Genomic DNA, 57,671 nt, shown 5'->3' on the forward strand with positions numbered 1-57,671 from the left:
AGCAGCATCTGGAGATAATGGATTTCCGTGACAACTAAAAGCACTAATGATTAAGTTTCTTTTTTGTATTTGTTCTATATATGCTTTTCTTGCTTCTTCACTTTCTAATAATACATCCAAGTTACAGTGCGCTCCTCCAGGATAACAACCTGTTCCAATTTCGACTGCATGTAGACCGGCTGCTTGTACATAATCTAGCATGTCTTCAAATTCCATGTGAGAGAAAAGTGTTGTAAATACTCCTAATTTCATCTATTTTTCCATCCCTTCTTCTATATATGTATTATTACTTTCATAAATTGCATCAATAATTTGTGATACTTGCATCGCTTCCTCAGGCTTTATAATTAATTCTTCATCATATAAGCAAGCTTTTACAAAGTTTTCTGCTTGTAGAATTCCTGGGTCAGTATCTTCTGCTATCCAAACTGGCTCACTATTTAACAGCATATTATGCTTTGTTGTATATAATTCGATTGGAAACACACTTAGTCCACCGTTCACTCCAGATATACTTACATGTTCCTCATCATCTTTAATATTCGCTGCCCAAGAAGTCTCGAATAACAATGATGCACCATTTTCGAACTTTATGTATGCGGTAACATGATCATCAACCTGAAATGTTTTATAATCGTATTTCCCCCATGTGTTTACTTGATTTGGTAGTTTACTAATGGCATTATATGCGCTACCGATGATTTCTGTTTGCTTTGGATTTCCAATTAACCAAAGTGCTAAATCAAGAAGATGGCAACCGTAATCTATTAAACTACCTCCACCTTGTAATTCTTTGTTTGTAAAAACGCCCCAGCCTGGTACTTTTCGGCGACGCAGTGCTTTTACACGAATGACAAGAGGTGTACCGATCTCTTCTATCATCATTTGTTTTGCAATTTGCGATTCTTTCATATAGCGATAATGATAAGCGATAGCGAGTTTTTTATCGTTGATTTTTGCTGCTTCTATTATTTTTTCGCATTCTGCCGCTGTTAAAGCCATCGGTTTTTCGCATAATACATGTTTACCTGCTTGTAATGCTGCAATCGAAATCTCCGCATGAAATTTATTTGGTGTACAAATACAAACAGCATCAACTTCCTTTAAAACTTCTTCATACGTTTCAAATACATAAGGAATGCTATATGTTTCAGCGATTTGTTTTGCTCGTTCTATGTTTGTGTCATGTATTGCTGTAATCGTACAATATTCATGTAACTTTAAAAATGCCGGGATATGACGACCTTGTGCAATCCCTCCGGCCCCTATTATTCCGATGCGTAGTTTCTTCATTTCTTCACCTTTTTTCATGATGGAATTGTAACAATTTGTTTTGTTTCACTTGATTGCATAGCTGCTAAAATGATTTCTAGTGATTTCATTCCTTCTACACCATTAATTAGTGGCTCTTTATTAGTAAGAATAGACTCTACAAACTGCTCAATCACATGTGAATTGTTTTGGCCACCTTCAGCATTCGATTGAATTTTATCAAGTTCATATTTTATAACTTCACCATTTTTATATTGAATGATGAGTGAGTAATTCGGATCATCTTCTAGGCGAAGAATGGCCTTTTCACCATAAATAATTGTTGAATTATCTTCTTTGCTAACGTAAGACCAGCTTGCTGTAAGTGATCCAATAATGCCACTTTCGGTTTTCAACATACATACTGCACAATCATCTACATTTGAAAATGTTTTTGCACTTGTCTCAACAAAAGCACCAACTTCTGTAACTTCTTCACCAAGAATATAACGAATTAAATCCGCTTTATGTACACCTAAATCACCCATTGCACCAAGAAATGCTTTATCTTTTTTAAAGAACCAGCTATCTTTTCCATCTACACTCCACGTCTCCGGGCCGCTATGACCAAATGCTGTACGGAAGCTATATATTTTTCCGATTTCTCCACTTTCAATCAATTGTGTTGCCTTTTGATGAGAAGTAACAAAACGCTGGTTATGACCAATCATTAGCTTTTTACCGCTTTTTTCAGCAGCTTCAATCATCATTTCCGCATCTTTTTTTGACGTTGCCATCGGCTTTTCACATAGTACATGGATACCTGCTTGTAAGGCAGCGATAGAAATTGATGCATGTAAATCATTTGGTGTACATACACTCACTGCATCTAACTCTTCACAATTGATAAGCTCGTTATAGTCAGTGTACATATTTACACCGTACTTATTGGCAATTTCTTTTGCGCGATTTTTATTATTGTCACAAACAGCGACAATCTGTACATATGGGTTTGCCTCGTATTCTGGCAAATGACGATACTGTGCGATGCTTCCACAGCCAATAACGCCTACTTTTAAAATATTCACTATCATATCCTCCTTTTGCTTGATTTGAACTTATTATAGAAATTTTTATACTGAAAAAACATGCTATATATCGTTATGTTTTTATCAAAAGTTGCCTTTTTCTATAAGAAATAGGGAAACTTACTTATCGCATTTTAATAAAGGTGATATATTGCTAGTAAGGGGGTGTAGATGCCTATGACAGAGGTGACTTGGAATAAGTCTGCTGAAGCAATTGAAGAAAAGGTTATTTATCAAAATCCATTACTATTTCTGAAGGTATGGGATATTGTCATGGAAACTTCTTATTGTGACAAAATTGAGAGTGCCCCTTGGCATTATCATGAAGAGATTGAGTTTCTAGCAATTATAGAAGGACATTTAGGTGTACAAAGTAAAGATAAGTATGTTGTTCTTGGCCCTGGAGATGTTGTCATTTTAGGAAACTCTGAGTTGCACCGATCACACAAACCTTCTGTAGGTCCGTTACACTACGTTGTGTTTCAAGTGAATTTAAAGCAACATTTTGACAGAATCATTATACAATATTTACACTGCTTTTCAGAACAAACAAAATCGTTAAATGAGTTAAACTATATTTTTGAACAAAATGAAGTAGTAAAACATGAGGCGCATGCCCTTATTATAGAAATCTTTACAGAATCACAAATGAAAATGAACGGATATGAAATCGCAATTAGCGCTGCTATTAAGAGATTACTTTTATTACTAGTAAGAAACGACACACATAACATATTAAATTATAGTGAACAAGACGATTTTGCTCGTTTAAAACCAGTGCTTGATTATGTAGAAAATCATTTAGGAGAAAAGATAAGCGTAACCGAAGCGTGTTCGTTAATAAATTTAAGCTATCATTATTTCATAAAATATTTTAAAAGGATTATGGGTATTTCCTTTTTAGATTATGTGAACTATAAGCGCATCAAACAAGCTGAAAGTTTATTAATAACAAGTGACCTTAGTATTACAGATGTCGGATGCGAAGTTGGGATTGCGAACATGTCGCAGTTTTATAAATTATTTAAAAAAGAAAATAACTGTTCACCGAAAGAGTTTAAGCAGCGAATACAAAGCGATAAAAAGTGAGGTCAGAACATGAAATATACATGTCCATGTTGTGGATATAAAACATTAGATGAAAAACCACCAGGTACATATGAAATTTGCGACATTTGTTTTTGGAAAGATGATGAAATTCAATTTCGCGATCCTGACTTTGAAGGTGGAGCAAACGAAGAATCTTTAAGACAATGCCAAAAAGCATTTTTACTAGGACGTACAAATCGACAGCTAACAGATGATGATAAAAGAGATTCTAAATGGAAACCTTTATCTTTTGCAGATTAATGTATTGTTCTTATAATTTTATGTAAGGAGTTGAATTATTGTGACTGTATTAGATCATATAAATGAAGCTTCTGAATTGTTATTAGTGTTATCAGCATTTTGTTTTCACATCTATTTATGGAGATTGAAGATGAAAAGAAAACTTACTGTTTTTGAATACATCATGTTTATTGTAGCGCAGCTTGCCTATCTTCTTTGGGGACTTAGTTTTATTGCTAAAACATGGGGTTAACATATAACCAAAAAGAAACAAGGACTTTCACCTGTCCTTGTTTCTTTTGTATATTTATTGTTTCACTGCATGAATGTAATGAATTGTTTCAAAGGCTGATAAGTAGTCATTTCGATTATGAAAATAACGTTCATGAATGTCAGTTGGTGATAACTGTTCATAAATGAGTAAACCTGATTTTTCTAACAATTTCTCAATTTCATCATAAGAAAAACAAGATTTCATCGGTTCACCACTTGCTGCCGCCATTTTAATCATATTTTCAACTCGATTAGAAATTCCTTTTTCTTTAAAGAGCCTCTCGTCAGCATAATCAAAAACGATAGAACTCCCTGCTCGTACTTTAGCAAACAAATACTCGATCAAATTTGAAAGTGCCTCTTTCGTTAAATAATAAGAAACACCTAAAAGACTGAAGAAAGTTTTTTTATTACCAAACTGTGCATCTATTAATTTTTGATCAGAAAACTCTTTTGTGAAGTCCATAGAAACAAAGTGAAGATTGCTCGGGATTTTTAAATTAGCCTCGTCCAATCTTAGTTTTTTAAATTCCTGTGTATCAGGATGATCAACTTCAAATATTTCTACGGTGTTCTCTAGTTCTGGATGTCGAAAACTAAACGTATCTAATCCAGCGCCAAGTATAACATATTGTTTTAACCCTAACGTTACTTCATGAAGTAATACTTTTTCAGAATAGGCAGCACGTGCTAACGGTGTTGGAGAAAGTTGGATTTGTGTAATCCATTTTAATATTTCTTCTGTATTTCCTTCGAGTTCTTGTGCAATATCTTTGTTGAAAAAATGTATACCTTGGACCATATTCTTTTTGATGTCATTGAATTCTTTTTCTGAAATTAAATCTTTCGCGATATAATCATTAAAGACTTTAGGCATATCAAATTGACTATGGTAAGCCCTGCCGAATGCTGATATTAATGAAGTTAAACTCGATTCACCTTTTTTCATGCAAATACACTCCTTCACTTTAAAACAAAAAATAGGATTCCCCTGGCCAGGAGAATCCTATTATACACTTAAAATTAAATTTGGTAAATTATAGCATAGATAAAATATTTTGTCAAGTTTTAATGGATGGTTATATCCATTCTTTTCCGTATTTATGAATAAATTTTATATCATTTTGATAATGTTCAAGATGTCCTTCTTCTATCATCTTTTGAAAAGCGATGTCACCTTCCTTAGCTTTTCTTGTAATTGTTTTACATAGCCCCTCTAATCGAAGTAATACCATTTCTAAATAGCTTGCTTCCATTTTCATACCGTAAGATTCAAAAAATAATGTAATTCTTTGTTTTATGTGGTTAGCATGCTGCGGTGCATGATAATCAACTTTTTCACCCGTTTCAGAAAAATAGAATCTACTTAAGGGAATGCAAGTGTAAAGCGTATAAGCAATGTCCCACAATCTTGGACCTGGTCCGGCAACATCAAAATCAATGATACCTACTGGCTTTTCCTGATGAAAAATAAGGTTGTATATTGCAAAATCATTATGACAAATCACTTCAAAAGGTTTTGGCGTATTATCGATTGGTTGCCAGCTATCATCAAATGAAAAATCACTTACAGTATCATGGTAAAGACGTAACATTTTTGCAATTTCTATTAAAGCATCATTAGACCACATATATTCTTTTACAGGATAATTTCCAGCTTCTCCTTCAATAAATGATAATATCTCTCTTCCTTGTTCATCAATACCTAAAAACTTTGGTGCATAACGGAATTCTCTACTTTCTAAATGTTGCAATAGTTTATGAATTTGAGGACTATTGGGCTTTACATTTCTCCTTACAGTTTCTCCAGTCCGATACACATTAGAGACATTCCCACCAGCTAACATTTCCTCATTTTTATGATTTGTCATTTTAATGTTCCTTTCTACTTTCAAAGACTAGTTATTTTACAGGCACACAGATCTCGCAATAATGATTAGCAACCATTTCTTCACTATATCTTTCAAAAATTGGTCGATCGTCAATTTGATAGCCATCGTGTGCTAGTTTAGCAAAAATCTCACCCCATGCTTTTTGCACGTCCTCTGCTGTATGTTTTACTGTATAAACTGCGTATTTTCCACCAGAGAGATGGCCTTCATTAATGGATCCATCAATTTGATAGTCGTCTGAAATTATGATGCCAGCATCGTAACGGCAATCCTCAGGTAAAACAATTTCTGGATTGTCATGCGCAATTCCAAGGATGATTGAGGTTTGAGAAAGTAATTTCTTTGATGCAGCCCATTGTTTCAATTTTTCCATTGCTTGCATGTTATTAGAGCCATATGGACCAATTTGGCGCATGTATGCAGTGCGACATGTTGGTAATGTTTCAATCTTAATATTCATCTTTTCCTCGCCCTTTCTTTGTTAATATTTACTATATTTTGAATGTATCATCTTATAAAAATAGAATCACTTACTTTTTTAAAATATTTAAAAAAAACAAAAAACCGCTTGGATCGTCGTCCAAACGGTTTTTTGTTTTTTTATTTGTAAAATACTTTATCTACATTGTATTTTGCTTGTAATTCATTGATGGTATATGTTTCGTAAATTTCACGATGCATTGCGTCTTCTACTACACATACGTCGATTCGATATACTTCATCACGATGATCTTTAATTGGTGAAGTGTTATCTTGGAAATGTTTCTTAATACGTTGTCTTAATTTTCTTGCTTTCCCAACGAAAAGTAGCTCATCATTAATGTTATAAAACATGAAGATGCCGCCTTTATCACGTGGGATTAAGTGAAAATCAATAAAACCACCGATTGGAGTGATTATTGGTTCGTCGCCTTTTATAACTTGTTTACGTTCTGTAATTGTAACGTCTACGTGTGGCATATAAATTTTAATCAAAATGTAGTCACGTCCTCTTTTAAGATAGACGTTAATCGTATCATAAGTAAGGGAGAAAAACCACTACTATTTCGATTGTTCAATCGCACCAGCCACGTCATAATTATTTAAATCGAGCTCTGTTGGTTTTCCAAGCACTAAATTAGCAAGTTCTGCGCCGACAAATGGTCCTGCCGTTAACCCAGAAGCACCAAGGCCGTTCGCAACAAAGATACCTTCAAAGTTAGGTAATGCACCGATAACTGGAAGGAAACCTGGTGTAAATGGTCTAAAGCCGACTCTCGTTTCTATCATCGTACCATCGGATAAACCAGGTGCAACTGTTAATGCTTTATGAAGTACTTCATGTACACCTCCCGCTGTTACACGGTAATCAAAACCTGTGTCGTCTTCGTGCGTTGCCCCAACAACAACACGACCATCTGCAAATGTTAAAATGTATTGATTATTTGGCGGCATAACAACTGGTAAATCACTTGTATTCGTTTGTTCCATATGAAGATGAACAATTTGTGCTTTTTGGAAGGTTACTAAAAAGTTTATGCCAAGTGGCTTTAGTAATTCATTCCCCCAAGCTCCTGTCGTTACAATTGTTTCATCTGCAAACAGGGTTTCACCGTCTATTGTAATACCAGTTACTTTATTATCTTTATGTATTAATGCGGCATCCCCAGTACGAACTACTGCTCCATGCTTTTTTGCTGCACTCACAAGAGCTTGACGCAGTGCTCGTCCATTTACGCGAGCGGCACCGCTTATATGTACGGACGCATATTCTTCTGAAAGCATTGGAAAAATCCGCTTCGTTTCTTCTTGTGATAAACGAGTAATTTCTCCAATTTCAGGCGCATCTTCACGGCGTTTATACGCTCTTTCCTCCATTTGATCTAATTTTTTTGGATCAGTATGAAGACTAATTGCACCGACCTTTTTATATCCAGTATCCGTTTCTCCATCGGCTTCTAACTGCTGGATTAAAGAAGTATAATATTTAGCGCCACCTTTTGCGAGTGCATACCATACCTTGTTACGGCGCTGCGAGAGCCACGGACATACAATTCCCGCAGCAGCGTCTGTTGCTTGCCCAGCATCTCCTCGGTCTACTAATGTAACATTCGCGCCTGTTTTTGCTAAATGATACGCCGCAGAAGCGCCAACAATTCCTGCTCCAACTACAATATACGATTTCATGTAAAAACACCTTTTCTATATAAATTCTGTCCCAACTAGAAGGTTAATAAGAAAATGAAGAGAAATCAAGTAAGATACTGTTTAAAATTATGACGAATTCTAAAACTTAGTAATGTACTAATACTTTTACAGGCTGAATTTTGTCGTCATTTAGGTCATGGAAACATTGTAGTACGTTATTAAAAACTCTTTCAACCGTTACGAATTATTACTATTTCTTACCCATGTAAAACAAGGTTTGCTACTTTGGCTGGGGATACAGCTTGTATGTAATATTCTTCCGCTTTCCAATAGCGTTCTTGAAATTTTTTAATGTTTTGCTGTGTTTCTTTCCTCTCCCGCAAAAATTGTTTCTCTTTCGGACAATCCAAATATAAAACAAAATCAAAGTATGATTTCCATTCTTCTCGTTGTAAAAATACGCCTTCTATTATGATGATGCCTGTTTTAGGAAGTGTTACACATTTTGTTTCATGCGTATCTGTTTCGTCTTTGTAAAATGGTAATGTTATTTCATTATTTATCTTTAATAATCGAAAAAAATAATCTTGGAGCCAATCGATATCCCACTGTAAATAACAATATTCAAACCACTCTTCACGACCGGTATGATATCGCTTATTTCGTTCTACGATATAATCATCAATATGAAAAATAACATATGGAACCTCGTGTTTTTCTAGCTCTTTACCTAGATGCTTTACACACGTCGTTTTCCCAGAACGGCTTAAACCATCAATTCCTAAAATAAATTTTTCCCCGTACTGCAATGTTGGAATAGATTGCATAATAGATGAAAACAAATTGATCATTCCTTTGTATAAGTGTCTACAATATATTCGGGTTATAGCATTAGATTTCCTTTTTCTCATCTATTTCACTTCGTTTTTTGGATAAATAATTGCTTATTCCGAGAAACTAAAATAGAAATAAGCACGGATAATTTGTGTACACATGCCTAGGATAGCAAAATTCCAATTTTCATTTTTATAAAGTGAAACTTCAATCAGTGGGGGGTTCTCCATCCCTCGCTGATTGTTAGTTGAACCAATCGGCCCGTTAATGCGGGATAAAGAGGGATAATAATGATTCATAAATTAAAATGGTTCATAATGGTTAGTATGTTATGCATGATAAATTTTTGCCCTATTGGTGAAGTAAAGGCAAAAATGTTAATACGGAAAGACTTAGAACCAACGGGTATAGTTACTTGGGACGTACCTCTTAATAAAAAAGTAATTGCACTTACGTTTGATGACGGACCTAGTGTAAAATACACACCGCAAGTTTTAGATGTATTAAAAAAGTATGATGCAAAGGCAACATTTTTTATGATTGGATTTCGTATGGAGCAATCTCCACAATTAGTACAAGCGGTTTTAAAAAATGGGCATGAAATAGGTAATCACACAATGAACCATATATATGCACAAGAAGCCAATTCACAAAAAGTTAAACATGATATTTTAAAGGGGCAAGAATTTATAGAAAAATGGAGTAAAGATTCAATTCTTTTTAGGCCGCCGGGTGGATATATAAATGAAACCGTACTTACTATGATAGAACAACAACATGGTCACATCGTGCTTTGGTCTTGGCATCAAGATCCCCGTGATTGGTCAAAGCCTGGTATACATACAATTGTAAATCATGTATTAAAAAATGCGCGCGGCGGAGATATTGTACTTCTTCATGATGGTGGCCCTGATCAACAGCAAACTGTTGAAGCTTTAAGAATTATTCTTCCGAAATTGAAAGAAAGAGGATTTCAATTTGTTACAGTATCTGAACTGCTTCAATACAAAAATCAATAAAGATGCACCATGCTCTATATAATGGTGCATCTTTATTCTTGTTTAAAATAAACTTGCATATTTTTTGTTAGTTTCATCGTTTCTATTAATTGCCGAACCCCTTCTTCAATTTGTTCTTCTTTTACATGTGAAACATTCAGTTTTAACCATTTTTCTTGAGGGAAGTAGGCCAAATAATGTTTATCTATTGATTCTATTACTATATTTTTCTGCTGTGCATTTTGAATAAATGCTCTAATTGGGATGCTTTTATCTAATGCTAAACACGTGTGAACAGCTAATGGTGTTGTTATCGTATATGTAAACAAATCTTCGTTTACTGAAGATAATTTCTCCAATGCAGCAGATAATCGGCTTGTTCTAGCAAAATAGGAATCACGAATCTTTCGTTTATGTCTATCAAACATCCCACTTTTTATATAAATTTCTAATGCTGCTTGTGAAATCATCGAGCTATCAATGTCTAATAACTTTTTATATTTATGAAACACGGCGGCGATGGAAGGTGGTATAACTGCTACACCTATTCGTAAACCAGGGAAAATGATTTTAGAATAACTTTTTACATAAATGACATATTCACGATTATCATAATTATAAATAGGATCTTCTTTTGAATTTTGTTCTAAATCTGCTAAATAATCCTCTTCTACAATAAATACATTATATTTTTTAGCTAAAGAAGCAATTGTTTCTTTTTCTTTTTTTAAATAAGAAGTTCCAAGCGGATGATGAAATCTAGGGATTGTATAGAAAAACTTAATCTTTTCATTTTTAAAGATTTGTTCTAATTCATTTAAATCAATGCCTTCTGTTGTACGTGTAATGCCGCAAACAGGAACACCATTTGTTTCAAGATATTCAATAAATAAATGATAACTTGGTTGTTCAATTAATATTGTTTCATTCCCATTTGGAAACGGTATAGAAGTAAGAATCACTAACGCTTGCTGGACACCAGATGTAATAAAGATGTCCTCTTCCCTCACAAATATTTGATAGTTTGCTAGCTGTCTCTGAAGTACGGAGATTAAGGATGGTAAACCTTTTGGAGTTCCATATATAAATAAATCATTTTTATACGTATCAATCGCCTTATTAATACAGCGCTGAAAGTCTAAATATGGAAATACATCAGGGTCAGGAGCCGATGTAACAAAGTCGATCCACTGTGATGAAGTATCGTTTGGCAATTTATCTTTTTTTACAACGTAATAACCACTTTTCGGTACAGAGTAAATCATATGTTTTCGTTCTAATTCATGGAGTGCACGAATGATGGTTGCTTTGTTACAGTCATATTGGTTTACGAGAAAACGAATAGATGGTAACTTCTCACCTTCTTTTATCTTGCCTGTTTCAATCATACTTTCTAAATAACGCAGTACAGTTTCATACTTATACATGTAGTTCACCTCTCTATTTGTACCGGTACAGTTCCTGTTTCTTTACATTGTAGCATTGCTTCAAGTACATTACTATGAACGCATACTGATCAGTAACAAAATAATATGAGGTGAAGAATCATGAATCAACAAAAAAATGCTTATATTGCAGCGTTATCATACGCATTCATTATCGGTTTTTCATTTATGTTTGTAAAATTAACATTACATGTAGCAAAGCCAATAGATATACTTGCTCATCGCTTTACAGTTTCATTTCTAGTGGCGAACTTGCTTGTTCTTTTCCGGTTTGTAAAATTAAATATTTCATTTGAAAATATCATAGCAATTTTACCACTTTCCTTACTATACCCAGCACTTTTCTTTTCATTTCAAGCATTTGGGTTAGTATACACCTCTTCTTCAGAAGCAGGTATTATTCAAGCAGTTATTCCTATTTTTACAATGTTATTAGCTTCATATTTTTTAAAAGAACGTACAAATATGTGGCAAAAGCTATCCTTATTATTATCTGTCACAGGTGTTGTTTATATCTTTATTATGAAAGGGATTGGGAATGTTGAAACGAGCTTTATTGGGATTTTCCTCATATTACTTTCAGCATTTTCATCTTCTAGTTATAATGTATTGGCTAGAAAGATGATGAAAAAATTTAATGTATTCGATCTAACATATATGATGACCTTTATTGGTTTTCTTAGTTTCAATACAATTGCGGTAGTAAATCATATTCAAAGTGATACAGTACGTGTATACTTCGAGCCATTTGCCAATGCAACATTCCTTATGGCTATTTTATATTTAGGTATACTTTCGTCATTCCTGACAGCATTTCTGTCTAATTATGCATTACGTCACATGGCAGCATCAAAAATGAGTGTATTTAGCAATCTTTCTACACTTATCACCATCATTGCTGGGGTTGTCTTCTTGCAAGAAGAAATTGCTTATTATCATATAATTGGAGCTATCATGATTATTTTAGGAGTAATTGGAACAAATATATTAGATGAAAAAGGTATTTCTGTAATGACGAAGAAACCTTATATGGTAAATAAAAAATAAGCGGTTATAGAGATGTCGCAAACATATGCAGTTCATATTTCGGATGTGAATGAAGTAACAACGCAGTTAGATTCATTATTAAATATTGAAATTTTATCTAAAGAAGATTTAGTTATATTTTTACAAAGACAGTCCCGGTGTCTACAAGAAATCGAAGAGCAATTACTTCAGCATTATATTGCTTTTCAGCAAAATACAAATGATGAAACAGCAAAAAAAGTGTATAAATTTGACCAGAAACATATACAACCGCTTGTAAAGCGTTATAAAGGACTATTTGAACAAAAATATTACGAGTCTCCTTTTCGTTTACAATTAGATCAAGACTATGAATTTTTGAATAAACGTATTCAAAATGCAAATGAATTGTTTCACGAGCAAAACATTGAGCTTGAGGTAACAGAAGATGAACTCATTACAAAATACTTTACAATCACAGGTAATTTGACCGTCATGTGGGATGAAGCAGAAATATCTTTCATGGAGCTACGAGCATATTTTCAAGATGAAGATCGTAATGTACGCCAAAAAGCAATGACACTCCTCTTTGAAGCATTGCAATCGGCTGAAGATGAATTACAGAAACTGTTACATGAATTAATTGCGATACGAAGTAAAAAAGCAAATAATATAAAGCTGCCTAACTACCGAGATTATATGTTTAAAAAATATGAGCGCTTTGATTATAATGAAAAAGACTGTCATGCATTTGCACAATCAATTCGTGATTACGTTATACCGTTAGAAGAAAAGTTCCAAGAAGAACTTCGTCAAAGTATTCATATCGACACATTGCGACCATGGGATACACGAGCAACTCCAAATAATCAAAAACCACTAAAACCAATAGAGCATGAGGATGAGTTAATTGAAAAAAGTAAGATTATCTTAGAGAAATTAGATGATAGCTTTGCGGTATTGTTACAAAAGATGCAAGACCAAGATAATTTAGATTTAAAGAGCCGAATTGGTAAAGCACCAGGTGGATTTTGTGAGTATTTACCGTTTTCTAAGCAATCTTTCATATTTATGACACTCACCAATACCCAAGATGATGTCGTTATATTCTTACATGAAATGGGGCACGCTCTTCATAATGAATTAATGAAAGATATCACAGTAAAACAATATCAACAATTGCCGATGGAAACAGCAGAACTTGCAAGTATGACAATGGAACTCTTTTCAATGGAGCACTGGGATGTATTTTATGACGACAAAGAACAATTAAAACAAGCGAAGCAAGAGCAGTTAAAACAAATTGTAGGTTTTTTACCATTCACACTTCTCATTGATCAATTCCAGCATTGGTTATATGAAAACCCAGTCCATTCTGCTAAAGAACGTAATGATAAGTTTCTAGAACTAGCAAAACGCTATGATTCAAGCGTAGTAAATTGGGAAGGTTATGAAGCATGGCAAACAGCACAATGGCTACATGTTCTGCATATTTTCGAAGTACCTTTCTATTATATTGAATATGCAATTGCACAAATTGGTGCTCTGCAGTTATATAAGCAATATAAGAAGAACCCGAAGAAAACATTAGAAAACTATAAAAAAGCTCTATCATTAGGTAGCTCCAAATCTGTAAAAGAAGTATATGAAACAGCTGGTATTACATTTGATTTCTCAAGCGAAACGATAAAAGATGTGTTAAGTTTTGTGGAGAAGGAATTAGCGTTATTATTGTTTACATAATTATATTATGTTTTATCTGTTTGTAAATCTAAATAGTGTGTAGAGTTTATGAATCTATCTTCTTTTATAAATCCAAAAGTTACATAAAAATGTTCTGCTTGTTCTGTATCAGTATGAAGTACTAAAATTTCATAGTGCCTTTTTGCATTATCAATGATTGTATTTAATAGTATGCTCCCTATGCCATATCGTCGATAATCTTTACATACATAAAATCTTCGTAGGCGTCCAATTTTTTCTGCATTTGAAAACGGATCTATATTTAGTCCAGCAATTGCAACTAGTAGACCTTCTTTGTTGAACACACCATATAAAGATTCTCCAGGTTTACTAAAGTTATTTGTTCCATTTCTATAATCTGTAATTAGTCTTTCAAGAAAGCGGAAGCCTTCGTTTTTACTTTCAGTAAGTAAAGAAGTACAATCAATAGAGAATAAATCTTTAATTTCTTCTACTCGAAATCCTCTCATCCAAGTCTCCTATTTAACCAGAAATCCCTTAGTATAAATAACTTTTTATTATGTATTTTTTGCACAATAAAAAGTTATTTATATCTACTTTAATTTTCATACCTCTATCATATTATCGATTTTAAAAATGTTTTATCGCAAATAATTTTCAGATAATTATGTCCGTAATTATGATGTTCACTTTATAAATTATTAATAGTAACGACCAGCTTCAGCAGCCATTGCCATTGCTTTTGTTTCATGAATCGTACCATATGGATGTTCTGGTGGTGCATAGATAGAGTAAAGTTTAAGTGGCTTATTTCCTACATTAGTTATATTGTGCCATTTTCCAGCAGGTATCATAATTGCATAATCATCATAAGCCATTTCTTGAAAATTCAATGTATCTTTGCTATCGCCCATTTGAACGAGCCCCTGCCCTTCTTCAATTCGTATGAATTGATCAGTTGTCGGGTGAACCTCCAAACCTATGTCTTCTCCAACATTAATGCTCATTAGAGCCACTTGTAACTTTTGCCCTGTCCATAGTGCGGTACGATATGTGTTGTTTTGCTCGGTAGCTTGCTCAATATTGACCACAAATGGTCTTGACCCATAATCTGTTAATCTCATGTTTCCGTAATGATTATTCCAGTAGTAATAATAAGGATTCCAGTTACTGTACATTTGATTGTACCATTGATTATGATAGCATGATGTACGGTACATATTCATGCTCCTCCCTATGATTTCATTATTTATTTGTATCCTATGCAGTTGTCTATTTATAAAGATACAAACCAGGGAAAAATGGGCTAACAATGACAATGTAAAATTAAATTGATAATCAATTGTACATATGAAATCTTCTTATACACCTGGAGATTGTATAACATTATATTTTTTGAATCTCTACTCCTTCCTCTTTGAATTGCTTAAGTTTTGAAGGGTGTAAACTAAAAATACAAAGTATAACTGAAACAACTAGCATAATCAGAGCACCAGTAATAACGATAAACGGAATTGAAATAAGCTGAGCAGTAACACCAAACGCGATAATAATAAAAATCTCTAAAATAGATTTCATAAACCCATATAAACTACCAACACGCCCCATCATATGAACGGGAATGTTATTTTGATAGAAAGTAAAGAAACCAGTATTGGCGAAAGCAAGTGCAAAGGATAATACGAAAAATCCGGTTGCTGCTATGATAAAAGAATTTGAGAAAGCATAAATAATATATCCGCTGGCAAATAAAAATGACCCGCCTGCAATTAATAGTGATGTCTTGATTTTCTCTACAAATACAGCATTTATGCACGCCCCAGTAATAAATCCGGCTCCCGCGATACTGACAAGAAAACTATATTCATTCATCGGTAAATGTAACACTTCAGTCGCAAATACCATTTCAAGAGAATCTAAAGCAGCTGAGAACACCATTATGAATTGAAACAAAAAGTAAATACTCATAATATATACGTTTTGTTTACTAAAAGAGAATACAGCACTCCAATCTTTTTTTAATAGCGTGAAAGACAATTTTTCATGTTCCGCATTCAGAGTTGTTTCTCTTTCGAGATTCGGTAAAAAGAGTGTAATCAGCCCTGAAAGAAAAAGAGCGGCCCCGTTCATATAGATAGCTAACATTGGTGTTCCAATTAAAAATAATAACCCCGCAATCATTGGCCCAACAACAAATGCGCCGGAATCAATAAAGCTTGTAAGTGAATTAAATCGTTTTCTTTTTTCTATTGGAATAAGTTTTGTAATATAAGTAGTTGACGTTGGTTCATACATTGAGCGTGCCATGTTAATGAATAAGACGATGCAGTATATGACCCAAATGTTTGAAATAAGCGGTAAAATCAAAATTAATACTGCTTGATATATATCAAGGATAACCATTAACTTTCGTTTATTGAACCGGTCAATAAAACTCCCCGCCCAAGCATTTGTGAATATAGTAGCTAATGGACCGATGATATAAAGAGCAGCTACTGCAAGTGGTGAACCTCCCATATTAAGTACCATCGCGTTTAAAGCGATTAAATATACCCAAGCACCGAGATTTGCCATACCAATACTGCATAATAATAATATCCGATATTTCCATGATATGAAGATGTTTTTTACAGACATTGCTTCTCTCCTCCCTTATTGTTCTTCATATATTTTGGCAATAAAAAAATCCCACCCCCAAGACGTTAAGTCTTGAGGGCGAGATTGTATCTCGCGGTGCCACCTCAGTTTGTTAATATGTCACCATACTAACCTTATCAAGTACGGCATTACAAAGAATGCGTATACTCTATCTCGATAACGGGAGCTCCCGTCACACCATCGCCTTAAAAAGGTTCCGATGCGTTGCTCAGAGGCTTGCTTCAATAACCGATTTCTACTCCTTCTCAGCAACTAGAGTTCTCTGTGAGAAATACATGTTATTTACTCTTCTCTTCATTGCATTTTTTCCATATTATCACTGACTTAAAAGATTGTAAATATAAATTTCTGAATTTTGATTATTTTCTATTGCCCTCTACTATATAATGAGTTACAACCACAATAAGTTTCCTTAGGTAAAAATATTTTACACAACCCAAAAATGAAATGAGGATGAAATGATGTTTGATATGCAAAGAACCATACTTGAAGGCGCCTTTTTGTCAGCTCTATTTTCAGTCTTGATTTTAGCGATTTTATATTACAATCCGCGTTTACTACTAAATGATTATCCGAAAGAAATTCAAGATGCTGTGCCTCCAAAAACAGTTAAGGAAAAGTATCAATCTAACATTAGTAGTCTTTTCGTTATTCTTATACTCCTATTTATCCCCTTTTTATTTACGCTTCGTTATGATAATGAAACATCATTTTGGGCAATTTCCCTTTATTTTTTTATAGTGTTTATGATTGTAAATCTCGTAGACTTATTTCTACTAGATTGGATTATTTTCTGTAAAATTACACCTAAATTCATTGTGATTCCTGGAACTGAAGGGATGGAAATATATAAAGATTTTATTTTCCATCTTAAGGCATCATTAAAAGGAAGTATCATTTGTGCGATTTTCAGTCTATTATTAGCAGGATTGAGGGTTCTCGTCAAAACAGGATAATAAGATGAATTTCAAGGGATTTATCCTCCTTTTGTCGAATATTAGGAAAGGAAAAATCAATAAAAGGAGTTTTTTATATGGAAATGAAAGAAAAATTATTTATTGCTTCTAAAATATATCAATCAATCCTTATTTATTTTGCACACTGGGAGAACTCATTTATAAAGAAAGATGAGCTGGACTCTGCATATGAAACTTTAGTAACCGATATTTTAGCATCCACAACGCGGGAAGAATTTTCTTTTCTCATGATGGAGTTTATTGCGGAATTTAATAACGGTCATACACTGTTTCATGATCCATTATTAGAAAAACACCCTCTTGGTTTTACGCTAGATTTTATTAATGAAGAATGGCTTGTAAGCTCTTCTACAATTTCTCAATTAACGGTTGGGAATAAAATTATTTCTATACAGCAGCAACCGATTCAATCGTTATTCGAGCAGTTGAAAAGATATATCGTTGCTTCAAATGAAGCAGGAAGATTTGCAAGCTTTAGTAAGTTTTTAAAACTATATTTGCCTCATAGTTACAGTATTACATATGAAAATAAAGACGCTGAAATTGAGACAATTGTAGTAGATAGAAAGCATACTGAGGAATTTACTGCTACTGATTGTAAATGGTTGTCATCAGAAATAGCTTATATGAAAATCCCTTCCTTCAATCACCCGCGTTTTGAGGAAAGTGCTGTGCAACATATGAATGAGTTTATGGCTGCGCAAACACTAATTATTGATGTAAGAGGAAATAGTGGCGGTAGTACACCGATTCAACTTGTAAAGAAATTAATGAATAAACCATATCGCTGGTGGTCTGAAAGTAGCCCACTCAATATTGGCATCTTTTCTTATGAAGCGACGTTACGATTAGATAATGGATATTATCGAGATGCAAATATGCTTTGGAATTCACCATATGAACAGCCTATAAGTGATACATTTACTGGAGAAGTTTTTATTTTAGTAGATCGTCATACCCATTCAGCTGCTGAAGATTTTACAATGTTTTTTAAGGATAATAAACGTGCAACAATTATTGGCGAAACAACAAAAGGTTCAACAGGTCAGCCGTTTACATATAAGCACGATAGTGGAATCGCTTTTTATATTGGTACGAAAAAAGCATATATGCCAGATGGAACTCCTTTTGAAGGGATTGGGATTTCTCCTGATATCTATGTGGAACTTACGCGGGAAGACTTATATAATAAACACGATAGAATATTAGAGCATGCGAAAGAAAAACATTCTTTGCATAGAAATTAAAGTTATGCTCTTTTTTTATATAATAAGCTAATACTATATCAGTCTTTAGCTATAAACTAAAAGGATGATCACATATGAGAAAACCACGTATTGGTATGATTGGACTCGGGGGTATTGCCCAAAAAGCATATTTACCGATTGTTACAAAAGAAACTAATTGGACGTTTGTAGGAGCTTTTTCACCAAATGTAGTAAAACGAAAGCTCATTTGCAACCAGTATCGTATAAAAGATTTTAATAGTTTGCAAGCTCTTGCTGAGGAATGCGATGCTATTTTTGTGCATAGTTCGACGGAAACACACTTTGAAATCGTTTCTACCCTTTTAGAAAAAGGCGTAGATGTTTACGTTGATAAACCATTGGCAGAAACGATTGAACAGGCTGAGAAACTAGTTGAGTTAAGTGAAAAGCATAAACGAAAGCTTATGGTTGGCTTTAATCGTCGTTTTGCACCGATGTATGTACAAGCGAAACAACAGGCTAACAATATAGCTTCATTACGCTTTGAAAAACATAGAACAAATAGTGTTGGACCTTATTCATATGAATTTACGATGTTAGATGATTATTTACATGTAGTAGATACAGTAAGATGGTTAGCAAACGAAGATTTACATGTCGTGCATGGAACAGTAAATACAAATACTGAAAATCACCTTATGTACGCTGGACATACGTATACCAATCAGAAAGGAACGACTTTCTTTACAGATATGCACCGAAGAGCAGGTACAAATTTAGAAAAACTAGAAATTTTAACAGAGGGGTCTATTTTACGCGTGAAAAATATGAATACGTTAGAAGTCGAATCTCATAACAGCGTAACAACTTCCCTCTCTCCTTCTTGGGATACAACATTAAGGCAGCGCGGGTTTGAAGGCACGGTAGAACATTTTGTAAATTGTATACAAGAAGATAGACAGCCAATTGTTGATGGATTAGAAGGGTTAAAGTCTCAACTGTTAATAGATCAATTGCTAAGACAAAAAGTTTGAATGTTATCTAAAAATGTAAATTGCTAACCAACCTATCCGACTTAATTGAATCCCAAAAAATCGGTAAAAATACTTCTATTTGATCCATAATGTATTTGAAAGGAATGATAAAACTTGGATTGGCTAGAGAGAATAAATCAAGTCATGGACTATATTGAAGAAAACTTATTACATGAGATCGATACGAAAGAAATTGCGAAGTTAGCTTACTGCTCTGAATATCATTTCCCAAGAATGTTTTCATCTATCACAGGAGTCACTTTATCAGAATATATAAGGCGACGACGTTTATCGCAGGCGGCACTTGAACTTCAAAATAACGATGTTGTTCGAGTTATTGACCTTGCTCTTCAGTGTGGATATGATTCTCCAGATGCTTTTAGTCGTGCTTTTAAAAGTCTCCATGGGATTACTCCAACAGAAGCACGCAATAAAGGAAGTAAACTAAAAGCCTTTCCAAGACTCTCCTTTCAAATGACGATTAAAGGGGATGTAGAAATGGATTATAGAATTGAAGAACTAGATTTTGAGATTGAAATTGTAGGAGTAAAACAAAAAGTCGTTACAAAAGAGGCTTCTCATATCATTTCAAAGCTATGGGGAGATGCGACTGAAAACGGGTTATTACAACGACTTATAAATATGTCATGGGAAAATCCACAATGTAAGTTAGAAGGTCTCTTAGGCGTATGTGGAAAACAAGCGACCATTACAGATGAAGAGTTTCATTATATTATGGGGTGTCGTTATCAAAGTGAATTACCTAGCGCTATGAAGAAAATATCACTACCTCCAAGTACATGGGTGGTTTTCCCGAATGTCGCCGAAGCTTGGAAACGTCTATACACTGAATGGCTTCCTACTTCAGGATATGAACTAGCAGATCTTCCTTGTATTGAAAATTATTTAGCACCTGATAGAGAGCCAAATAGTGAGCTTTGGGTTCCGGTAGTTAAAAGATAAAGTCTTTGTTAAACAATCAGTATAAACAAGGAGAAATCGTATTCTCTTAGCTTATACTGATTGTTTTTATATGCAGACTGATATTTCAACTTCCTAATGTTCAGATTTAAGGTAATTATAAGGAGTGAAAAATACAAAAGATATATTTACTATGTTAGTATTTTTCATGAAGGAGGATGAAATACAATGAAAAAGAACTACAAAAAATATCCATTTCTTCTTATATGTTTTCTTATTGTTTTTATTTTAATGGATTATTTTAAATATGATTCATTTTTCTTTAAAGACAATATGTTACCCGCTGCTGGGATAACGATACTCTACACTTTTTTTGAATGGCTTTATGAATTCAGTAAAAAGTAAAAAAGGCCGTTCATTTAGAAAGCCTCTTTTACTTTTTATGTACATGCTGAGCATGTATAAACTGTTGAATCACTTCATTTAACTTCCCTGCTGCTTTTGTAGGAATTTGATGCTTCGCATTCGCAATGAAAATTAATTCATTACGTGGCAGTGTCTTTTGTAGTAATTTTGCGTGTTCATAAAAAGAAGGATCTTTCTGACCGTATACTAATAAAACTGGCAGATGCATACCTAGAAGCTGATCCGTACAATTATAATCTAAGCTATAACGGTAATATTGCTCAAAGTTTTCAGCATTCCCTTTTTTAGCTTCTTGAAACATCTTTTTGAACAATTTACGAGTATTTGAATTTCCCCATGAAATTGAAAATGCTAAAAATGAAACTGCTCCTGCTTTCGCCAGTTTTACACCTAATGAAATTTTCTTTTTTAAATATCCATCTCTTACTTCTGACATCCCACCAATGAGAATACTTCCTAAGCTCCTTTCGGGGAAATTTAATACGAATTGTAATGCAACAGAACTTCCCGTTGAATATCCGCATACAAAAGTTTTCTCAACTTGTAAATAATCTAATAAACATTTAATGTCTTCGGCAATTAACGGATACGTAATTGGTTTGCTTGAATACTTACTCCTACCATGCCCTCTAATATCAAAAGCAATAACTTGAAACATTTTCGACAATTCCTCTAGTTGATACTCAAAATTCACATGTGTGAGCACAGGAGGATGAATGAAAAGAATCGGGATCCCCTCTCCTTTTACTGTATAATACAGGCTACTACCGTCTACATCTAACATTGGCATATAATCGGATCACCTCAGTAATATGTACTCATTTCAAAAAATGAGTGGATTTATACTTTTCCATCCTATATTGTGCACATCTACTTTAAAAATATTTCATTCCTTATTCTATTAAAGGGTCATATTCTTAGAATAAGGAATGAAATTAAATATCCAGGTAACTAGTCCTATCTAAAAACATAGATGCACTATTATTTAAAATATCAAACTTATACCAAGGTTCTTCTAACATCTCAGCAAAAAAGGCTCTCCTATAATAAAAAAAAGACTGTTGAGCTTATTGTCTCAACAGCCTAGTTAAAAACTCTAAAATTTACATTTAGAGCTTTTGCTCATTATTTTCGAAGCCTTTATACTTCATCTTGAAAAAAGGATCTCTTTCCACCTTTTCTTACTTCACCTTAATAGTAGCTCTTTTTGTAACTATTCGAATAATCCATAGTCCGACTCCCAATAAAAGAATATTCCCAAGAAGAGAAACATACATTGGCAAATGATTGATATTTGGCAGCATGTTAACTATGACATCTGCTGGAAGAGATAATATTCTAGCAGGTCCACGAATATCTAAGAAAGATGTATCGAATGTCCAAAGAAATTCTAATAATGATGCACATGCAATCCCAAGAGCAATAAACCCGAAGCCAATTATCCATCCATAACGATGATATCCAGCGCCAATTAACCAACCAATTATATAATACGTGAATATGTTTAGCGTATAAACAATGATAATAGAAAACCAATTTGTATAACTGCCTAAAAATGGTGTGTTATCTATGACAGGAGAAAATTGAAAAATATTGATAATAATATGTTGGATTCCAGAGAGTATCGTGCACAATACTGGAATTACTAATGAAAGTCCAATTGATCCTAATGCCGCTCCGAAGAAATAATCTTTTCTTGTCACTCCTTGTTTGACATAGAATCTAATAAATGCATAAGCTGAAATAATTCCAATTACCAGCATAAACACTCTAGAGGAATGGTGGGAAAAGTCTATAAAGCCACCTTCAAGAAAATCCCCCTCGATAACCCCTCTCCTTGTTATAAGTATCCCTATTATTATATTAGCTGTTAGCAGGAATAGTAAGTACCACGAAGACCATATAAGCTGTACGAAAAACATATCTCTTGCAACTTTCCCCATATTTGATTTTAGGTAATGTTTCATATTACTCTTCCTCTCTTGTTAAATGAATAAACAAATCTTGTAGCGGTATTGTGCCAATTTCTAAATCTAACTGTCCTGCTTCAAAAAGCTTCTCATCTGACAGTTGACCATACACTACTACGCGCTTTGTATTACCTAGTTGTTGTGTATTTAATAATTCCATTCCCCTAACAAATGTTTCTACTACTTCAGAAGAGCCAGTGATAGACGTTCCTTTTCCTATGAAATCTTCATAGGAATCTTTCGCTACAAGCTCTCCTTTGTGAATAATGAGAACTTCATCAAATAAATAGTCCATTTCAGACACAAGATGAGTAGAAAGAATAATCGTACGAGGATGCTTTTCATGGTCTTCTAATAGCTCTTGGTAAAAAATCTCTCTTGTCGGTGCATCCATTCCGATATACGCTTCATCAAAAATAGTTATTGGTGAACGGCTAGCTAAGCCAATTGTAACGTTAAGAGCAGATTGCATTCCTTTAGAAAGTTTATAGACTGGCTTATCTAAAGGGAGTTTAAATCTTTTTACTAATTTCTCAGCAAATATAGCATCAAAATTTGGTCTATATCGCTCTGCTACTTCTAATAGTCCTTTTACTTTCTCCGTTTCATCTGTATAATCGGCATTGTATATGAAGGAGACATAAGGCGTAATTTTTCCGTTTTCAAAAGGGTTTTCGCCACCAATTTTAATGCTTCCTGATGACGGCTCTCTAAAAGAGGCTAATAAAGATAACATTGTTGTTTTCCCTGCACCGTTTCTGCCAATGAATCCATAAATTTTCCCGCTTTCTAGATGAAAAGAGACTCCTTTTATTGCTTCAAAATCTTTATATGTAACTGTCACATTCTCCACATCTATATTAAGCCTCATGGTTATCACGTCCCTTCACTTGGTTCATAAAGATTGTTAACTCCTGTTCTGATATTCCTAATTTATCCGCCTCTTGCATCATCGGTAACACATACTCATCTAAAAAAGAATCTTTCCGTTTTTGTATCAATTTTTCTTTTGCACCTTCTGCAACAAACATCCCTACACCTCTTTTTTTGTAAATAACCCCAGATTCAACTAATAAATTCATTCCTTTTGATACAGTAGCATGATTAATCTTGTAAAACTGTACCAATTGCGTTGTTGATGGCACTTGATCGTCTACTTTTAATTGTCCATTCACAATTTGATCCTCTACACGGTCTTTAATTTGTAAAAATATAGGTTTATTATTATCAAATGCTGTACCTAACAAAAAATCACCACCTGTATGTATAACCATTACACTTAAATGGTTATATAGTTATGTGTATAACCATATAACTTTGAGTTTATTTTGTCAATCTATCTTTGATATCACTAATTGTTTTTCTTCCACCTTTAGAATCCCATGCATAGCATATAGTGGCTTTTTTTATAGCAAACGTAAATGAAGGAGAGAAATTTTTTAACTATGCTACCTGATAAGTAGAAGTGATATACTCATAAACAACACCCAAAATTTTCAATGGGAGGAAATGATATGAGGATCACAATACAAGAATATGTAGTCAATGAAATAGAGTCAGGACCATATGGAATAACAGCAGGAAAAGATGGGGCATTGTGGTTTACCGAACAGAAAGGGAATCGAATTGGTAGAATAAATGCTAATGGTGAAATGAATTCTTTTCCGGTTCCGACAGCAAATGCAGGAGTTATGTCAATTATTTCGGACCAGACTGGTGACTTATGGTTTACGGAATATAACACAAGCAAAATCGGTAAAATGTCGATGAACGGTCTTTTTGAAGAATATGCACTCCCTTCAACAAATGCTGCACCTTTTGGTATAACGGAAGGACCAGATGGAGCAATGTGGTTTACAGAAATGAATAACGGTAGGATCGGAAGAATAACAAAGTCAGGGGAAATCACCGAGTTTGAATTGCCTAACTCCAAGTCATTTCCCTCTTTTATTACTCTAGGATCAGACGGAGCATTATGGTTTACACAGAATCAGAACAATACGATTGGGAGAATAACTACTAAAGGTGAGGTGACAGAATATCCAATCCCAACACCTAACTCCGGGCCAGTTGGAATTGCGAGCGGACCAGATGGAGCAATATGGTTTGTGCAAATCATGGGCAATAAGATTGGTAGAATTACGTTCGAAGGTGAGGTCAAAGAATTTGTTATACCGACGCCGAACGCTCGCCCTCATGCCATAATACCCGGGAAGAACGGAGATCTTTGGTTCACGGAATGGGCAGGTAACCAAATCAGCCGAATTACAGTTGAAGGAGTTATTACGGAATATACGATACCTACAAATAATGCAGAGCCACATGGTATCACATTTTGTCCGAATGGCGATATTTGGTTCGCTGAAGAGTGTAATCAAATTGGACGCCTAACAATCATAACGTAATAGGTATGTCATCCATCACTATGAAACTCAGAAAAGTAAATATCCCAAAACAAAAAAATGTACATTTTTTTGTTTTGGGATATTATAAAATTCTTAAGTTGATGACGGTGTGAAGCTACCCCTAATATGGTACCAAAATGATTTTAATACCCTGTATTGCGTGCTTATTTCGTTAGAGGAAAGGCTGCTTCTATAATTTCTCCAATTATTCCTTTTATTTGGTGCACACCCGTATCAGCATTTGTCATAATAATAACTCCTGTTTCTTTATGTGGGTAGAAAACAATCATACATTGAAATCCAATACCCCATCCAAATGAGGAAATTTCTAAATTGTCATTTGAGTTGTCGAGAAACACCCCTAAGCCTGTCCACGGTGAACAACCTTGTGGTGTAATCATTTCTCGCATTAACTTTTCTGAATAGCCAAGATTACTTTTTCCTTTTAAAGAGTTTATTATTTCAAGCACCACGCTAGCTAAATCGGAAGGTGTTGTCCAAATCCCCGCGGCAGCAGCATATGGGTAAAATGGATATTTTTCATTAATAACATGTCCTTTTTTATCATGTCCACAAGCAAAATTATTGTAGTTTCCTTTAAGGTTATGGAATGGAAAATAGCTATTTTTCATATGTAACGGATCAAATATAAGGTCTTGCACAATTTTTTCAAAAGATTGTCCTGTTACATCTTCTATTATTTGCTGGATCATACAAAAGTTTATATCAGAGTAGTGAAATTCACTTTCAGGTTCGTATGTCACTTGAATAGACTTTTTACAATAGGGTGTCTTTCCTTCTAATAAATCTATCATGCTAGGAATTCCTAATGTCTCCGTATATTCACTAAAGCTTCCAGCAGGGTCAATGAATCCTGATTGATGACTTAGTAGGTTACGTAGTGTAACATGTTTTCTCGTGGTGAAATCGCTGGGAGGAACTTTCCAAGAAGTAAGTATATTGTTTATATTTTCGTCTAAACTGAGATTACCTTGCCTCGTTAATTTTAATACAATTAAAGAGGCTACTAATTTACTAATAGAACAAGAACTAAAAATAGACTGTTTATCTACTTTTCTATTCGTGCCTACCTCAAGAACACCAAATTCTTGCGTTTCAATACGTCCATTATGAAAAGATGCGATACTTAATCCAGGTATTTTGTAATGCTGCATCCGTTCTGAAATATTTATTGTATTTGTCATCAAGGTTTATCGCTCCCTAGGAATTTTTATTGTTTATCCCCTACTACTTTTTTACACTGATAACAATTTCTTTTATTTCCTTCTAACCTCCCACCCTATCTTTATTTACTGTATCTTAAATATTACTATTTCGTTTTTTCGTTGTATAATTATATGCATTTTATGGTGTAAGTTGTAGTAATGAAGTTTTTGCTAAAAATAAAACGAAGAGACTTTTCAAAAATAATCATATATTTGATGAGGTTACATAGTATGATTAAGTTAATACCATTTTATCCCACGAAAAACGCCTAATTGTATGAAAAGAAATGAGGTGATGAAATGAAAAGTCTGTATTCAATCATTTCCTGTATTTTTTTAGTACTCAGTATTCTCCCTTTTCTGTTAATACAATTTTCATTTACAGCTGAATACTATACTGTAGTAACACTTGGTCAGAAGGGAAAGATAGGAATAGTAATACCTATTTTGTATAGTGTGATTAGCCTCATTTTTGCAACCTTATCAAAACATGAAGACCTAAGAAGAACTTTACTTATTGCTAGTTTGTTCTTTTTATTCATAAATAGCGCTTTAGCTTTCGTTGCTATATTTGGGCTTCAAAATCCTTAAAAGAATGCTATTTTAGCATTTTCTTAAAGGAAATAGTGAATAGACTCTCTTTTTAAAAATATATATCGATTTTCTCGTCATATAATTGTATTCCTCCTAATACAAAAGGGGCTGCTTTGACAAACAGTCCCTTTTGTATAATATGTACGTTAGAAATACTTTTAAGATTCAGCAATACTATTTACAAGTAATAACAAATAGATTATTGCTGACAGAAATATAAATAATAAGCCGTTAATAATAATACTAAATACCTTTACACTGCGTTGTTTGCTTTTCATTCCTAAAACAAATGCTACGATAAACCCAACGTCAATTATGAAAAATAAAATGATACCAACCCATAAACTTGTACCTGGGAATAATCTAGGGATGAAAAATACTAATAATGCTGCAATAAGTAATACCATGGTTAGAATAATAGGTTTAATTGTTTTTGTATCCGTCATAATATCCCTCTTCTTCTATAATATAGTATTTATTTTACCATTTTTATGAAGTTTAGGGTTATTTTTCATTTATGGTAAGGATGAAATATGTAGTTTGAAAATATCATATACTTCTATTTAGGAGGTGTATGAATTGAATAAAATCATAATACATATTTCAAGGTGCCTTTTGGGTATTGTTTTCTTTATTGCAGGTCTAAACGGTTATTTTGTTATCTTTCATTTTGAACCGTTTATCCCAACGAGTTCTAAAGTAATGGCTATATTCGAATTTAAATATCTTCTAGTCTTTGAAAAATCTTTGGAAATAATATGTGGAGTTTTACTTTTACTGAATAGATTTGTCCCATTGGCTCTTGTAATTTTATCTCCAATTGTAGTTAACATTTTGTTATTTCATTTATTCCTCGATTACTCGTTACTCCTTATTGCAATCCTGCTTTTTATTATGAATATTTATATGCTATTTGCTTATAGAAAGAACTTTGTAAGTCTATTAGAGAAAAAGTAAAATTACCTTTCAACAAGTAAATCCCTATACAAAATAGGCGCTTTCCTTTATTAAGGATAAGCGCCTATTTTGTATAAATATTAACTTTGTTTCTTTAATAAATCCAATGTATGAGTAAATACACTCTCATCCGCTGGAATGAATAAACTCCACAGCAGTTTTGAGCTTTTTCTGATCCTAGTTTCTCACTCTTGTTTAATTCTTTATTTATTAATTTTCATTCGCTAGCATATGTGTAGCTGCCTCATGCATTTCTTTCAAACCTGACGCTTGAGCGTATTCAGCAACAGTGATGCCACTTGTTGTTAGAAGTTCAACAATATGCTCATCCATTCTTGACCAAGTTTTTCCTCCGGCATTATCATAAGCGTCGATTAACTTTGTTATCCCATCTTTTCCAAAGAGTAGTTGATGTGACATGAAATCTACAGATACATCAGCTATTCCTACTTCTGTCCAATCTATTAAGCCAGTTACATTATTGTTCTTATCAATAAGGATGTGACCTGGATGTAAATCACCATGTTTTACTCCTACATGAGATGGCCAAAAAGAATCTTCAGCTAGCCATGCTTGCCAGCGGTCCCATAAATTTTGATGGATATGGTATTGCTCTTTCACACGATCCATCCGTTGTTTCATGGAAGCTCTTAATTCATGAGCACCAAGAATTTCAACACCGATATCATTAAATTCTTGGTGGGATAATGAGTGTAAATTTGCTAGAGCTTTCCCTAATGAGTAATAATATTCAGATGGTACATTCGTTTCATCAAAACTCCATACATAACCTTGTTGTTCAATGTCAACAGTAGCGGCAGGAACACCACTTAGTTGCTTATAAGCAACTAAGTCTTCTGAGAAGATAGACCAATCAGGGACTTGGAAGCTTGCATGGTTATTAATGATTTCTAACGCTTTTTTCTCTTGCAAAGCATGTCTCATAGATTCTGGTCTACGTGGAATCCTTAGTATCCATTTATCCCCGTTTTGTTCTTTAGCATGTACTACTCGAAAGTCAACGCCAGACTCATTGACTTTTATTGTATCTTCTAAGATATTTAGTCCTTTATTAGTTGCTAATTGTTTAATTTTAAGTGTATTCATTTTTATTTCCTCCAACATGCTCATTTTATTGTTATCGTTATTGTCTAAATATAGAAAAATTAGATCGTTAAAATATCCAAATTTAATCAAGCAGTTTACGTCCCCCTTATTTATGGGGGTTACTATTAATAATTTTCAATAACGTACTTTTTCACTACCATTTTCTTAAACACACCAATTCGATTAAATTTGTGGACTTTAAGGTTCTTACTATTAAGAATGGTTCTATCAAAGAAAGAAATTTCTCTGTTCTTCAATCCCAAAGTTAATTATTTCATTCCCCCTTTTTTTAGTGGTCTTTAAAGAAATGTAATCATAAAAAAACCACAGACAAGCTTCTGTCTGTGGTTGAGAGTAAACGAGAATACAACAAATAGACGTCTCTCTTTGTATGAATGAAAAAGACATACGAAAAAAAGACAGATGTATATCTGCCTTTCTTCATGCGAAAAAGTGTATTTCTTCCGTTGAAGATTATTAAAAATGTGCAGACTACTCCCGTTTACTCTGTCTTATAAAAACAGAGCCTTTGAACATATTAAATTACTTATTGTTCAAAGTTTGCTGACGTAGTCTTCCTGCATGCATCATCTTTAATAATCCTCCTTTCAATAATATAGTAACACTATACTTCATTTACAAGTAGATAGCAATGAAAACAATGAAATAAGCCAATCCAATTTGAACAACGAATAGTCAAATTAGATTGGCTAACAAATTAAAATCTTTATATTATAAAAAGAAAATTATTTACTCTTTTCCATAACCGCAAAATAATTCCCCTCATGATCCGCAAAGTTAAACACCTTACCAGAAGGCATGTTTACCATTTCTCCAACCGTAACATTTTTATTAGACAGATCTGTGTATAATTTGTCTAGATTGTTTGAGAAAAACATTAAAGAAGGTGTACCAAGGTTTAGCCCAGGACTCATTTTTGAAATTACTTCCTTGTTGTGAAGTATAATAGTCGTTTCAGCATCTGGCGGAGCAATTTCAATCCACCTCATGCCCTGACTATTATTTTCTTCAGAAATAACATGAAAACCTAGTTTTTCAGTCCAAAAATGTACCGCCTCATCTTGATCGTTTACATACAGCATAATTTGACCAACTTTATGAATCATAAATGTTCCTCCTAAATGATTTAACGTTCTTACATAATTTCTATAATTATGGCTATCATTCCTTTTTAATATGGAATCCCTATTTTTGAAGCTCAGCGTATTCTTCCATGTCCGTAACAATTTGATTCACCGCTTGCTGCCAAAATGCTGGGCTACATAAATCGATACGGAAGTGTTCATAAACCAACTCTTCAACTGGTTTTTTTCTTGTCTCACTTAAAAATTGCTTGTATTTCTTATGGAAGTTACATCCTTCTTGTTTTGCAATGGTTAATAATCCTATGCTTAGTAAGTAACCAAAGGTATACGGATAGTTATAGAAAGGTATATTAGGTTCATAAAACTGGCCATATTTTATCCAAACAAAAGGTTGATATTGTTTTAAGTGGTTATTGTAAGCGACCTTTTGAGACTGTATTGATAACTCTTCAATTTCGGTAGAAGTTAATTGTCTATCCTTACTCTTTTCGTAAAAACGTTGCTCAAATATAAACGCTCCACGAATCGACATTACATAATTTAAGCTACTTTTTATTTTGTAATGAAGTAACGCTTTTTTTGTATGTAAATCATCTGTAACAGTAAGTAAATGATTAATAAAATTCACTTCAAATAAAATAGATGCGCATTCTGCAAGACTCATTGGAAAAGAAGTTGCCGAAGAGGAAAGCGCTGCATTATCTTCTAACTGTTTAAAATGCCACGCATGTCCGAGTTCATGAGCTAATATTCTCGCACTCTCTATCGTTCCATCATATTGTAAAGAAATTCTAGATTCTCCTTCCTGAAAGAAAGGTGCACAAAAACCTTGTATAGGTTTGTTATGCCTTTGTTCAGCATCAACCCAGCCATTGTTTATGGCGTGTAAAATAAATTGAGCCATTTCATCATTAATCGCTCTTAGTGAATTACATATATCCTCTACTGCTTTTGAAAAAGGAATTTTCTCTTGAGAATGTTGCTTAGAAGTCATCAGCTCATGCCATGTTAATTCTTCTCCGTCCTTTTTTTGCGAATCTAAAAAGGACGTAAATCGATTTAAATTATCATCTATCGTCTGCCACATCGTAAACAATGCTTTTTTTGAAATTCCATTTGTAGAAAGAGAATCAGCTAATATATCTTCTTGTTGTAATGCATCGCTTTGTTTAATTCTTAATTGCGCGATATTATTTAACGCATTAGCAAAAGAATCTTTTTCTGTATGTAATTTATTTGTTAGAGCATTAAAGGCTTTTGTTCTTTTAGTTGGATTGTCATGATTCATAGCTATGTGGGTTGCTTCACTAAAGGAAATGTACTTTGAGGTATTTTCATCAGCCAGTTCAATTTCTAACGTACGTATGAGTTGTGTGTACATACTTTGCCAATGATGTAATTCATTTTTTGTATGGTTTACAGTTTCATTATTGAAGCTATCAAAGTTGTTCTTAGAAAATTCATTAAGGAAAGCCTTTACGAAGGGAAAACTGTACCATTCTTCTCTTTTGTCAGTGGGAAGGTTGATTATATATTGTTGCCATTTTAAAAATAAAGCTTGTGCTGCATTTTTAAGAGTATTTATCTTGCCACGTAATGCATCTAAAGAGGAGTGATCTTCTATTTCAGAGGCAAGACAGTAACAATAATACTCTGCTTTTTTCAGTCTGCTTTGGACATTAGATAAAGTTTGTAACATACTTTCATTTATAAATTGTTCACACTGCAATATAAAATCCGTTTCTTCTTTTAAAGTATGTATTAACTCTGTGATTTCCTTTACTTCGTTCGGTAACATTTGACCGGATTCATTTGGATATAAACTTTTTAAATCCCACCTTGTTGGTGTGTGAAAAGTTTGATTCATGAAAGTAACCTCCAATACTAGGGTTATTTATGATGTAAATTAAGATTCTTGTATTTTGATAGTATCTAAACTTCATTTAATTGTAAATATATTCGCATTATTCTATCTGAGAAACATAAATAGATGTGTACATTATGTGACAAAGCTTAATCATACAAAAAGCGATGCCCTAAATCATCGGGACATCGCTTTTACTTATTCACTTTTATATTCATTTAAGTAAAAATAAAACAGTACACCATCACTGGTATTTTTAGCTCCATATTGAGCTCCGTGTAATTGCAATATCCGTTTTACAATTGGTAACCCAAGTCCAGTACCACCATTTACCCTCTTTCTCGATGCATCTATACGATAAAATTGATCCCATATTTTTTCTAAGCTTTCATCTGGTAGATGAGCTCCTTTATTTTCTATACCTACATAAACAAGGTTATCTTCTTTTTTAACATGAATGATGATACGTTGTTTAGAATCTGTATAACGAATTGCATTTGTAAATAAATTTGTAACAACTTGTTCTAATAGATGTGTTTTCCCGACCGCTGTAATATTTTCTACATGTAATGATACGTATAAATCCTTTTCTTCAATTTGGAATTGAAGTTTTTTATGAATATTTTCAATGACTCCGCTAATATCAACTTCTTCCATTTCAATTTGATATGTATCCGATTCATACTTTGCTAGATTAAGCATTTCACTTACTAATACATTCATTTTTTCAATTTCTGTTTCAATCGCATTCCAGTAATATTCATTTTTTTCGGGAGCGATCCCATCTTGCAGCATAGAAGCAGAGATTTGCATAACACTAAGCGGTGTTTTTAGCTCATGCGAAACACCTGAGATAAAGTCTTTTCTTACTTGTTCTAGCTTTTTCTCTTTTTCGATATCTTGCTTTAACTTTTCGATATAACCTTCCATTCTTTCTGATAACTCGTTTATATTGCTAGCAAGTACACCAAGCTCATCTTTGGATGTAACAGATAGTTTTTCATCAAATTGAAAATCTGTAATTTTTTGAGTCGCATCATTAATTTTTAATAAAGGTTTTGTAATTGTTCTCGAATAATACAAACAAATAATGACAGTTAGTATAAGCACAAGTACTATAAGATACCAGTAATAACCTTTCATAGCATCCGTTGCTTTTGTTAAAGGATGTAGTGAAGATAAACTATAAATAAAGTTGGTAATTTCACCATCTTTTATAATCGGTCTAACAGACTCCATATATTGTATTCCGTTTATATTGAGCTCTCTTTCGTGCCATTTATCTTCATGAACTTCAATTCGTTCCATTAATAAATCAGCTTGAAATTGCAAAATACGGTCTGCAAATGTTTCATTACTGTATACTGGTTGTATCTCATCATAATTTGGTATTTTTATATCCTTTACAATACCATCCAGTATATAGCCACCATAAAACTTCTCATGTCGAAACGGATTTCGCGGAATTTTATCATAGTAAGGAATTGTAAAAGCTCCTTCATATTCTCCAATGCGTATAGAATATGGAACAAGGGTATTTAAGTGCTCGTCTTTACTAACGAAATGAAAGTTAATGCTATTTGTTATTTCATTTTTTAAACTGTGTAACATGATACTGAAATTCGAATCTGTATGTTTCCCTGCATTAACTAAATTATTTAAATTTATTCTAGATGTCTTTAATTCGTCAGTTGTAGGTTCTGTATCAGTATATAATACCCCGTTTTGATGTCTTATAACTTCAGTTTGAACACCGTTTTGATTTACAATATCAATATAGAAATTTCCACTTGGTAGTTTTGTAATTGTCCCTAAATCATCGAGGGTTGTGATCATTACCCCATCTGTTTCAAAATAAGAGCTTTCCATGTTTTGTAGTTTATGTTCATTTGTTGGATTTTTCATATACGTTGTGTAGTATTGTTCTAACTGTTCATGAATGCGATCTTTTTCTTTATCGATGTAAATGTATTTGAAGAAATAATATTGTCCACCAATAAATGTAGCGATGACTATACAACACAACACAAATGTCATAAAGAATAACTTGTAAACAATCCTTTTACGCATTATGGATTCACCATAAATTTATAACCTAAGCGAATTACCGTTGTAATATGATGAGCTTTCTCTCCTAACTTTTGACGAATGTTTCGCATATGTGTGTTTAACGTTTTATCGTCTCCATCGTATTCATAACCCCAAATATGTGTAATTAATGCTTCTCTTGTAATGACTTGTTCTTTATGTTCCATTAAGTGTAGTAAAATCTCATATTCTGTATGTGTTAAATTAATCGCTGTCCCTTCTATTGAAACGGTGCGAGCGGACTTATTTATCTCAATTCCACATTGCGTTAATCTATCTTCTTTCGGTACTTGAGCCACAGTATATTTTAACAAACGGTTCGCTCTCGCTAATAAAATAGATGGCTTAAAAGGTTTTGTTACATAATCATCCGCACCAAGCTCAAATCCAAGTAACGTGTCTTCTTCATCACTTCGCGCAGTTAATAAAATAATAGGAACTGTTGATTGCTTACGAATACGCCTGCAAACAGACCATCCATCAACTTTTGGTAGCATAATATCTAATATAACTAAGTTAAAATCTTGAGTAGCAAAGATATCTAACCCTTGTTGTCCATCTTCTGCTGTGAGCACTTCATAGCCTTCGTGTACAAAATAATGCTGTATACTCTCTCTTAAAATCTCTTCATCTTCTACAATTAATACTTTTTTCATAGTTCTATCATCCAATCATTTATACCGTAATCGTCATTGCTTGTCTTCCCATTTGAATCCAAGCTTTTTCAAAGTCAGTTCGATTAAGTTTTCTATTTTTATTTTGTTGTAACGGATCATTTACATAAACATAATTTTCATCATAACCAGTTAGAACAACACTATGTTGTTGATACGTCACATTCGTTTTACCATCCTCTGTATTCCATACACGGAATTCCTTAGCTGGCAATTCTTTAAACAGGGCATTTGTTAATGTCCATACAGGGAAACCTTTATCTATATGTTCATATAAAGATTCAGGATTTGTTTCACTTAAGTTGATAATTCGTTTTGCAGGTACATATTGCTCTGCTAACTCTATAATTGGCCCAACATATACACCTAAACCTGGATTTTGAAAGGTTTTCATATCGCCTACAAAACCTTTCTTCATATCTCCCATCATACCATTTTGTTGAAATGGTTCGTATGTTATATTTTGGGCGAGTTCCATTTTATTTACGTCTATCCCAACAAAGTGTAAAAGCATCGCGAGGCTTGTTACTTCACAACCACGCATCAACTCAGGATTTTGTAAAATTAAAGGTACATCTAATGTTTTTGACATTTTTGAATATTCCTTCGATTCTTGCAATATTTTCGTTTCTGATGCATCTATCGTAACGTATGTATCACTTGATATGTAAACGTATGAGCCTACTCCTATTGAAGCCAAAACCGTTAAAGAAATGAATGTTTTTTTGAATTTAAATTTCATTGTTATCTCTCCTCATCTACTTTCTAAGGAGAGTATAGAAAATGTAAGTTCAGATGAGATGTGGCTACAATAAAGAAGAAGCTAAGTTTATATCAAGATTATATTAAGATTGAGGATGTGCAGCACAAATAATCTTATAGCAAGCAATATCTCTATGTCTACAGCATAATATTGCATTCAGTTTCTTTGAACTACCCCCACTTAGCTAATGCTTGAAGTAGGGGATTCCTGCGAACACCAATGTATCCATCAGTTATCTTAGCAGGCTAACTCCGTAGTCCCTACGGTTAGAAGCTACTTGTACGTTGACTCGCTACGCTCCCTACTTTCGCTTGGTTTTCGCAACTTCGGTAAGCGTGGGACGATAGAACGTTGAAGATTTTACGTTGTAGACGAATTTCCTACAACAACCTCATATCTTCAGTTTTCAAAGAGCAATCTGTACAAGTATAGGATCGCAAATATTTTGGCCATCGCCAACCGACATTCATCGCCCACCTACTCACTGGACTACGCTCCTCACGTTCCTTTAGGAAGGAGTATTCTGTCGGGGAAAGATAAAGTGAAACTACACTCAGTGGGGGGCTTCATCCCTCACTGAGTGTCAGCCCCTTAATGCGGGATAAAATAAAAAAAGCACAAGTTTTATGTAATTCCAAAACTTGTGCTTTTTGTTTATATTCCTCTATCCATCTCGTACAATGCGCGATACTTTTCATTCGTTTTAAGCAGATGTTTATGACTTCCTTGCATAATAATTTGACCATCTTCAAGAAAAATGATTTCATCCATATGCTCAATCCCAATAAGATGATGTGTTACCCAAATAATCGTTTTATCTTTTGCAGCAGTAAACATTGTTTCGAGTAAGGCATACTCCGTTTTCGGATCAAGACCAATAGTCGGTTCATCCAGTATCATAATAGGAGTTTTCTGTAAAAGTGTCCGAGCAAACGCGATGCGCTGACGCTCTCCTCCAGAAAACCTTTTCCCCATTTCATGCATGTTTGTATGGAGTCCTTCAGGTAGAGAAGAAATGAGTGAAGCGATTTGTGCTTGCTCAGCAGCATTCCATATATGTTGATCATCTGCATCTGGACGACCAATTCTTATATTATTTCCTATCGTTGTATCAAAGAGGTGTGGTTTTTGATTCAATACAGAAACATACTTTGCTAAAAGGTCAGTATGTGCTGTATTTCCATCAATTAATACTTGGCCGTTCGCTGGTTGTAAAGCCCCAGTTAGTAACTTTAACATCGTTGATTTTCCAGTACCACTTTTCCCTAAAACCGCAACCTTTTTTCCTGCTGGAATTGTGAGAGAAAGATTTTTCAGTACATCATCCTTACTACCTGGATAATGATACGATACATTCTCTAATTGAATAGCTACTTGTTTCTCTCTTTGTACAGATACTACTTTAGAAGAATACGCCCTTTCAAATGATGTAGCATGAGCATCTTCCACATTCGTAATTCGTGCTAACGAATCTCTATAAGATGGAATTCGCTCAATTGCATCCGAAACAGGAATCAATGCATTTGTAACCGATAATGTCATTAATACGAAAGCGGCAATAACTGTTGGTGCAATGTACTCGGCTTGTGCCTGTTTTCCAGTCCATATAATCATAGAGATTACAACAATCCCTACTATAAGATGAATCAGTCCATCACGCATGTGCTGCCAACGTTTCATTTTCTGTTCTACTTTTAATAAATCCATATCTTGCTTGGAACAACTTTTAATAAATTCAGTTGTTCGACCACTTGCTTGCCAATCTGTTAACCCAAACACCGCATCTGTTAATGTTTGATACAAATGAGTGCGGCCTTGTTTTAACGCAACATGATGCTGCTTCGTCATCATCAATGATAGCAATGGGATGAGAAAAACGATGACAGCTAGCATAAGCCCGACCATAAGCGCAAATATCCAATCGAACATGCCAAGAACACCGATAAATACACTATAAATCGTTAGTGCGAGTATACTCGGAAATATTGTTCGTAAATATAAGTTTTGCAGATGCTCAATATCTTCCGATAATACCCCTAATAAATCTCCTGTCTGATATCTTGATTGTAAAAGCAACGCTTGTGGCTCAACAACACGATATAATTTCGTCCGCATCTTTTCTAAAATGCGCAACACAACGTCGTGCCCAACGAGTCGTTCAATATAATGAAAGACTGCTTGTCCAATACTGAAAGCTCGCGTTGCTACAATTGGTACATACACGACCATAATATTGGCAGGTTGAAGAGAGGATTTAGAAATTAAGTAACCCGAAATAAAGAGAAGCATAGCCCCTGAACTAACGCCAAGCACACCAAGGAAAATAGTTAGGAGCATGCGCCCTTTATTTTGCTTTATATAAGGTTGAACCCAGCTTTTCATTCATATGACCTCCCTCCAACATGTTTCCCAATAAGTTGTTCGTATGCACCTTTATTATTTTTAAGTTCTTCATATGTTCCTTGTTCGACAAGTTTTCCTTTTTCTAAAACGAGAATATGATCCATATGTTTCATCCAATGAAGACGATGTGTTGCTAAAAATACAAGCTTCCCTTGGAATAAACGAAGCATCTCTTTTTTTATCTCAAATTCGGTTTCAATATCTAGATGAGCTGTAGGTTCATCTAATAAAATAATCGGTTTTTTACTAAGGAGTGCACGTGCCATTGCAATGCGTTGCTCTTGCCCACCGCTCAGCATGCGCCCGCCTTCTCCAATTCTTTCATGAATCCCGTTCGGAAGAGATGTAGCAAGGGAACGAAGAGCTACTTCGTCTATTACTCTTTCCACTTCTGCATCTGTAGCATTTGGTTCATAGAAACGAATATTGTTCGCTAAAGACAGCGGGAAAATGTATGGATTTTGCGGAATATAAGCGATATTTTGTAGCCAATCTTCACGTCCGAACGATTTCATATCGACACCATTAATAGAAATGTGGCCATCGTTTGGCTGAAGGAACCCAGCAAGTACATCAATGAACGTTGATTTCCCTGCCCCACTCTCACCAATAATACCAATCGCTCCATTTCCGTTCCATGAAAAATGTAAGTCTTGTAACAATGTTACTTCGGATGCTTCACTGGAAATCGTTATACCATTCAATACCATGCTACTAGAAGCGTTCCACATCATACGAGAGTCATTCAAAGAAACGTCTACTTTCTTTTGCTGCTCGATAATCTCTTCAATTTGCTCTAGTGCAATTTGTCCATCTAACGTTGCATGATAATTTGCTCCAACTTGACGGATTGGCAAGAAATACTCAGGAGCTAAAATTAAAATTGTAAGAGCTGGAAGTAAAATAATAGATCCATCTATTAAGCGAATACCAAGCCCTACTGCCACAAAGGCAATCGATAAACTTGTAAAGAAATCAAGTGCAAAAGAAGAAAGAAAAGCAACTCGCAATGTGCGAAGTGTTGCCTTTCGATATCTTTTACTAACCTTTTCAATTTTCTCTTCATGCTTTACACTCTGTCCTAAATACTTTAATGTTTCTAGGCCCTTTAGTGTATCAATGAAATGATTTGATAACACACGATACGTATCATATTGTTTATCAGCCATTTTCTGTGCCGCTAGGCCAAGAAGAATCATAAAGATAATCACAATTGGTACTGTTACAACTAAAATGACCGCAGATGTAGCATCTAATGTGAAAACATAGAGAACGATTATCACAGGAACAATACAAGTTCGAATCATTCGTGGGATCGTCAACTCAATATATGTTTTTAACTGCTGAATCCCTTCTATTGATAATGTAACCAGATGACCTGTTCCTTTTTCTTGTACAAATCTTGGGCCTAGTCTAAAGTACGCTTGTATTAATTGTTCACGTAATGCGAGTCCTGTTCTTTCTGAAAACCGCTCTACTAACATTTGTGATACATGTAGTAACAGACGTCTTACAACAAAGGCAATTGCAAAACAAATAATTTCCTTATAAACATCTTGTACGGTTTTTCCTTGAAATAAAAACGTAATGGTACGCGCTAAAAATGCTGCTTGAGCAATTAAGCTAAGAGCTTCAAAAATACTAATTAAACTAAGTGTTACATATAAAATACGGCTACCAGGATATGACGGAAGTCCTCTTTTTCTTTTCATTAGTACTCCAAATCGTTGTTTGACTTAACAGGTTGTTTAAATACATAATAACTCCATATTTGACTTCCTATAACAAACGGTAAAATAGTAAGCGAGAAATAACTCATGAGTTTTAATGCATAAGCCCCTGATGCAGCATTATAAATTGTTAAATCATTCGCTGCTCCTAATGTGCTAATCATGACACGTGGGAACATGCCGATAAACACACTTGCACTTAATAAAATGATTGTTAAACTTGTCATAAAGAACGCCCAACCATCTCTTCTTCTTTTATTTAATAATGTAGAGACAAATAACGCTACAAAAGCTCCAATTGGAACTACAATCCATTCTGTACCATGGGTAGTAAAAATATCCGTCTTCCATAACCCTACACCTGCAAAAATAAGAAGTGTGATTAATGTAACAGGAGCAATTTTCATCGCAACAATACGTGCACGTTCTCGTAATTCACCTGTTGTACGCAAAGTAATAAATTGCAATCCATGAACAATACATAAAAGAAGGAACATTACTCCACCGAGTAACGCAAATGGATGAAGTAATTGCATGAACCCGCCTACAATATTTTTATTCTCATCAATTGGTAATCCAACCATAAAGTTTGCAATTGTAATCCCCCAAAGTAGAGGTGGCAATACACTTCCAATGAATATACCAGAGTCCCATATACTTTTCCATTTATGATTTTCTATTTTACCTCGGAATTTAAAAGCAGCTCCTCTTATAATTAAAGCAAGAAGCATAAATACAAAAGGAATATAGAAACCACTAAATAGTGTTGCATACCAGTGCGGAAATGCTGCAAACATAGTACCACCAGCACAAACAAGCCATACTTCATTCGCGTGCCAAAACGGCCCAATTGTATTTAAATATATTCGTTTCTCCAAATCATTTTTTCCTAAAAACCTTGAAACTGTCCCTACTCCGAAATCGAAACCTTCAAGTACAAAGAAGCCAATAAATAAGATTGAGATAATTAAAAACCACAACTCATTAAGAGACAACATACTCTTCCTCCTTATCAAACGGATCATGGCTTTGATAATCCTTTTTAGCCTTCTTATTCGCATGCCCTTTAATTATACGAACGAATAAGTAAACAGAAATTCCTCCTAAAATTAAATACAGTGATGTGAATGAAATAAGCGAGAATAATACTTCTCCAAATGTAACATTTGGTGATACTGCATCTTCCGTTTTCATTACGCCGAACACAACCCAAGGCTGACGTCCCATCTCTGTCATAATCCAGCCTACTGTATTACCGATAAACGGAAGCGCAATCGCATACACCATCAATTTTAAATACAATGGTTTTTCTGTCAAACGATTCTTTCTTGATAAAAACCAACCATATGCACCTAGTATTAACATAAATGTTCCACTCATTACCATTGCGCGGAAACTCCAAAACATTGTACGTACTGGTGGAATATAATCTCCTGGCCCATACTTTGCTTCATATTCTGCTTGAAGCTGATTCATTCCCTCTACTTGACCACTGAACTTGTCATAAGATAATACACTTAATAAATATGGAATTTGAATTTCAAATGAATTTGATTTTGTTTCTGGATCAATATTTGCGACCACTGTAAATGGTGCTGGGTCTTCACTCGTATTCCAAAGCGCTTCAGCTGCTGCCATTTTCATTGGTTGTGATTTAATTAAATGTTGTGCTTGAGCGTGTCCAAAGAATAACACAAGCGCTGTTGAAATTGTTCCAACAATAATAGAAATGCGGAAAGACTTCTTAAACATAGCAGTCTCTTGTTTTTTTCCAATTTTCCATGCACTTACACCCGCAATGAAAAATGCGCCTGTTGCCATTGCAGCTGTAATTGTATGTGGGAATTGTACCCAAAGTTGTGGATTTTGAATGATTGCTAGGAAGTCATTCATTTGCGCACGGCCATCTACAATTTCATATCCTACTGGCGCATGCATAAAGGCGCTGGCAGTTAAAATCCAAAATGATGATAACATTGTTCCAATCGATAAAAGCCAAATGCATAGAAGATGAATACGTTTCGGCAGTTTATCCCAACCAAACACCCAAAGACCAAGGAATGTCGACTCTATGAAAAAGGCAAGAAGCCCTTCAATCGCAAGTGATGGTCCAAATACATCACCAACAAAACGAGAATAGGTTGACCAGTTCATACCAAACTGAAATTCTTGTAAAATACCAGTTACAACCCCAACTGCAAAGTTAACTAGGAATATTTGTGTCCAAAACTTTGTCATCTTTTTATAAATCTCTTGTCCTTTTACGACATACATAGTTTGCATTAGCGCAATAATAAAAGCTAAACCGATAGATAACGGAACGAAAAAGTAATGAAAAATCGTCGTTGCTGCGAATTGAATTCGTGACAATTCAAGAACGTCCATATTCAGGTCACTTCCTTCTTAATGTTTTATATTTATTACAAACAGGTTGAGGCACATGTAAGTTTTCGAGTCAACCCGTAAGAAATCCAAAATGAGAAATTCACATATGTATTTTGAGAAGATTAGGAATTTCAGAAATTAAATATAGTCGTAAAGTTTGAATTTAATCTGTTATTCAACTTTCTACTATTCACACAGTGTTTTATCTCTTAATTGGATTGTATAATATACTCACATAATAAATTCGGCTAATTTTTGACGTATTCATGACAGGAATTTGACGAAAATATGTCTTTTGTTATTTTTTTGAAAAAGGAATTAATTATTGTAAAAGTACGTTTTTTAGATGTTCATATCCTCTTTTTAGGGAACGATGCATACTTCTTCTAAGTTAGATCATAAAATGTTATCTAGAAAAAATACTCTTCGTTTAAATTAGAAATACAGATACAAACAGCAATACAAATATTGTAATCGGATATACAAAAACAAACGAAAAGGAAATGAAAGTAAAGTTTATAACTAACGATAATAATTGTTTACGGCAAGTAATTACTCAAAGGCGATGAGATTAATAAAAAAGCAGTATCTGTTGATTTGGAATAAGGCTTGATCAGAAATATTTTGCAAACCCTGATTCAAATATTCAAAAATTAAAAAGCCCGATTTCTCTATTTTAATTGAGAAATCGGGCTTTTTTCGTTTCTTCATTAAAGTGTTCGATTATCGAGTAACATAGTCTTGTTCAATTAAAGATTACTGTTACTAAAAGTAATAAAGTCCTGGTCTATTTAATAGGATCGTACTGGTGAAATAAGATGAAGATATGAAGAATTATCAACAGGTTCAATTAAGACTGGTCTCATTGAACCACCAAAACTTAATCTTATCTCTTCTTCTTTTATTACTTTTAAAGCATCCATTAAAAAACTTCCATCAAGTGAAATACTTAATTCAATCTCTCCGCTAATCATCTTGATATTTTGTGTTTCTTCTATTTTTCCTAATTCTGATGAATTAGAAAAAATTCTTATCTTTTTACCATCCTTGATTTCTAAATTTACATTATTATTTCTCCATTCATTTGCAAAAAGACATGCTCTATCAATACCTTTTAACAGTTGAGTTGTGTCCAAAGTAATCACTGTCTTCGAACCTTTTGGTAACAATCCCGAAATGTTAGGATAATTACCTTCAATTAATCTTGAAAAAAGTGAGATAGTTTTTGATTTAAACACTATATAGCTATCTGTTATATAAATATGTATTTCACCGGTTTCATTTTTAATTAGCTTAGTAAGCTCATTTAAGCTTGTACTCGGAACAATGAAAGAACCATTTACATTTGTTTCTATTGCAAGTTCTCTTAGTGCTAACCGATGAGAATTTGTTGCAGCACACGAAATTTGATTTTCTTTAAAAGACATATTAACTCCTGTCAGGACAGGTCTGGACTCGCTCTTAGAAACTGCGAATACAGTTTGATTAATTATTTCCATTAATTCAATACTGGAGATTTTAGTGCATGTAGCTTCATCAACTTGAGGAAGACTTGGGTACTCTTTAGGGTTAAATCCGTTTAGGGTCATTATAATTTCATCAGACTGAATGGTAACTAATTGTTTTTCGTCTACTTTTAAATGTATATCACTAGGGAGCTTTTTAGCAATTTCACTTAAATATTTAGCAGATATAACAATGCTTCCTGTCTTATAAACTTCCAATACCTTTACATCATTAATCATTAAAGGTATTACTTTTTCAATAACAATATCAGAATTGCTTCCAATAAGGGTTAAACAATGTTTTTCAGCAATTATCTTAATACCTGTCAAAATAGGAAAGGGCGTTTTTAAAGATACTGCTTTACTAACCTCAGAAATTGCTTTATTAAAACATTCATTATTTATTATAATTTCCATAATAAAGTTCACTCCATTTTAATCGTTAGTAAAACTAATTCGACAAAATCCCTAAAAATTCCTGTTCAACTAAACTATCATTTAAAGATTTTGCGATACTTAATTTTTATGTTAGCAAAAAGTGCTTTCATGTACAGAAAACACTTCTTCAGTCTACAATTATTTTTTAACAGTCTAATCTTGTTTTCTATAGTCTAAAACATTTTTTTGAGACACCAAAAATAAAAAAGCCTAACATATTAGTCATATATAATATGTTAGGCCCCTTATATTTTAGGTTTCTTTGAATTTAGGTCTTGATAACTTATAAACGGTACATCTTTGTTTCAAACCGACGTACAAACGCTTTTATAGCGATGGTATTGCTTTTTGAATAGAAAAACCACATTTATCGTATCATGTAGATGTGATTTTTTATAACTTGCTAAAAAAGCCTTATATAATTTTACACTAACAGCCTGACTTGCTGGACGATTGTTTACTTTTACAAATAAAACTGTTGTCATCCTCTTTTTCTTCTATTATTTGTTCTTGGATGTTTATATATTTATTTACTAAATGGAATCACTCTAATATCACAATATCTTTTTAAAACTATACTCCATTTCTCCACCTAAAGCTTCAACCGTATCGCCAGTCTTTCTGAAATCATGTATATAGATTTCTTCGAACGGTTCCCAATTTACTTGCTTATAAAATTCATAACAAGGAAATCCATCATGTGTACCTTGAATCTGAATAGTACCATCTTTTTTGACATGTACGGTTAATAGGTAGTCAGCAGAAGGTACATATATATTTAATGGATTACTAGCACTTGCGCTCATTTGAAATGTGACACAGTCTGAATCCCATACGATATTCGTGCATAAAATGTTTTCTGTACTAGCTTTTCCCTTTCTTTTATTAACGGAACCGTCGGGAGTTGTGACTTTTTTCGTTGTTATGCCTGTGTTCTCATATGTGAACATTTCTTTTTTGTCAAAATCTACAATCACTTCTTGTTCAATTCTAGAGCGCATAGTGTTTACAGCATAAGGAGTGAATTCACGAGAATCGCCTTCAAATTGAATTATATTTCCTGTTTCCATATCTTTCTGAGGTTCAGTCCAAGACATTGGAATAAATACGCTACCTCTAAGTTTAACAATGTTAGCCATGAGAACCCTCCATCATTTGTGAATTTAGTTTTCTTAATCATTGTTTTTCGTCGTAATATAGTCAACTTGATTGACTATATTACGTATAGTACAATAAAACTTGAGTATAGTCAACTTAGTTGACTTCTTTAAGGAGGAATATACATGAATCATGAATTAGATAATGAATTGGATCTTACATCGCTTTTATCATTATCCTTTAGTACAGCAATTAACGAACTTCATGATAAATTGAGTGAATTGGGATTTGGAGATATTAGACCTGTACACGGTTTTATTTTTAAACACATCACCCCGAACGGAGCAACAGGTATAGAATTAGCCGAATATCTAGGAATTACAAAGCAAGCCGTGAGTAAAATAGTGGATTATCTTGAGGAACGTGGTTATGTAATGCGTAAAGCTCACCCTACTGACAAGAGAGGGAAAATTATTATTTTGACCGAACGTGGTTCATTAGTAGTAAAAACAAAAGAAAAAATATTAATGGAAATTGAACAACGCTGGATTGAAAGCATCGGTGCTGAAAGACTACAAATGATAAAAAAGGATTTAACAAAATTAGTTTATGAAACAAATGAAGGTAAATTGCCAACGAAATTAAGACCTGTTTGGTAATTGTAGAGTTAGGATTTATTTATCCTGCATTAACGGGCTGTAAAACCCCCACCTCAAAACTTAAGGGAAACGAAGAAGTTTAAGTGGGAGATAAACAGCTCGTAAAAGCCCGATTGGTTCAACTAACACTCAGTGGGGATGAAGAAAACCCCCACTGAGTGAAGTTTCACTTTATATAATAATCGTCTAAAAAATTATGTGAATTAGCACAGAAATAGGTAATAAACATACTCTTTATCTTAACAATAATGTGATAACATTATTGTTAAGACTTTCCCTCCAAAAACCTACACTTCCTCATTTTAAAGATAATTGGTTTCAATTATATGTATATAATATACAGTATCCAAATGTTTTCACGGAATGAAAACATTATAAGATCAATGCAGATGTTAAATACTTTAATTTCACCAGTCCCCCATTCAAATGAACCGTTTTTATTCACTATAAAAAGGAGATGGTTTATTATATGAATTTGACACTACTATCAACAACACTCTTGCTCATTATAATTTCTAATGTTGTTATTAGGGCTCTTTTACAAAATAAAATTAAAAAAAGTATGCTTAATTTAATTAGTAATGTAGTAGTATTACCAGGTATTCCTTTGCTTTGGTTTATGTCTGATATTCGTAGTTTCTCATCTAATGTTTTTTGGGATTTTTATTTTCCATTGATTATTACGATATTTTTAATTTTAATGCTCATCATTAATTTAGTTAGGTTCATTAAAGATATAGATAGGTGATTTAAAGCAGGTGCCTAACGTAAGAAGATACGTATTATAAATTTTGACTGGATAACATCCTCTACAAAAATGGTGAATTTGCTGTCAAACATAAAGGCCACTTCACACTTTCATGTGTGAGTGGCCCTCAGTCTGTTATTGAATTGGAATCGCTTCTCCTATTACTTCATCTTTTCCGTTATACGGGACAAGCGAATATTTACCTTGCTCTATATTAATGGAATCAAAGCGACTAAAAGAAATCTCTCCTGGATCATTGAACGTTGCTTCATTGAAAAGTTGTTCCTCACCATTTTCTGATACAATTTTAAAATAAATTGGATTATGTGTACTTTGCGTAGCATCATAGTAAATAGATGTAGAAATTGGTGTAACAACAACTTTTTCAATAACAATGCTTTGATCATTATGTAAAGTGATCATTTCATTTGTATTAAATGTTTTTTTATCTTTTATTAATTCACTTTGTGATGCTTCGATATGAAATACTAAAGGCTTGTTCATTACAGTATCCCAATCAAACGTATCATATGAGATTTCAAGTTGTAACGTTTCTGTTTGTGGTAAATGAGATAGTTCGATATCGTTGTAAATAGTAAACATCGCATCGTTTATTTCAATCGATTCTCCTCCTCTTGTGACAGTAAGATCCTCACCATTGATTTGTATTTTTGGAATTAATGCTTTTTGGTAATCAAAAGCAATCCCCTCCGCTGGTTCAAACGTTGAACCGATTAGTAAGTTATTGTCATCCACTAAGACTTCGTTCAAAGTTAATTTCCCATACTCATTTTCTGCCGTTTCGCCAACTATTGTTTTATATTTCGAATAATCTAGTTGTTGCTTTTTCTCTGGATCGTTAAAATGCTCAATTGGTTCTGCTATAAACGGTACATTTGCAACAGAAGGATTCGTGAGTGGTACTGCGATGCTAGTTATAATAATGCATGCAGCTGCTACACTTAACCATTTTTTTGAACGTTTCTTTTTATGTAATTTATTAAGTACACGCTTTTCCCACTGTTTTTCTTGTAATTTTGTTAGCGGCTTCTCTTCAAACTCTGTTACATCTAGCTTCATATTATTTAATTCTTTATAAATTGACATCACATCACACCTCTTTTTTAAAAGTAAAGATTTCCTTTAACTTTTTCCGTCCACGTGATAGCTTATTATGAATCCATGACTCTTTCACATTCATTTCTGTGGCGAGTTCTCGAGAAGGAACACCTTCTAAATAATACTTTTCAAAAACAGTACGTTCTGTGTTTGTTAGTTGCGTAAGTAATTCTTCCACATCATGTGTATCGTTTTGGGCGCTTGGTTTCTTATATGTATCATCGTTTATCTCTTTACTTGTAAAACGTTTCTGGTTTTTTATCGATTTACGCTGATAATCAATTGCTCGGTATTTAGCAATTGCGACAATCCATTGTTGAAACGTATTTTTACTATGATCAAACGCATCGATATGAAACCAAATGGCAAGTAATACATCGTCTAAACATTCTTCATAATCTTCGTTATTATAATGTACATGTCGTTGGATGATTGAAGTAAGTAAACCGCCGTACGTTTGAATAATAAAAGTGATCGCTTTTTCATTTTTTAGCTGAATTTGCTCCACAACATTTTCTTCTGTTACTTTCAACCTATTTCCCCTCCTTGCTTTACTTTTTGAGATTCATTTTATAATACGAAACAAATGGCCTAAACCTATCACTATATCGTTGAAAAAGAAAAGAAAAGAAAATGTTTTGCCAGCTGATGAATGACAATGGAGTTGATTCATTTTATATTGATAAATCAACATTACTATATATTTTGACGGTTTTAATAAAGTTTCTGCTAACTACATAACATAAAACCTACGTTAAGACAATTTTAGAAAAATAAAAAGCCGCTTCCTTATATAGTAAGAAAATCGGCTATTGGCTTAGTTATTGATTTAGGAAAATCAATGATCTTAATAATTTAACTATGAGTCTTTTCTAAAGCTAGTTTTATACCAAACCCTATCAATATAGTACCTGTAATTCCTTCAATCATATTTTGCGCTTTCGGTTTTTTCATAAATGCACTAATTTGATGAATTAAATAAATGTAAAGTAAAAACCATATGGCAGTCAATACAGTATAAGTAATACCCATTATAAGAAAAGGTACAAAGGTATTACTTCCAGGGTCCACGAATTGAGGTAAAAAAGTTAAGAAAAAGACAGCAACTTTTGGGTTTAAAAGATTGGTAAGAAATCCTTGTTTAAAACAAGATGTGTTTTCAAATTGTCTTTTTGCATTTATCTCTACGCTTGCTGCTTCTTCCTTTTTCTTTAAAGACCATAATGTCTTAACACCCAGATAAATTAAGTAAACAGCACCAACGTATTTAAAGCTAGAAAATACAAATGCTGATTTCACAATGATTGCTGAGAGTCCTAGTACAGCAGCAGAAGTATGGATAAGAAGGGCGCAACAAGTGCCGAAAGCTGTTTGAAGACCCCCCATTTTCCCAACAGTGAGCGTATTTTTTGTAGCAACTGCAGTATCAGGACCAGGTAAAATAATGAGAAAAATACACATAAGAACAAAGAAATAAAAATCTTCCACTTTATCATCACCTTTCTGATTAGAATAAGGTCTATGTAATCCTTAAAATATATTATATAAAAGTTGTGTAATTAATTGAACATAAACCTTATCTGATTGTGTAAAGGATAATAAAGTTATTTCATTTTAAAACCTCAACTAAGAATAACCCCGTTCTAAATTTAGAACGGGGTTATTCTTAGTTGATCTAGATATAGGATACTTCCTACACGGAATAAAGCCGTTGAGAAATGAAATATGACCTTTTTTCCTATGTAATCTTTAAACTCAGACCCTTAACGAGCCACGAAAACCTCTAGCAGCATAGTAGGAGTCTGCTCCGTTGTGATACACGAAGACGTGTCCGAAACGGTAATCGCAAAAAAGAGCGCCGCCTAGTTCTCTAATATCAGAAGGTGTTTGCACCCAACTCGATGTTTTCTTATCGAAAGTTCCAAGTTTCTGCAGCTCTCGATATTGTTCTTCTGTTAATAGTTCAATACCCATCGCAGTTGCCATATCAATAACGTTATTTTCTGGTTTATGTTTTTTTCTCGACTCTAGTGCTTCAAGATCATAACAAGCACTTCTACGACCTTTAGGACTTTCCGCTGAACAATCATAAAAAATGTATTCGTCCTTTTCTTTATCATAGCCAACAACATCTGGTTCACCATCAGTTTGTTCCATTTCATTAAGCGACCACATTTTTTCAGGATTAGCATCTAGTTTTTCTTGCACTTTATCCCACTGAAGACCCTCATGACGGTTCGTGTTTTTCTCAAAACGTGCTTTCAATGTTGCAAGTAATTCTTCATGTTGTTCTAGTGATAACTCTTTTGTATCACTAATTGTATTTTTTTCTATCATGTTCTTGCTCCTTTTCAACGAATATATGTTCTATTTTTGTTTTAATTATATATCATTATCGAAACGGAACGCAACGATTTGTTTTCTAGTAAAAGGATGGTCAATCGCTCTGCACTTTCACCCGACTGTGGAATAAAATGACTTGCAACTTTTTTTGTTACTTAACATCAATAGCTTCTTTCTCAATACCTTTCAATGAAAAGACAGTAGATATTGTTAACAAAATGAAAAATAATAACGCTTGAGATAAATTACTTATTGGTAAGAAAAAGACGCAGAGTATGATTGATAGCGGAATAATTTCTTTATAATTCTTTTTGAAGTTTTTACGATGACCTAAATGGTAATCTTCGATAAATATAGTCATGACACCAACAAATAAAAATAATGTAGATAGAGGTGAGTCTCCGTTGTTAAATGTATATACCATTAAACCAACTAATAAACAGACATAACGAATGATTATTAATATAATCCTCTTTTTTTTCATATCCCCTACTCTTTTCATTTTTTTCTCATTGTATCATGAATGATTTGACAGTTTCATTTTTTCTTCATGTATTTGTAATGCCTTCTGAACAAGTTCTTGATCCATTCTATAATAGTCTGTAATGAAACGCGCAAGCTTCCGGGGTGGAATAATACTCTCTACCTTTTTATCATAAAAATATTGCTTTAACACATTATTTTCTAACGAGCTCGAGATATCATTAACATAGGAAAAAATACGAGTTTTCTTCAAAAATAGAGCTCTTGACCAATCATTTGACCTCTTCAATATCGGATACATCTCTTCTAATGTTACTGGCTGTGGCGATAACGTCTTCTCAGGACCTGGTATTCTTGTTACAGCGATAGATTCAGAAGAGACGTTGTAATGAAACGTTTCACGGGTATCGTTTGTTTGAAATGTTGTTAAAAGCGGATATGCTTGGAATAAAGGCGCTGTATATCCAACATCTACATAATAAGGTTGATCAAGGTCAACACGTAAACAAAGATGCCCGGGTTCCATATATAAGTACTGCACATGAAATCCAAGTTGTGAAAGTAACCAATGAAATCCTATGGAAAGCGTCCAACATGTGCCGCCCATTCCTTTATTTATCATTCGGTCAATATATACATCAATTGACGGGATATAGTTCCCTGTTCGATTTCCATGTTCCCAATCAATCATCTTAGTGAATGTTTCCCACTTCACTTTCTTTTGATGTTGATGAATTAATTCATTGAGAAATGAAATCGTAGGCTCTTTTCGTTCTACTTCTAAGAAAGTTAAGAAACGGTTTACTAATAAATGTTCGTGCATAAGTATTCCTCCTAGCCGTTTTCATTTCAACTTACATTGCATGCTTTCTTCCCTTGTTCTTCATAAGCAGGCAATTTTGATATGAAAATAAACAATGTAACGATTCCCATTAAAATAGCAGTTCCGATAAAAGCAGTTTTTGCACCAAAAGTAGAAGCCAATCTACCTAAAATTAATCCAGATAACGGGAAAGAAATTGTTAATATCATACGGTATACAGAATTAATTCGACCAATCAATCCATTTGGAATTTCTTTTTGTCTAATGGTAAATGTATATATATTCAGCATAACACCACCAATACTTAATATTGCATAACCTACCATCGTCATTCGCCAATCAGCAAAAGAAGTGATCATGATCGTTCCAAATAATGAAACGAAACACACAATTGTAATGGCACGTCCTATCCTCATATATTTTGTTAATACTGGAGCGAGAAACGATCCAAGTAAAGCCATAGCTCCCATAATGGAATATACATTTCCGACAACGGAAGCACTGAGCTGAAAGTCACTTGATAAATAGTATGTCACTACAGTATACAGTGCTCCAGCGGCAAGGTTATACAAACATCCTATGATAGCTACCGACCACAAAATTTTATGATGAAATAAAAAGTTTATTCCCTCCTTTTCTGCAATATAGCTTTATTGTAAATGAAATTACAATACACTCCATTTATCTATAGAGCTAGTGGATGATACAACTTTAGTATGAATACAGGAAAATCCTTCTTTTTTATAGAATATAGAGATAAATTAATGTCACGGAGGGTTTATATATGTTTATCGTGAACGTAGAAGCTGCCATTTTTAAAGATGAAAAATGGCTATTAATTAGAAGAAGTGAGAAAGAAGAACACGCTGGCGGTACTTTATCCCTTGTTGGTGGAAAAGTAGATAATGAAGGTAATTCATCGGATATTTTAGAGCGTACACTAAAGCGAGAGGTATTTGAAGAAGTTGGTATACAAGTGGGTAATTTCAGGTATGTGAACAGCTCTTCATTTGTAACAGATACTGGTGTAGCTGTAGTAGATATCGTATTTCTTTGTGATTATGAGCATGGAGAAGCTTATGCGAAAAGTGCTGATGAAGTAGATGAAGTTGTTTGGATGACAACAGAGGAAATTTTAGCAGGGGAAGAGTTTCCGATTTATTTAAAAGAAAATATCAAATTAGCTTATAAATTAGCAACAATGAGTGTTTCTTCTTAATTAATAAAACGGGGCTAATCTTCTTATAGGTTAGCTCGGTTTTCACAAGCCAAATGTAATACTTTTTGTCTCCTATACAGATTATGAAATAGAGTAGTTTGGCATCCAATGAAAACAAGAGCCAGAAACCGGCTCTTTTGTTTGTCAAACTTCTTAATTTTTATTATGAAAAAATATAATTCACTTCATACCTTTTCATAAACATTACTTCTTCTTTTGTAAATCTCTTTTCGTGATTTCGCTTCTAATATTTACATCTTTTGAGAATTCAGTATCGCTTTTCGCATTATTAGTGTATTTACCTTTTTGTTGACGGTTATCATTTTGGTTTGTCATAACTTTCTCCTCCTCTCATTAAGATTCATACCTATTTTGTGCTAACGAAATAAATTAATACAGGTTTAACGGTTCTTTTGTAATCATTTTTAAACTTTCATCATAATAAAAACGCATCACAATCCTTCTTTTCACATACGAAGCGTTTTTCCCTTCTTTAACCTTTTCTTTTCCTATGAAATCCTTGTGTAATCCGATCTAGTATAATGGCAATGACTACAATAGCTAGTCCAGCTTCAAATCCCATTCCAATGTTAACTTGCGTTACAGAACGATATACATCTACCCCAAGTCCTGGTGCTCCTACAAGTGAGGCTGTAACAACCATCGATAAAGATAGCATGATACTTTGGTTTACGCCAGCCATTATTGTTCCTGTTGCGAGAGGTAACTGAACTTTAAATAACTTTTGCGATGCAGTAGAACCAAATGCATTGGCAGCTTCAATTAAATCTTCTGGTACTTGTCTAATTCCTAAATCCGTAAAACGAATCGTTGGTGGCATTGCAAAAATAACAGATGCGATAATACCAGGAACAACACCTACTCCAAAAAATGTAATCGCTGGAATCAAGTATACGAACGCCGGCATTGTTTGCATAAAGTCTAATGTCGGTTTTAATATTTTTGAAAATCGTTCATTTTGGGATGCTAATATACCAATTGGAATCCCAACAATAATAGAAATAATAACTGATGTGAGAACAAGCGCCAATGTTTGCATCGTTTGTTCCCAATAGTTAATATTTAGAATAAACAATAAGCCGATTAAAGCAAAAACTACTAAAGATACTTTGCGCGTTGTATACCAAACGAGAAAACATATGATTATAATCATTAAAAATGCTGGAATCAATATTAAAAAATTAGTAAGTAAATCAACAAAACCACCAATGACGTATGAAAACCCTCTAAACAGTCCTTCAAAATTCGCATATAGACTAGCAACGAATGCATCAACCCATTCACCTAAAGGAATACGTGGAATACTATTCACCGTCATTCACCTCTTCTTCAATATTTCCTGCAAGCGCTTGAATGACACTTTCCCGTTTTATTATGCCTCTTAGCCTTTTCTTTTCATCAATTACTGGTAATGGCAGCTTCATTTCCGCCATTTTTGCATATGTTTCTTCCAATAATGTATCCAAATAAACATGTGGAATATCCTTCAGCAGTAAATCTGCGATTGGCCATTGTTTTTGAACAGCTTTACTTGCATTATCAGCCGTTAAAATACCTAAAAATTCGTGTTTTTTATTTACAACATATACAGTAGACACACCAGCATTTCTCATAATTTGTAATGCCACACGAGGCCCACGATCAATTAATAATGTTTCTGGTCGTTTCAGAATGGATTCAGCAGTAATAACTTTTCCTAAATTCACATCCGCAACGAATTTTTCCACAAATTCATTAGCTGGACTCATCATAATTTCTTCAGGCGTTCCAATTTGTACGATTTCTCCATCTTTCATTAATGCAATGCGATCCCCAATTCGAAGTGCTTCATCTAAATCATGTGTAATAAAAATGATTGTTTTTTCCATCTTATCTTGCAGCTCTAACAATTCATCCTGCATTTCTTTTCGAATAAGCGGATCTAATGCGCTAAATGACTCGTCCATAAGTAGGACATCTGGGTCGTTTGTAAGAGCTCTTGCAATACCAACACGCTGCTGCATACCGCCGCTTAGTTGCCCCGGGTAACTATTTTTATGATGATCTAACCCTACTAATTTAAGTGATTCTAGAGCCTTCGCTTCTCTTTCTTCTACCGGAATTCCCTGTATTTCTAATCCATAGGCAACATTTTGCAAAACAGTACGATGTGGAAATAGCGCAAACTTTTGAAAGACCATACTCATTTTCGTTCTTCTGACTTTCCTAAGCGCCTCTTTCCCCATCGTTGCGATGTCTTCTCCATCTATGTATATATGCCCTGCTGTTGGTTTTATTAATTGGTTTAACATCCGCACAAGAGTTGATTTCCCACTCCCAGATAGCCCCATGATGACAAAAATTTCTCCAGTATATACTTCAAACGTTGCTTTTTTCACTCCAACGTTCATTCCCGTTTCTTTTAATATTTCTGATTTGCTTTTTCCTTCTTTTAATAACGCAACTGCTCTTTGAGGATTTTTTCCAAATACTTTTGTTACGTTTTCAACACGTACTTTTGTATTTTCCATACAACGACTCCTTTTCTGCCTATCTATTCACATAGTGTAACGATTTTAAACAGAAATATTACATAGAAATGACATAAAGTGAAACTTTAATCAGTGGGAGTTTCACCCTCACTAATTATTAATCATGGCAAATCGGGCTTTTAGAAGCAGCTCGACTCCGGCCTAACCTCGTTGCTTTTGATGAATTTTGAGACGAGAGGATTACTGCCCGTTAATACGAGATAACGAAGCTTTTTTAAAATTCCTGTTTCCGTTCATAATAAGAAGGTTCACTTATAGATTTATTCATAAAAGCAATGCTATATAAAATGAAACAAAACAACTTTTATTTATGAAACGGGAGGATTCAATGAAACGAAAAATATGGCTTATCTGCATTTTGTTATTCATCAGTATGATTATTACCTCTTGTAATGCTACGAATGCAAATATGAAAGGGAAAATTAAAATTGGTGTAACAAGTTGGAAAGAAAACATTGCAACCGCAAATATGTGGAAAGTTTTATTAGAACAAAAAGGTTATAAAGTTGAACTCATGTATTTAGAAAAAGCAGCGATTTGGACTGGTGTTGCTCGCGGCGATGTTGATGCAAATTTAGAAGTGTGGCTTCCTGTAACCGACGAACCTTTAAATAATCGGTATAAAAATGACATTGTCTTAAAATCGAAATGGTATGAAGGAACTGGACTTGGTTTAGTCGTCCCTTCATATATGAAAGACATTAACAGCATCGAAGATTTAAATACTTATAAGGATGAATTAAATAATAAGATTGTCGGTATTGAACCCGGCAGTAGTCTTATGAATTTAACGGATAAAGCAATGAAAGAATATGATATAAAGCTAAAACTTGTCCAATCTTCGGAAGCGGCAATGATGAGTGAGCTAAAAAAGGCATATACGCAAAAGAAACCAATCGCTGTTACGCTTTGGAATCCACACTGGGGTTTTTCAGAATTTGATTTAAAATATTTAAAGGACCCTAAGAAAGTATATGGTGAAAAAGACGATATTTATTACTCTGTAAGAAAAGGGTTTGAAAAAGATCACCCGGATATTGTGAAATATTTCGATAGATGGAAAATGACTGATGAACAACTTGGTACTTTAATGGTGACGTTAAATAAAATAAAGGATCCCGAAGAAGCTGCGCAAAACTGGATTAACAAGAATCAAGCATTAGTGGATACGTGGATAAAAGATTAATTTATTATACAAAAACAGGCCAGAGATTCTAATGTTCTCTAGCCTGTTTTAAGTTGTTTTTTTCAATATCTATAACATACAGTAATAATTTTCAATGGTAAAGTTTATATTTGAACGATTCATATCAATATGATTTCTTAACATTCGAGTTACTTTTGCGCACAAAATAATCACTCATTTTCAGCGCTTACTTAATAGGGCATTGACAGGATTGCTGCGTAGATCGCAAAGTAAAAACACAAAGACTTATTACCACTATATTTCTTGAAGTTCCCTTTGATTAAGGGCTCAATAAAGAGAGCTTGTAATATAAGCGAAGGAATAATGTTGATAACTTCTTTTTGCTTTTTCTGAACTTGTTGAGATAAAACACTTACTTATTGGAACATACTATCCGTATTGGAGGTGACTATTGTGAAGAGTGAAATATTAGAGTTAGTACCAGCAGCGGTAAAAAAATTACTTCAAAAAGAATTGAGTGATAAAAATCAATCTCTCCTTAATCTTATTGTTAATGATGCAAATACATATGATTTTGAATCAGAGCAAATCATTCCTTGTATTATGGCTGCTTATTACGTGTATGAATCTACATCGTATCCAGAAGAATTTGAGGAAGAATGGAAGCTGAACTTCGTATTTTATTCAGCTAGTCGTTCAGCAATGAAGCTTTTGTCTTATGGAAAATTTAATGCGGTACGTTCAGAAACTGGATGGATGCAATATAAAAACTAATCATGTATTATTTAAAATACCCATCCATTTAATGTGAGAGAAACAATCTATGTTGATTTTCCTAGAAACTAAGTAACTTGAGTTCTATATAAATATGGAACTCGAGTTACTTAGTTGTGCTTTTAAAATATTGTCTACTTGATAAGGGATGCTGCATAATTAGTAGAAATTTTTCACAAAAAAATTGAAATCTAAAAGAAGACCTGTCGGCAAAGTGCGAAATGCGAGTAATCCTAGTAACAACTAATAGAAATTCAGTTTACTTAATGTGTTGTTGTGTTACACAATGAATCATACCACCATATGCGTATAATTCACTTA

General features: G+C 33.7%; 59 protein-coding genes, 2 pseudogenes and 1 other annotated feature (2 of these 62 cut by a window edge). Of the genes and pseudogenes, 17 read left to right on the top strand and 44 right to left on the bottom strand.

What is annotated here, in order from left to right; all coding sequences use genetic code 11:
• The 3 genes in view from BAMA_RS14500 to BAMA_RS14510 are tightly spaced (at most 14 nt apart) and all read right to left on the bottom strand, a layout consistent with a single transcriptional unit that may run on beyond the window.
• Positions 1–252 carry the 5' portion of a sugar phosphate isomerase/epimerase family protein gene (locus BAMA_RS14500; RefSeq protein ID WP_034640256.1) on the bottom strand. 717 nt of this gene lie to the left of the window's left edge, so 252 of the gene's 969 nt are visible here — the first part of the coding sequence; its start codon is at positions 250–252; the stop codon falls past the left edge of the window.
• Positions 253–1,293, bottom strand: a complete 1,041-nt coding sequence (locus BAMA_RS14505; protein ID WP_420834703.1) for a Gfo/Idh/MocA family protein — start codon at positions 1,291–1,293, stop codon at positions 253–255.
• Between the two features lie 14 nt (positions 1,294–1,307).
• Positions 1,308–2,339: a Gfo/Idh/MocA family protein gene (locus BAMA_RS14510; protein WP_157406008.1), complete on the bottom strand. Its 1,032-nt coding sequence runs from the start codon at positions 2,337–2,339 to the stop codon at positions 1,308–1,310.
• 177 nt (positions 2,340–2,516) lie between these two features.
• Between BAMA_RS14510 and BAMA_RS14515 the strand changes: the two genes are divergently transcribed.
• The 3 genes from BAMA_RS14515 to BAMA_RS14525 are packed head-to-tail and all read left to right on the top strand — an operon-like array spanning position 2,517 to position 3,921.
• Positions 2,517–3,428: a helix-turn-helix domain-containing protein gene (locus BAMA_RS14515; RefSeq protein ID WP_034640479.1), complete on the top strand. Its 912-nt coding sequence runs from the start codon at positions 2,517–2,519 to the stop codon at positions 3,426–3,428.
• Between the two features lie 9 nt (positions 3,429–3,437).
• Positions 3,438–3,689: a CPCC family cysteine-rich protein gene (locus BAMA_RS14520; RefSeq protein ID WP_034640265.1), complete on the top strand. Its 252-nt coding sequence runs from the start codon at positions 3,438–3,440 to the stop codon at positions 3,687–3,689.
• 40 nt (positions 3,690–3,729) lie between these two features.
• On the top strand, positions 3,730–3,921 hold the full coding sequence (locus BAMA_RS14525; protein WP_235184458.1) for a hypothetical protein: 192 nt from the start codon (positions 3,730–3,732) through the stop codon (positions 3,919–3,921).
• A gap of 54 nt (positions 3,922–3,975) precedes the next feature.
• Here BAMA_RS14525 and BAMA_RS14530 read toward each other — a convergent pair whose 3' ends face one another.
• From BAMA_RS14530 to BAMA_RS14555, 6 genes are all read right to left on the bottom strand, one after another.
• Positions 3,976–4,890 (bottom strand): class I SAM-dependent methyltransferase, encoded by a 915-nt coding sequence (locus tag BAMA_RS14530; protein WP_034640271.1) that lies wholly within the window; start codon positions 4,888–4,890, stop codon positions 3,976–3,978.
• A gap of 130 nt (positions 4,891–5,020) precedes the next feature.
• Positions 5,021–5,812 carry a phosphotransferase gene (locus BAMA_RS14535; RefSeq protein WP_034640273.1) on the bottom strand — a complete coding sequence of 264 codons (792 nt, stop codon included), beginning with the start codon at positions 5,810–5,812 and terminating at the stop codon, positions 5,021–5,023.
• Between the two features lie 31 nt (positions 5,813–5,843).
• Entirely contained in the window at positions 5,844–6,293 is a 450-nt protein-coding gene (locus BAMA_RS14540; RefSeq protein ID WP_034640276.1) for an AraC family transcriptional regulator, read from the bottom strand.
• A 140-nt stretch (positions 6,294–6,433) separates the two neighbouring features.
• A complete protein-coding gene (locus BAMA_RS14545; RefSeq protein WP_084158013.1) occupies positions 6,434–6,793 on the bottom strand; it encodes a nucleotide excision repair endonuclease in 360 nt (119 codons plus the stop codon).
• 81 nt (positions 6,794–6,874) lie between these two features.
• Positions 6,875–7,999, bottom strand: coding sequence for an NAD(P)/FAD-dependent oxidoreductase (locus BAMA_RS14550; protein ID WP_034640282.1), 1,125 nt, complete (start codon positions 7,997–7,999; stop codon positions 6,875–6,877).
• Between the two features lie 218 nt (positions 8,000–8,217).
• Positions 8,218–8,787: a kinase gene (locus BAMA_RS14555; protein ID WP_034640480.1), complete on the bottom strand. Its 570-nt coding sequence runs from the start codon at positions 8,785–8,787 to the stop codon at positions 8,218–8,220.
• A gap of 297 nt (positions 8,788–9,084) precedes the next feature.
• Between BAMA_RS14555 and BAMA_RS14560 the strand changes: the two genes are divergently transcribed.
• The gene (locus tag BAMA_RS14560; protein ID WP_034640285.1) at positions 9,085–9,813 is read left to right on the top strand and encodes a polysaccharide deacetylase family protein; all 729 of its coding nucleotides are present in this window, start codon (positions 9,085–9,087) and stop codon (positions 9,811–9,813) included.
• Positions 9,814–9,845: 32 nt separating this feature from the next.
• On the opposite strand, the gene BAMA_RS14565 is transcribed toward BAMA_RS14560, so the two are convergent.
• A complete protein-coding gene (locus tag BAMA_RS14565) occupies positions 9,846–11,219 on the bottom strand; it encodes an aminotransferase-like domain-containing protein (protein ID WP_034640288.1) in 1,374 nt (457 codons plus the stop codon).
• Positions 11,220–11,339: 120 nt separating this feature from the next.
• On the opposite strand from BAMA_RS14565, the gene BAMA_RS14570 reads away from it, so the two are divergent.
• Positions 11,340–12,284 (top strand): DMT family transporter, encoded by a 945-nt coding sequence (locus BAMA_RS14570; RefSeq protein ID WP_034640291.1) that lies wholly within the window; start codon positions 11,340–11,342, stop codon positions 12,282–12,284.
• A 12-nt stretch (positions 12,285–12,296) separates the two neighbouring features.
• Positions 12,297–13,985, top strand: a complete 1,689-nt coding sequence (locus BAMA_RS14575; protein ID WP_034640294.1) for a M3 family oligoendopeptidase — start codon at positions 12,297–12,299, stop codon at positions 13,983–13,985.
• Positions 13,986–13,990: 5 nt separating this feature from the next.
• Here BAMA_RS14575 and BAMA_RS14580 read toward each other — a convergent pair whose 3' ends face one another.
• From BAMA_RS14580 to BAMA_RS14590, 3 genes are all read right to left on the bottom strand, one after another.
• Complete coding sequence (locus BAMA_RS14580; protein ID WP_034640297.1) at positions 13,991–14,455, bottom strand: GNAT family N-acetyltransferase; 465 nt, start codon at positions 14,453–14,455, stop codon at positions 13,991–13,993.
• Positions 14,456–14,647: 192 nt separating this feature from the next.
• Positions 14,648–15,166 (bottom strand): cupin domain-containing protein, encoded by a 519-nt coding sequence (locus tag BAMA_RS14585; protein ID WP_051758962.1) that lies wholly within the window; start codon positions 15,164–15,166, stop codon positions 14,648–14,650.
• A gap of 166 nt (positions 15,167–15,332) precedes the next feature.
• Positions 15,333–16,583, bottom strand: a complete 1,251-nt coding sequence (locus tag BAMA_RS14590; protein ID WP_034640303.1) for an MFS transporter — start codon at positions 16,581–16,583, stop codon at positions 15,333–15,335.
• 71 nt (positions 16,584–16,654) lie between these two features.
• Positions 16,655–16,911: a binding site (T-box leader), on the bottom strand.
• 151 nt (positions 16,912–17,062) lie between these two features.
• On the opposite strand from BAMA_RS14590, the gene BAMA_RS14595 reads away from it, so the two are divergent.
• The 4 genes from BAMA_RS14595 to BAMA_RS14610 all read left to right on the top strand — a co-directional run bounded on the left by BAMA_RS14595 (position 17,063) and on the right by BAMA_RS14610 (position 20,786).
• On the top strand, positions 17,063–17,560 hold the full coding sequence (locus BAMA_RS14595) for a nitroreductase (RefSeq protein ID WP_162176066.1): 498 nt from the start codon (positions 17,063–17,065) through the stop codon (positions 17,558–17,560).
• Between the two features lie 77 nt (positions 17,561–17,637).
• Entirely contained in the window at positions 17,638–18,828 is a 1,191-nt protein-coding gene (locus BAMA_RS14600; RefSeq protein WP_034640309.1) for a S41 family peptidase, read from the top strand.
• Between the two features lie 74 nt (positions 18,829–18,902).
• Entirely contained in the window at positions 18,903–19,823 is a 921-nt protein-coding gene (locus BAMA_RS14605; RefSeq protein ID WP_034640312.1) for a Gfo/Idh/MocA family protein, read from the top strand.
• A gap of 114 nt (positions 19,824–19,937) precedes the next feature.
• Entirely contained in the window at positions 19,938–20,786 is an 849-nt protein-coding gene (locus BAMA_RS14610; RefSeq protein ID WP_034640315.1) for an AraC family transcriptional regulator, read from the top strand.
• A gap of 391 nt (positions 20,787–21,177) precedes the next feature.
• Here BAMA_RS14610 and BAMA_RS14615 read toward each other — a convergent pair whose 3' ends face one another.
• The 4 genes from BAMA_RS14615 to BAMA_RS14630 form a co-directional block, all read right to left on the bottom strand.
• Positions 21,178–21,960 (bottom strand): alpha/beta fold hydrolase, encoded by a 783-nt coding sequence (locus BAMA_RS14615; protein ID WP_034640318.1) that lies wholly within the window; start codon positions 21,958–21,960, stop codon positions 21,178–21,180.
• A 391-nt stretch (positions 21,961–22,351) separates the two neighbouring features.
• On the bottom strand, positions 22,352–23,137 hold the full coding sequence (locus BAMA_RS14620) for a hypothetical protein (protein ID WP_034640321.1): 786 nt from the start codon (positions 23,135–23,137) through the stop codon (positions 22,352–22,354).
• 1 nt (position 23,138) lies between these two features.
• Positions 23,139–24,011, bottom strand: a complete 873-nt coding sequence (locus BAMA_RS14625; protein WP_034640324.1) for an ATP-binding cassette domain-containing protein — start codon at positions 24,009–24,011, stop codon at positions 23,139–23,141.
• Positions 24,001–24,387, bottom strand: coding sequence for a GntR family transcriptional regulator (locus tag BAMA_RS14630; RefSeq protein ID WP_034640326.1), 387 nt, complete (start codon positions 24,385–24,387; stop codon positions 24,001–24,003). The genes BAMA_RS14625 and BAMA_RS14630 overlap by 11 nt, the downstream gene beginning before the upstream one ends.
• Before the next feature lie 267 nt (positions 24,388–24,654).
• On the opposite strand from BAMA_RS14630, the gene BAMA_RS14635 reads away from it, so the two are divergent.
• Entirely contained in the window at positions 24,655–25,545 is an 891-nt protein-coding gene (locus BAMA_RS14635) for a Vgb family protein (RefSeq protein ID WP_034640329.1), read from the top strand.
• 164 nt (positions 25,546–25,709) lie between these two features.
• Here the strand turns inward: BAMA_RS14635 and BAMA_RS14640 are convergent, their stop codons facing one another.
• On the bottom strand, positions 25,710–26,753 hold the full coding sequence (locus BAMA_RS14640; RefSeq protein ID WP_157406010.1) for a serine hydrolase domain-containing protein: 1,044 nt from the start codon (positions 26,751–26,753) through the stop codon (positions 25,710–25,712).
• A gap of 770 nt (positions 26,754–27,523) precedes the next feature.
• Entirely contained in the window at positions 27,524–27,811 is a 288-nt protein-coding gene (locus BAMA_RS14650; protein ID WP_034640338.1) for a hypothetical protein, read from the bottom strand.
• Positions 27,812–27,944: 133 nt separating this feature from the next.
• Between BAMA_RS14650 and BAMA_RS14655 the strand changes: the two genes are divergently transcribed.
• Positions 27,945–28,322, top strand: coding sequence for a hypothetical protein (locus BAMA_RS14655; RefSeq protein ID WP_034640341.1), 378 nt, complete (start codon positions 27,945–27,947; stop codon positions 28,320–28,322).
• Between the two features lie 210 nt (positions 28,323–28,532).
• On the opposite strand, the gene BAMA_RS14660 is transcribed toward BAMA_RS14655, so the two are convergent.
• From BAMA_RS14660 to BAMA_RS14720, 13 genes and pseudogenes are all read right to left on the bottom strand, one after another.
• Complete coding sequence (locus BAMA_RS14660; RefSeq protein WP_034640342.1) at positions 28,533–29,429, bottom strand: macrolide 2'-phosphotransferase; 897 nt, start codon at positions 29,427–29,429, stop codon at positions 28,533–28,535.
• Positions 29,430–30,175: 746 nt separating this feature from the next.
• On the bottom strand, positions 30,176–30,556 hold the full coding sequence (locus tag BAMA_RS14665; RefSeq protein ID WP_034640344.1) for a VOC family protein: 381 nt from the start codon (positions 30,554–30,556) through the stop codon (positions 30,176–30,178).
• A 79-nt stretch (positions 30,557–30,635) separates the two neighbouring features.
• Positions 30,636–32,402 (bottom strand): gluzincin family metallopeptidase, encoded by a 1,767-nt coding sequence (locus BAMA_RS14670; RefSeq protein WP_034640346.1) that lies wholly within the window; start codon positions 32,400–32,402, stop codon positions 30,636–30,638.
• A 195-nt stretch (positions 32,403–32,597) separates the two neighbouring features.
• A complete protein-coding gene (locus tag BAMA_RS14675; protein ID WP_034640348.1) occupies positions 32,598–34,469 on the bottom strand; it encodes a sensor histidine kinase in 1,872 nt (623 codons plus the stop codon).
• The gene (locus BAMA_RS14680) at positions 34,469–35,143 is read right to left on the bottom strand and encodes a response regulator transcription factor (RefSeq protein ID WP_034640350.1); all 675 of its coding nucleotides are present in this window, start codon (positions 35,141–35,143) and stop codon (positions 34,469–34,471) included. Before BAMA_RS14680 ends, BAMA_RS14675 begins: the two co-directional genes overlap by 1 nt.
• Positions 35,144–35,162: 19 nt before the next feature.
• Entirely contained in the window at positions 35,163–35,903 is a 741-nt protein-coding gene (locus tag BAMA_RS14685) for a C39 family peptidase (RefSeq protein WP_034640352.1), read from the bottom strand.
• Between the two features lie 675 nt (positions 35,904–36,578).
• Positions 36,579–38,306 (bottom strand): thiol reductant ABC exporter subunit CydC, encoded by a 1,728-nt coding sequence (gene cydC / locus BAMA_RS14690; RefSeq protein ID WP_034640354.1) that lies wholly within the window; start codon positions 38,304–38,306, stop codon positions 36,579–36,581.
• A complete protein-coding gene (gene cydD / locus BAMA_RS14695) occupies positions 38,303–40,039 on the bottom strand; it encodes a thiol reductant ABC exporter subunit CydD (protein WP_034640356.1) in 1,737 nt (578 codons plus the stop codon). Before cydD ends, cydC begins: the two co-directional genes overlap by 4 nt.
• Positions 40,039–41,055 (bottom strand): cytochrome d ubiquinol oxidase subunit II, encoded by a 1,017-nt coding sequence (gene cydB / locus BAMA_RS14700; RefSeq protein WP_034640357.1) that lies wholly within the window; start codon positions 41,053–41,055, stop codon positions 40,039–40,041. The genes cydD and cydB overlap by 1 nt, the downstream gene beginning before the upstream one ends.
• Positions 41,042–42,442, bottom strand: a complete 1,401-nt coding sequence (locus BAMA_RS14705; RefSeq protein ID WP_034640359.1) for a cytochrome ubiquinol oxidase subunit I — start codon at positions 42,440–42,442, stop codon at positions 41,042–41,044. The genes cydB and BAMA_RS14705 overlap by 14 nt, the downstream gene beginning before the upstream one ends.
• 791 nt (positions 42,443–43,233) lie before the next feature.
• Positions 43,234–44,364 (bottom strand): DNA polymerase III subunit beta, encoded by a 1,131-nt coding sequence (gene dnaN / locus BAMA_RS14710; protein ID WP_034640361.1) that lies wholly within the window; start codon positions 44,362–44,364, stop codon positions 43,234–43,236.
• 362 nt (positions 44,365–44,726) lie between these two features.
• Positions 44,727–44,870: pseudogene (locus tag BAMA_RS14715) on the bottom strand (FMN-dependent NADH-azoreductase); the annotation flags it as partial.
• A gap of 69 nt (positions 44,871–44,939) precedes the next feature.
• Entirely contained in the window at positions 44,940–45,524 is a 585-nt protein-coding gene (locus tag BAMA_RS14720) for a DUF3238 domain-containing protein (RefSeq protein ID WP_034640364.1), read from the bottom strand.
• A 144-nt stretch (positions 45,525–45,668) separates the two neighbouring features.
• Here BAMA_RS14720 and BAMA_RS14725 point away from each other — a divergent pair, with 144 nt between their 5' ends.
• Together BAMA_RS14725 and BAMA_RS14730 are read left to right on the top strand one after the other, a co-directional pair.
• Positions 45,669–46,142: a MarR family winged helix-turn-helix transcriptional regulator gene (locus BAMA_RS14725; protein ID WP_034640366.1), complete on the top strand. Its 474-nt coding sequence runs from the start codon at positions 45,669–45,671 to the stop codon at positions 46,140–46,142.
• Positions 46,143–46,611: 469 nt separating this feature from the next.
• Positions 46,612–46,890 carry a hypothetical protein gene (locus BAMA_RS14730; RefSeq protein WP_034640368.1) on the top strand — a complete coding sequence of 93 codons (279 nt, stop codon included), beginning with the start codon at positions 46,612–46,614 and terminating at the stop codon, positions 46,888–46,890.
• A 135-nt stretch (positions 46,891–47,025) separates the two neighbouring features.
• On the opposite strand, the gene BAMA_RS14735 is transcribed toward BAMA_RS14730, so the two are convergent.
• From BAMA_RS14735 to BAMA_RS14765, 7 genes are all read right to left on the bottom strand, one after another.
• Positions 47,026–47,997, bottom strand: a complete 972-nt coding sequence (locus tag BAMA_RS14735) for a DUF4179 domain-containing protein (RefSeq protein WP_034640370.1) — start codon at positions 47,995–47,997, stop codon at positions 47,026–47,028.
• Between the two features lie 4 nt (positions 47,998–48,001).
• On the bottom strand, positions 48,002–48,541 hold the full coding sequence (locus tag BAMA_RS14740) for a sigma-70 family RNA polymerase sigma factor (protein WP_034640372.1): 540 nt from the start codon (positions 48,539–48,541) through the stop codon (positions 48,002–48,004).
• A gap of 323 nt (positions 48,542–48,864) precedes the next feature.
• Positions 48,865–49,470 carry a LysE family translocator gene (locus tag BAMA_RS14745; protein ID WP_415782963.1) on the bottom strand — a complete coding sequence of 202 codons (606 nt, stop codon included), beginning with the start codon at positions 49,468–49,470 and terminating at the stop codon, positions 48,865–48,867.
• A 294-nt stretch (positions 49,471–49,764) separates the two neighbouring features.
• Complete coding sequence (locus BAMA_RS14750) at positions 49,765–50,346, bottom strand: DUF4256 domain-containing protein (RefSeq protein ID WP_034640376.1); 582 nt, start codon at positions 50,344–50,346, stop codon at positions 49,765–49,767.
• Positions 50,347–50,503: 157 nt separating this feature from the next.
• A complete protein-coding gene (locus BAMA_RS14755; protein ID WP_235184459.1) occupies positions 50,504–50,854 on the bottom strand; it encodes a hypothetical protein in 351 nt (116 codons plus the stop codon).
• 15 nt (positions 50,855–50,869) lie between these two features.
• Positions 50,870–51,658: an arylamine N-acetyltransferase gene (locus BAMA_RS14760; protein ID WP_034640381.1), complete on the bottom strand. Its 789-nt coding sequence runs from the start codon at positions 51,656–51,658 to the stop codon at positions 50,870–50,872.
• 26 nt (positions 51,659–51,684) lie between these two features.
• Positions 51,685–52,302, bottom strand: a complete 618-nt coding sequence (locus BAMA_RS14765; protein WP_157406011.1) for an MFS transporter — start codon at positions 52,300–52,302, stop codon at positions 51,685–51,687.
• Positions 52,303–52,442: 140 nt separating this feature from the next.
• On the opposite strand from BAMA_RS14765, the gene BAMA_RS14770 reads away from it, so the two are divergent.
• Positions 52,443–52,877 carry an NUDIX domain-containing protein gene (locus BAMA_RS14770; protein ID WP_034640387.1) on the top strand — a complete coding sequence of 145 codons (435 nt, stop codon included), beginning with the start codon at positions 52,443–52,445 and terminating at the stop codon, positions 52,875–52,877.
• 204 nt (positions 52,878–53,081) lie between these two features.
• Here BAMA_RS14770 and BAMA_RS25415 read toward each other — a convergent pair whose 3' ends face one another.
• The 3 genes from BAMA_RS25415 to BAMA_RS14780 all read right to left on the bottom strand — a co-directional run bounded on the left by BAMA_RS25415 (position 53,082) and on the right by BAMA_RS14780 (position 55,408).
• Positions 53,082–53,213, bottom strand: a complete 132-nt coding sequence (locus BAMA_RS25415; RefSeq protein WP_265182744.1) for a hypothetical protein — start codon at positions 53,211–53,213, stop codon at positions 53,082–53,084.
• 157 nt (positions 53,214–53,370) lie between these two features.
• A complete protein-coding gene (locus BAMA_RS14775; RefSeq protein ID WP_034640390.1) occupies positions 53,371–54,210 on the bottom strand; it encodes an ABC transporter permease in 840 nt (279 codons plus the stop codon).
• Positions 54,203–55,408, bottom strand: a complete 1,206-nt coding sequence (locus tag BAMA_RS14780; RefSeq protein WP_034640393.1) for a quaternary amine ABC transporter ATP-binding protein — start codon at positions 55,406–55,408, stop codon at positions 54,203–54,205. The genes BAMA_RS14775 and BAMA_RS14780 overlap by 8 nt, the downstream gene beginning before the upstream one ends.
• Positions 55,409–55,757: 349 nt before the next feature.
• Between BAMA_RS14780 and BAMA_RS14785 the strand changes: the two genes are divergently transcribed.
• Positions 55,758–56,615: a glycine betaine ABC transporter substrate-binding protein gene (locus tag BAMA_RS14785; RefSeq protein ID WP_034640397.1), complete on the top strand. Its 858-nt coding sequence runs from the start codon at positions 55,758–55,760 to the stop codon at positions 56,613–56,615.
• Positions 56,616–56,699: 84 nt separating this feature from the next.
• Here the strand turns inward: BAMA_RS14785 and BAMA_RS24550 are convergent.
• Positions 56,700–56,780: pseudogene (locus tag BAMA_RS24550) on the bottom strand (RNA polymerase subunit sigma-70); the annotation flags it as partial.
• 249 nt (positions 56,781–57,029) lie between these two features.
• On the opposite strand from BAMA_RS24550, the gene BAMA_RS14790 reads away from it, so the two are divergent.
• Positions 57,030–57,350, top strand: coding sequence for a hypothetical protein (locus BAMA_RS14790; RefSeq protein ID WP_034640399.1), 321 nt, complete (start codon positions 57,030–57,032; stop codon positions 57,348–57,350).
• 259 nt (positions 57,351–57,609) lie between these two features.
• On the opposite strand, the gene BAMA_RS14795 is transcribed toward BAMA_RS14790, so the two are convergent.
• Positions 57,610–57,671: the end of an agmatine deiminase family protein gene (locus BAMA_RS14795; RefSeq protein ID WP_034640401.1), read on the bottom strand. The gene runs 985 nt beyond the window's last position; only the last 62 of its 1,047 coding nucleotides appear in the window; its start codon lies off the right edge, out of view; it ends in the stop codon at positions 57,610–57,612.

This window comes from Bacillus manliponensis (assembly GCF_000712595.1).
In the GTDB taxonomy this organism is placed as follows: domain Bacteria; phylum Bacillota; class Bacilli; order Bacillales; family Bacillaceae_G; genus Bacillus_A; species Bacillus_A manliponensis.

Coding starts and splice junctions, on each gene's coding strand:
- BAMA_RS14545 (WP_084158013.1), bottom strand. CDS start 6,793: ATGCCACACGTAGACGTTACAATTACAGAACGTAAACAAGTTATAAAA.
- BAMA_RS14565 (WP_034640288.1), bottom strand. CDS start 11,219: ATGTATAAGTATGAAACTGTACTGCGTTATTTAGAAAGTATGATTGAA.
- BAMA_RS14570 (WP_034640291.1), top strand. CDS start 11,340: ATGAATCAACAAAAAAATGCTTATATTGCAGCGTTATCATACGCATTC.
- BAMA_RS14750 (WP_034640376.1), bottom strand. CDS start 50,346: ATGATAGAAAAAAATACAATTAGTGATACAAAAGAGTTATCACTAGAA.
- BAMA_RS14660 (WP_034640342.1), bottom strand. CDS start 29,429: ATGAATACACTTAAAATTAAACAATTAGCAACTAATAAAGGACTAAAT.
- BAMA_RS14530 (WP_034640271.1), bottom strand. CDS start 4,890: ATGAAAAAAGGTGAATCGAGTTTAACTTCATTAATATCAGCATTCGGC.
- BAMA_RS14720 (WP_034640364.1), bottom strand. CDS start 45,524: ATGGCTAACATTGTTAAACTTAGAGGTAGCGTATTTATTCCAATGTCT.
- BAMA_RS14605 (WP_034640312.1), top strand. CDS start 18,903: ATGAGAAAACCACGTATTGGTATGATTGGACTCGGGGGTATTGCCCAA.
- BAMA_RS14600 (WP_034640309.1), top strand. CDS start 17,638: ATGGAAATGAAAGAAAAATTATTTATTGCTTCTAAAATATATCAATCA.
- BAMA_RS14685 (WP_034640352.1), bottom strand. CDS start 35,903: ATGAAATTTAAATTCAAAAAAACATTCATTTCTTTAACGGTTTTGGCT.
- BAMA_RS14725 (WP_034640366.1), top strand. CDS start 45,669: ATGAATCATGAATTAGATAATGAATTGGATCTTACATCGCTTTTATCA.
- BAMA_RS14705 (WP_034640359.1), bottom strand. CDS start 42,442: ATGGACGTTCTTGAATTGTCACGAATTCAATTCGCAGCAACGACGATT.
- BAMA_RS14760 (WP_034640381.1), bottom strand. CDS start 51,658: ATGCACGAACATTTATTAGTAAACCGTTTCTTAACTTTCTTAGAAGTA.
- BAMA_RS14625 (WP_034640324.1), bottom strand. CDS start 24,011: ATGAGGCTTAATATAGATGTGGAGAATGTGACAGTTACATATAAAGAT.
- BAMA_RS14535 (WP_034640273.1), bottom strand. CDS start 5,812: ATGACAAATCATAAAAATGAGGAAATGTTAGCTGGTGGGAATGTCTCT.
- BAMA_RS14665 (WP_034640344.1), bottom strand. CDS start 30,556: ATGATTCATAAAGTTGGTCAAATTATGCTGTATGTAAACGATCAAGAT.
- BAMA_RS14505 (WP_420834703.1), bottom strand. CDS start 1,293: ATGAAGAAACTACGCATCGGAATAATAGGGGCCGGAGGGATTGCACAA.
- BAMA_RS14770 (WP_034640387.1), top strand. CDS start 52,443: ATGTTTATCGTGAACGTAGAAGCTGCCATTTTTAAAGATGAAAAATGG.
- BAMA_RS14580 (WP_034640297.1), bottom strand. CDS start 14,455: ATGAGAGGATTTCGAGTAGAAGAAATTAAAGATTTATTCTCTATTGAT.
- BAMA_RS14755 (WP_235184459.1), bottom strand. CDS start 50,854: ATGAAAAGAGTAGGGGATATGAAAAAAAAGAGGATTATATTAATAATC.
- BAMA_RS14780 (WP_034640393.1), bottom strand. CDS start 55,408: ATGGAAAATACAAAAGTACGTGTTGAAAACGTAACAAAAGTATTTGGA.
- BAMA_RS14730 (WP_034640368.1), top strand. CDS start 46,612: ATGAATTTGACACTACTATCAACAACACTCTTGCTCATTATAATTTCT.
- cydC (WP_034640354.1), bottom strand. CDS start 38,306: ATGAAAAGCTGGGTTCAACCTTATATAAAGCAAAATAAAGGGCGCATG.
- cydB (WP_034640357.1), bottom strand. CDS start 41,055: ATGTTGTCTCTTAATGAGTTGTGGTTTTTAATTATCTCAATCTTATTT.
- BAMA_RS14635 (WP_034640329.1), top strand. CDS start 24,655: ATGAGGATCACAATACAAGAATATGTAGTCAATGAAATAGAGTCAGGA.
- dnaN (WP_034640361.1), bottom strand. CDS start 44,364: ATGGAAATTATAATAAATAATGAATGTTTTAATAAAGCAATTTCTGAG.
- BAMA_RS14785 (WP_034640397.1), top strand. CDS start 55,758: ATGAAACGAAAAATATGGCTTATCTGCATTTTGTTATTCATCAGTATG.
- BAMA_RS14650 (WP_034640338.1), bottom strand. CDS start 27,811: ATGACGGATACAAAAACAATTAAACCTATTATTCTAACCATGGTATTA.
- BAMA_RS14595 (WP_162176066.1), top strand. CDS start 17,063: ATGATGTTTGATATGCAAAGAACCATACTTGAAGGCGCCTTTTTGTCA.
- BAMA_RS14735 (WP_034640370.1), bottom strand. CDS start 47,997: ATGTCAATTTATAAAGAATTAAATAATATGAAGCTAGATGTAACAGAG.
- BAMA_RS14680 (WP_034640350.1), bottom strand. CDS start 35,143: ATGAAAAAAGTATTAATTGTAGAAGATGAAGAGATTTTAAGAGAGAGT.
- BAMA_RS14615 (WP_034640318.1), bottom strand. CDS start 21,960: ATGCCAATGTTAGATGTAGACGGTAGTAGCCTGTATTATACAGTAAAA.
- cydD (WP_034640356.1), bottom strand. CDS start 40,039: ATGAAAAGAAAAAGAGGACTTCCGTCATATCCTGGTAGCCGTATTTTA.
- BAMA_RS14520 (WP_034640265.1), top strand. CDS start 3,438: ATGAAATATACATGTCCATGTTGTGGATATAAAACATTAGATGAAAAA.
- BAMA_RS14555 (WP_034640480.1), bottom strand. CDS start 8,787: ATGCAATCTATTCCAACATTGCAGTACGGGGAAAAATTTATTTTAGGA.
- BAMA_RS25415 (WP_265182744.1), bottom strand. CDS start 53,213: ATGACAAACCAAAATGATAACCGTCAACAAAAAGGTAAATACACTAAT.
- BAMA_RS14675 (WP_034640348.1), bottom strand. CDS start 34,469: ATGCGTAAAAGGATTGTTTACAAGTTATTCTTTATGACATTTGTGTTG.
- BAMA_RS14540 (WP_034640276.1), bottom strand. CDS start 6,293: ATGAATATTAAGATTGAAACATTACCAACATGTCGCACTGCATACATG.
- BAMA_RS14745 (WP_415782963.1), bottom strand. CDS start 49,470: ATGTGTATTTTTCTCATTATTTTACCTGGTCCTGATACTGCAGTTGCT.
- BAMA_RS14620 (WP_034640321.1), bottom strand. CDS start 23,137: ATGAAACATTACCTAAAATCAAATATGGGGAAAGTTGCAAGAGATATG.
- BAMA_RS14670 (WP_034640346.1), bottom strand. CDS start 32,402: ATGAATCAAACTTTTCACACACCAACAAGGTGGGATTTAAAAAGTTTA.
- BAMA_RS14560 (WP_034640285.1), top strand. CDS start 9,085: ATGATTCATAAATTAAAATGGTTCATAATGGTTAGTATGTTATGCATG.
- BAMA_RS14590 (WP_034640303.1), bottom strand. CDS start 16,583: ATGTCTGTAAAAAACATCTTCATATCATGGAAATATCGGATATTATTA.
- BAMA_RS14575 (WP_034640294.1), top strand. CDS start 12,297: ATGTCGCAAACATATGCAGTTCATATTTCGGATGTGAATGAAGTAACA.
- BAMA_RS14515 (WP_034640479.1), top strand. CDS start 2,517: ATGACAGAGGTGACTTGGAATAAGTCTGCTGAAGCAATTGAAGAAAAG.
- BAMA_RS14585 (WP_051758962.1), bottom strand. CDS start 15,166: ATGTACCGTACATCATGCTATCATAATCAATGGTACAATCAAATGTAC.
- BAMA_RS14550 (WP_034640282.1), bottom strand. CDS start 7,999: ATGAAATCGTATATTGTAGTTGGAGCAGGAATTGTTGGCGCTTCTGCG.